We start from the raw sequence: 57,671 nt of genomic DNA on the forward strand, positions 1-57,671 counted from the left end.
CCCGGACGTCGCAGCCTTCGCTGTGATTGAGTCTCCGACCGATCCCGAATTTCATCGACGGGTTCCGCTTCGAAGACAGCATTCCAAACCACCCATTGACGAAGGAACGATCGGCGATCTGGAACCGGGAGAATACCGAGTCAGCCTCGATGTTCCGGGATTCAGCGATGATCAGGAGAAAATCGAAGCGGTGCTGATCGTCAATGAAGTCGTTTCTCAGGAACTTGCCGATATCAGCACAAATCGGGAACTGCTTGAACAACTCGCTTCACAGACCGGCGGGAAGTTCTTTCAGTTGCACGAAGTCGATCAGATTCCGGAACTGTTTCGAAACATCAACAAAACCGTCTCGATTCGCGAGGAAATTCCACTCTGGGGCCACTGGTCGATTCTGGCGATCTTCTCAATCGTCGCCACAGCGGAATGGGTCATGCGAAAGCTCAACGGACTACCGTGACCGTCAGCGCGTTAACCCTGATTGGCACTCATTTAATTGGCAGTTCATGAAAACTGTCAGCTCATTGAACATTGAAGCTGTCAGCGCAATGAAACTGTGCGTGAGTCGAAGCAAAATTCCTCGATCCCGGTCTCTTCCCAGTCGGGTGAGCACAGATTTTCCCGAATAAGCAGTGGGACAAATCTTCGAAGAAGTTCCGTCGAGCGCAGAATGACCATGCGAATGGTCTAAGAGTGCAGTTTTGCTCGCCCGATGATCAACCCCCCGCCGATGAACGCGTACTTGTCTGTCTGACGCTGCCAGCGGACATCAAGCAAAAGCCCGACCTGACCATCTCCGTACAGATCGAACTCGGCAATGACGTATTCGGTCTCGATGGCTTGATCAAACGCAAATCCGACCCCATGGGGAGAAATATCGCGTGTGATTCCCACGATCGGTTGAGGCGTCACGGAAACAGCCTGATTTCCATTCATCTCAATGGGATAGATATAAATCGGCTCGTCAAACTTAACACGCGATTCTCCGCGGCGTTCGAGACTCTTCGTCAGCGAAATCGGACAACCGCTGAATGCCGAGAAAGCAAGACCGTGACATTCCTTGATCCTTTCGACGATTCGTGGAATCTCTTCCACATCGAAAGTGATCTCAAATTTCATGATGTCATGAGTTGAGGGAGTCATGGTACGAATTCCATTGATGCGATCCGAGCTTTCTGAGCAAGGTGCTCGTTCCTGTGCCCCTGCTTGAGCACTTCGTTTCAATGTTTTAGCCCGATTCGAAATGACAGGCAGACGAAAGCAGAATCAAAAGTGCTCAATAAACCGTAGCTCACTTCTGCAAGCTGCGAACGTCAATCTGCCGATTGACGGCCGAATCGGCAAAAATTGCCTTTCAAAGCGTTAAAGGTGGTCAACTCTACAGATTGTCTTGAAAAAATCGGCGCTCTCCCCCCACATCGAACATCAATTGGGAAAGTTGATTCCCTGATAGAACCGATGTAACTGCTACGACAGGAATTTCTCCGTACTTTGAGATATGGCCTCATGACAGTTCATCGCATTCCCATTCTCCTGGTCGCACTGTTCGTCAGTGGATGCCAGTGTTTTCAGATTTCGGAACGATACGGTGACTGCATCGACCGCATCGCCGATACCCAGTGCTATTTCGATCGGTTCTATATCGAAAAACTGGACCTGACACGGATTCGGTGTAACCACAAGATGTGCGGGAAGCACTATTGCCCGCCCGTTGCCGTGTATCCGGATCGGTATATTCCATCGCCTTCCCGGCCTCAAACAGGCCCGGTCAACAGCGATGTTGTTCCACCGAGTCCGCCAATCGAAGATCTTCCACAGGAATTCGAACGGGAACTCGAAGACGAATTGAAATCGACCTTCCCGGAGGCCGTCCCGTCTCCGCCCGAACCGCTTGAACTGAAGCCGACGGAAATTCCGGAAACCGAAATCCCGCTGCCTGTTCCGGAGGAAGAAACCTCCATGTCGGTCAATCCCATCTCGATGGAAATCGAAATGACTGACCAGCAAGATCTGACGATCGAAGCAGCACAAATCCTTGACCTCGAATCATTTGAGGTCGTCGAGGTCTCCAAGACAGAAACGCCTGCCGGTGCGCCTCGTCCTTTCGCAACGACTTCCCAGGAGCCAACGCCGCGAGCCATTCAACCGGTCGCGGTTCCACCAGCGCCGCTCTCGAAAACTCCCGCGCAAGCTGTCACTGAAACAGCGACCGTTGCCGAGCCAGTCCGTGCTGCACCGAACAGCGACGTTGAAAAAGCTGAGGAAATTCGGCGCAAGCCCGTCTCGGCCCCAGCTTCAGTCGCTCCATCACCGCGTCTGCAGTACCAATGGCGCTCCGCTCAATAACGCTTTCGCAGCAATGCCTCCGACAGAAACGCTGCGGAGGCGAGCAAAAGCAGCAATGATCGAAAGTGAGACTTTCGGGCGACGTCGAAGCAATGGAACATCGTCTCGAGCATTTTCTGTTTGAGTTTGCACTCACTCGCACGAGCAAACTCAGCCTTTTTCCTGACGAAAAAGTTCAAGCGAGTGCACGGGCAAGAGCAACTTGCTCTAATCGACGATCGTCCCTGTTTCCGGACTGGAAGCGGTCGCGTAGAGCTTCTTCGGAATCCGCCCTGCGTGGTAAGCCATTCGTCCCGCGAGACAGGCATGCCGCATTGCGTCAGCCATGAGAAGCGGATTGCGGGCACTGGCGATTCCAGTATTTAGAAGCACACCATCGCATCCCAGTTCCATCGCCACAGCGACATCACTCGCTGTCCCGACACCCGCGTCGATGATCACAGGGTAGTCAGGGTCATCCTCTTTGAGATACTCGAGGCAGATTCTCAGGTTGTTCGAGTTCAAGATCCCCTGCCCGCTTCCAATCGGGCTCCCCGCTGGCATCACAGATGTTGCTCCAGCATCTTTGAGACGCTTGGCTGTGATCGGATCATCAGTCGTGTAACACAGCACCTGAAAGCCATCCGCAACCAGTTTCTCGGTCGCTTCTAAAGTGGCAACGGGATCTGGGAGCAGTGTCTTCTTATCTCCCAGCACTTCGAGTTTGACCCAATCGGCACCGGGATTCTCAAGCCCTTCCAGAATCTCTCGGCCCAATCGAGCAACACGAATCGCGTCGTCCGCCTGAAAACATCCGGCGGTATTCGGGAGAATCGTGTACCGATTGAGATCGATAAAATCGAGGATGTTGCGTCCATCCGCATCAACAAGACGTTCTCTTCGGACGGCGACTGTGATCACGTCCGCTTCACTCGCAGCCAGACACTGCTGCATCAGCTCGAATGTCTCGTATTTTCCAGTTCCCACGATCAACCTCGACCCGAGCTGATGGGTTCCAATCGTCAGGGGTTGGTCGAGTTTTTCAGCAGACGTTGTCATTGGTTACTCTGGCTTCAAAAGTTGATTGGAATCTTCTTTTAAGGACTCAGTTCCTCAGAAAGAAATTCCCAGAACATATCGCAAACAATTTATTGCTGTTTCACCGCGTCAGAGAAGCTCTCCGAAACAGCCTTTGAATCAATGACCGCTTCAAAAGAGACTTCGATCCACACGGATTCGAATGACCGCGACAAATCGTCTTCAAACATCCGGTGGCTCCGCGAGCACCTCAAAGTTTCACGGAATTCCCAGGGTTTGGGACAATTTCCAGCCTCCAGCGAATCATCAACCGGAGATTGTAGCGAAAGACGTCCTCTCTCAGCGACTGCACGCGGATCAAAACAACGAGAACAAATCAGGACTGAAACAGCAACCCGCCAACGCCGTTCGGTCGAGGGCCTCAGCTCCCCTTCTGACTGTGACCGTCAAAACATCAATTGACCGCAAAACAGCATTCATGCGAAACTTTCCCTCGACTGAAAATTGAACAGGGAGTGGTCGTCAGAAACGGCAGCGAAGTGTGCCAAGTGCTCTTCAGAATCCTCTCGCTGAGAACATTCGGTTCAGGATTTCCGAATGAAAAACCGGCTGACACCACAACAGTTGCGACGTTCAAGGATGAACTTTCAATGACCAAACAAAAAGCCCGCTGGCTCGCTGAATACGCCGCGTTCCGGCTGATCACCTGTGTCGTCGAAATCCTTTCTGTTCGACAAACAATTCGAATCGCGGAGTTCGTGGGCTGGGTGTTTGTGAATGTTCTCCCAAGGAAAATGACACGCTACCACGTGGCTGCCGAGAATCTGCAACATGCATTCGGGCCGAATCTCTCCGACAAAGAAGTCGAGCGGCTGATCGAGGGCATGTGGGTTCACTTGTTTCGACTTGTGGCTGAGATCATTCAATTCCCCAGACGGCTTCACAAGGACAATTTTCGAGACGTCATCCGGTTTCGCAATCGAAAGATGTGTGCCGAAGCCCTCAATTCTGGCCGCACGATTTTGATGCTCGGAGGTCACTTCGGAAACTGGGAAGCACTGACAGCCACATTCGGAATTTTCGGCTATCCGATGGGAATCGTCGCCCGCGAACTCGACAACCCGTACCTGCACCGATGGTTCGCCCGCACCCGGGAAGTCACCGGTCACCGGCTTCTGCTGAAACAAGGCGGATGGGACGGAATGGTCGAGATCTTGCAGGCTGGTGGAAACCTCGGGCTGCTCTGCGATCAAGACGCCGGGAAACGCGGGATCTTTGTCGAATTCTTCAATCGTCCCGCTTCGACCTTCCGGTCTCTGGCACTCATGGCCATCGAACACGATGCCCTGGTCGTCACAGGTTACGGAGTTCGACTTCCGGATGACGAAGACGAGTCACGCTGGGTCCGCTTCGAAGCGGGCTGCGAAGATGTCTTGGATGTCCGAGAAATTGAAGCCGAAGACGAAGTTCGAGCCATTACCGAACGATTCACAAAAGCACTGGAACAAGCGATTCGACGGCACCCCGAACAATATTTCTGGGTGCACCGAAGATGGAAATCCGTGCCACGCGAACGAAAACGAGCCCGCAAAGCCGCTGCTTGACCCATCCGTTCGAAGCGAATCATGTTGCCATTGTAGAATTCGTGACAGCTCTGTCCGAGCCGCGAGTTCTAGAATCCGCTTCCGAAGCCGCCGCCGATTCCTGTTCCGAAGTTCCCGCCGTTGTTGAACCCGCTACCCCCGAAATTGTAGCCACTGTTGATTGACTGGTAATAGGTTCGTTCCGCCTCGCGACCGGTATATCCGGGTCCGTATGCCGGTGCCACGACTGTTCGAATCTGGGCATCTTCGTTTCCGAGATCGGTGAGGATTCGTGCGATGAGTGCCCGACGCAGTGCATCAAGCTCCGGATTGGAATTGTTCTCGCTGCGTTCCACAAGAACTGGAAACGGAGTGTTCGGCATACGTGCGGCAACTTCGATGATCTTGTCGCGTCCATCAGGGGTCAGCCGAGCTGTCTGCGTGACGAAGTCATTTCGATGGAAGATAAAGTCCGTCGCTTCCGCATTTGTCTCCATCACCTGATCGAACGCGCGGATCGTGCTTCCCAGTGGAAGAGTCTCCGGCACAGCATTGGATTTGCGATAGCACCAACCGCACAGCTTATTGCAACACCCTCCACAGGCGTCTTTGGCAATGCCGTTCACCGATTTCTTGTGATGCCCACGTTTGCCGTCGGAATTGCACTCTCCCGCGAGACCGGAGTTCCCCAGACCGGATTGATGATCGCTCCCATTGAGACTGTTGTTCGCTTCGTGACATGCGGATCCCTGACAGGCGGTCCCGTCACACCCAGCGACGTTACATTCGAACGAATCACAATTCTTTGTCGCCCCCAGATGTGCGCAACCATTGAACGCGATCAGGCTGGCGATGACTGCCAGCGACCAGAATGAACGTGAGTGGATCGTGCGCGCATGAATGCTCATGTCTGCGACCTTGTCGAAATAGTGAAGGAAAGCCCCGATCATGTTCTGATCTGGAAATTCCGGTCGAAACGAATCTGTTACAAGTCAAAAGGAGCGCCGAGGCATCTTCGGCTCCATCGGATTCGGCTCTATGAGAACTCGACTCCTGAAACTTCCGAACGCTGACTCAACACTCCGAGAACACTCCCTGCCAACTCAAAACGATGCGGTTTCGAAACCTCATGTCGAGTGAACGAATACAATGCTGTTCTCAAACAATTACCGGTTCGAATCGGAACGATATTGACGACTCACTTCCGTCGAAATCGGAGCCATTCCTGGCAGTGTGTGACCGGAGTGACTTGGTGTCATCGGACGAAAGGATGTTGTTCCATCGTTGGGTGGAACCGGGATTTCCGTGGGATGAGCATTTGACGGAACTTGCTCTGTTCCGAACTGCTGCGTCTGATGTGACTGCGAGTAAGGCGAGGGTTGATAGAAGTTGTAACCAACGTCTTGCCCGTATCCTTGACCGTTTCCGTAGGGAAGAATTTCGTAGTTCCCCATGTCGGGGTTCCCTTCGATTCGGTTGTATTTGTACAGATCGTGATCGTTGGGATGAGTCACATACCAACCCGGAAGCGGAGGAACCTGATCCGGGTCCATTGGCCTGACGATTTCCGGAGTCACGATAATGAGCACTTCGTTCTCGTCTTCTGTCGCCTGCTTGGCGTTGAACAAGTAGTTCCCGAGGACCGGGAGTTCTCCCAGCAATGGAATTCGAGAGACCTCAGCTTGTTCTCGTCGCGAAAACAATCCACCGAGGACAATCGTTTGTCCTTCACGCAATTCAACTCGCGTCTGAACTCGACGAACATCCAGCCCGGGGATTCCACCGACCGAGTTGCTGTCGTTGATTTTGCTCAGTTCGGGAACGATCTGCATTCGGATCAAGTCGTTGTCGATGATGGTCGGCGTCGCGATGATCGAAGTTCCGAATCCTCGAAAACTTGTCTGCTGGCCCTGGGCTCCGCCAATACCGACAACGGTCGGAACCGCGAACTCTCCACCAGAGAGAAAGGCAGCGGGCTCGCCGCTCATCGTGACCAGTCGTGCATCTTCAAGCACACGCGCTGACCCGTTGGATGCCAGAGCATCAACGATGACGGAAATGTCCCCCGCTTCGAAAATTCCAGTCAATGTTGGAATTCCGTTCGAGAGAGTCTGCGTGATGCGCTGGGCACCGTTGTCGAAGATCACCCGCCAGTCGATTCCCAAGCGTCTCAACTGCGAACGACTCAGTTCTGCAATTCGCACACGAATGGAAACCTGAAAATCACCGGGAACTTCCAGTTCATCAATGATCACTGAAGAGAAATAGTCACTCAAATCGTCAGTCGTCAGGTCGCTATTCGCGACGTTTCCTTGACCGAGAACTCCTAGAAATCCATCATCCTGAAGAATGACTTCGTCGCGAATGATGTTCAAAATTTTGGCCGCTTCCGCCGAGTCGCGAGCCTGACCGCGGACGATGATCTTCTGAGACATCGGGATCAGGTAGACCTTACTGTTCGGATAAAGCAGTGCCAGCTTGCGTTCGATCCGTCCGAATTCGATCCGACGATTTTCATCGAGGCTCGGATCGCGAATCGTCGTCACTGTATACATCAAGGGTTGCGAGCTGGTTTCGCCATCGGCTTCTTCAAACCAGAACCACAGATCGGTGGTCCCCTGTTCTAAACCGAGAATTGAAATTTCATTCTCGCTGAACTGGACGACGTCGATGATTCGTGGATCCGACCAGGCGATTCGGCGAATTCGTCGTTCCGTGATGACCAGCTGGCTTCGACCTTCAATCACTTCGAGTCGTCGCTCCGATCGGGGCATCGACTGAATGCGTGGATCGAGGGCGCGGCGGGCATCGTAGGTCGCTTGCACTTGCCGAATCTGTGAGGAATCGGGTTGCCGTCTGACATGGGGTGATTGCCCATAAGCTGGCAAACCGCAAACTGTCCCGAAGGCGCATGCCATGACCGCCATGAATGTCAACCCGCACATTTTGAACGGTTCCTGCACACTCTTCAAAAGAGGTTCTTCCTGGAATCGTGTCGACATCCGATGTCGCTCCTGTTGCCCGACAACTTGTCTTTATCGGTCGAATCGTTCTCTCGCGAGGAATACTTCGATTCCTCCCATTCCCGATCGCCCCAACTCCCTCGAAAAGGGAAGGAGTCTTCGTTTGTATCGACACCACTCCGCGAACAGGTCAAACCGAACGAATCGCTCGAACGCGCAATTCCGGAAACGGAATGCGCAATCAGAACTACACGATTCTGCTCCCTATCTCTCCTAAACTCACATGAAATGCGCCGGAGACAGGCTGCGCAAGACTCCCTCGTAGTGGATGAGGAGTGAAGCGATTTCAGTTGCGCGCAGCGATATCATGATCACGCACGCGTCTGTTTTTCCGAGTCGCAGCAGCCAACTCAGCCCGCCACATATGAAAGAGGTGCGTGCTTATCGAGAGTGCGCAAATGCTTCGACGTGAGTTCAGCCAACACGCTGGATTGAGCGCATGATCGAACGAGCGACCAGCGTCGAGAGAGAACTCATCCTACTACGCATAGAGCGAGGATGAACACTCCACGCCAACGGAATCAGGGATTCCGAGACAACAGACGACTGAACAAATTAGTTCAACGCCGGATTGGTCGACGAAACCCAAACCCAGGTCGTCACAGCGGACACAATCATCACCACAATCGTATATAAGAAAAATAACGTCAGCAATTTCCCGATCGCACGACCCGCTTCCGCGTCGTCAGCGTCGAACTGCCGAATCTCTTCTGCACCAAAGGGAGATTCCACTTCTTCTGATGAGTGAGTGACCTGTTCAGAAGTAACCTGTTCAGACATGTCGAGAATCCGGGACGTTCCAAATAAAAGAGGATTGATGTAAATCCGCCAACGCCTCGATTCTTACGGAAAGACCGTCACTTGTCGAGTGAGGAATCGCCGGTTCCCGCAGACTCTTCAGGAAAGTCTTCGTCACTCCATCCCGCGAGCCGCAAGACTTCGTCAATCCGAACCGGTTTCCCGTTCCGTCGGATGCTTTCGTCAGCTGCTTCCATGAATGCATAGATCTCGATGGTTTCCCGAGCACTGACTGGGGGAACGCCCGTTTGAAAGAACTCGACGATCTCAACGACGAGGGGGCCATACCCCTGATAGGGGCCGAGAACCTGCGTTCCTTTCGTCCCAAATGCGGTCCCGCCGTATCCACGCTCTCCCCGACGAAGTCCGCGAAAACTTCCGATTCTTCCATCGTCCCAAGTCCCGACGACAACGTCGAAATCCTCCGTTTTCATGCGTACAACTTCCTCACATCCCGTTCCCAACACTGTGAACAAGGCTTCGACGCCGTGAATTCCGTACCAGAACAAATCGGGATGAGTCGATTCCAGCGACGCTGGGCTATAAGTGTCTGCCCCTGTGACTTCACCGATGGAACCGTTCCGGACTTCCTGACCATTCTTGAGGTATCGCAGAGAGGACGAGGAAAAAATCGGCACGCCAGCCTCTTTTGCTTCCTTAAGAATCGACACCGCGTCGGAGAGCGAACCGGCGATCGGCTTGTCGATAAAAACGGGCTTTCCAGCGGCAAGAACTGGACGAACCTGTTCGAGGTGAGGACGTCCATCGTTCGTTTCCAGAAGCACGGCATCGACACGTGTCAGCAGTTCATCGATCGAGTCGACGATCTCGATGTCCATATCCCGAAATTGTTGGGTGTACAGGGGAATGCGACTCGTGCTCGTTTCGATATCCGGACTTCCTTTGGGATAGGCTGCGACAACACGACACCCGGGAACGTGAGCAGCGTTTTCCGGATCGTTCATGACTTTCGCGAACGCCGGAGCGTGTGATGTATCAAGGCCGATGATGCCGACTCGAATCATTTCTTCAGCTGTGGCGAAGGAACTTGAGATTGTCATGCACAAGATGACAGCCACTGTCGTGACGACGGAACGTGCGGAAATCGATTTGACTTGTGAGAGTTTGCAGAATGTCATCATGGACGAAAGGGCCTCGTTCATATGGTGTCAATTAATTCATTTTCGTGTGTTTGAATTCAGCAAAATGTCCTGTCGCGTGCCGCTTCAGATCAACGAATCATCTCGAATCAAATCCGGATGAAGATGCGTTGGCGGAACATCCAGTAACAAATCAGCCAAATCACGAGCGCCACCGATGTCGCCTGAATCACGGGATGAAACATGTCAAACAGCTCAGCACCAGTGAATCTGGAATCGGTCATTCGAGCAACCTGATTCAATCCGGAATGAATCAACCATCCGAAGTGCCGGGTGACAATTTCGCGGTAGATCCACCCCTTCAACATCTGGCCCATCATGTAAACCGCGATCGAGTTCATTCCGACAACGACCAGTGGAAATGCCAGCCGTTTGAGTGACCAAACGTCAAAAATGAGATAGAAGATCGCGAGCATCCCAATGACGTACCCTCCGCTGAACAACGCCCAGGCAGGAGTCCAGATTCGCTTGATGATGGGACAACACGTCGCTCCCGCGAAGACTCCGAGACTTGTGCAAAGCAAGGCTGCCCCCACAAGAACCCAGAACGTTTTCGCGCTGCGCGGGGCCGTCATCACGAATTGTCCGATGATGGCTCCAAGCAACATCGTGACAATGGAGGGCAAAAAGTTCAGCGTCGTGTATCCGCCGCGATTGAACCGAAACGGAATCTCTTCAGGGTCATCTCGTTCCGGGCGCGGAAACTGGTTCAGGAACCAGACATCAAAGTCAGAGAACGCATTCCAGTTCTTCGACCAGCGTTCGTATGGTGGGGCAAGAATTTCCCCTTGCTCGTAGCTCGCGTTCACCAATTCCGGGACATACTGACCCGTTGGTGGAGCGAACTGCATGATACATGTCGTCACTACAAGAACGGCGGCCAGCGACGCCCACTGCCATCTCCGTGAGAGTTGGAAGATGAGAAACAGAATGAAATATCCGAGTCCGATTTGAGCCAGAACGTTCGTAAAGAGCCAATGAGTGCTCGGTTCATTTCGCGAGTAAAGAAAGACACCGAGCAGCACGAGAACGACCGCTCGAATCAACGCATGTAGAATCATGCGCCATCGGGATTGTCCTTCTCGAGACCGTCGAGAATACGAGAACGGCATCGCCATCCCGACCATGAACATGAACGCGGGCTGGATCAGATCCCAGAACGAGACCTTCCATTTCGCCCAGGCATTTCCCTCTCCGGCATCCATTGATCCGGGAACGAAATTGCTTTGCCACGGAGGATGCTCGAAGTGAAAGGCGATCTTCTCGAGCGTCTGGTGATCAATGATCGTCCAAAGCTGACTCGGTTCTTCTGTTTGCGAAAGGGCGTAAGTCCCGAACCCATTCGCAGCCAGCATGATCATGATGAACCCGCGAAACGCATCGAGCGAGGTCAGTCGAGAAAGAGAGCGTCCCGAGGCCTCGGACGAGGGTTTCGCGGCGACTGTTTTCCCCTGCGGTTGCACAGTCTCTTCGGGACGCTTCGGATCAGGAGTGGACTCTTTGATTTTGTATGCCATCCGGTTGCCCATCGGTGTTGATGTCCGTGGAATCTCGGTCAGAATTGTCGGAGAGAAATGTTGTTTGCACAACTCCCACGATCCGATTCAGAAAGTTTTGTCCCAACTTCTCTCAGCAATTCGAGCATTCCGAAGACAGGAGATCAGCCATGTGAATATTCGTTCGCACGCTTTGTCATCACTGATCAGACGCTTACACTTCGTAAGTCGTCTTTGCGTTGAATCAACCGCGAACGATCGATCCTGAAGACTCGCATTCAAGTGGCGGAAGACTTCGAATCGTCCCGATGAGCTCTGACGGTCTTCGATTCAGAAAGACGGACATGTGTCTTCTCAGAGAAGTTTCACGGGAAGCGACTGAGGCAATTCTGGAATCGTCATTGCAGACGAATGAGCCGGGCTGAAACAAAGTGGGCTGAACCAAACGAGTGGATGATGACTTCACCAATTCCAGAAGAACTGCTGCGAACTCGTGAAACGCCACGGAACTGCTCCTACATCAGCGGTGAAACGGCCTGCCTCGAATACAGATTGTTTCGACGGTTAAGAAGCTCTCAGGTTGAGTATCTGTTGAGTCGAGGATGGCGACGATTTGGGGTCAATTTCTTTCGCCCCACATGCCCAAGCTGTACGAAGTGCATTCCGATTCGAATCAGGGTTGCTGAATTCAAGCCGAGCAAGAGTCAACGCCGGGTGCAGCGAAAAAATTCGCAGATCACGGTCGCACGCGTTTCTCCAACAGTGAGTCGAGAACATCTGGACCTCTATCATCGCTGGCATGAAGATATGACGGATCGTCGCGGCTGGGCGGAAGCAAATTCGACTGTCGAAGAATATGCTTCAGGGTTTCTGTCCGGAGAGTTCGACTGTCTTCACGAGTTGCGATACTTCGACGGCACTCAGCTTGTCGGAGTCGGACTCATTGATGTGCTTCCTAACTCGCTGTCGAGCGCGTATTTCTATCACGATCCAGAATGGCGCCCTCGTGCCCCGGGGACGTTCTCGTTGCTCTGTGAACTCTCTTTGGCGAAACATCTTGGGCTTGAGTATGTGTATCTCGGCTATTGGATCGAAGAATGCCCATCGATGGCCTACAAAAACCGATTCCCCCCTTCGGAGATCCTGACAGAGTTCGTCGATGACGACGAGGAACCAACTTGGAGAATGCTTTCGGATTGAGTTGAAGCAATATTGTCGACGGGCTAACGTCAGACAGACATTCCATGGATGGCGTTTCCGGACGCGCGACGAACGATTGATGCGAAACGTTTTGATTTCGCCCCATCCGCCAAACACGACGAAATGAATTGAGGACTGCAATGGACCTGTTGACAACGCTTGATGGTTCAATGATGCAAGGATTCTTCCCCGCAGGTTGGGACCTTGCGAGGATTGATGGCTGCGTTGATGATGATCCAAACACGATTACCGACCGTCAGGAATGGTGGCATGAAGGGTTCGAACTGTTTCCGTGCGAAACTGTGAGCGATTTCGACACCTACATGGGACACGAAATTGCCATCACCATTCGCCAGGCACGAGAATCTGGCAAACAGCTCGCCATGATTCTCCCGGTTGGGCCGATGGGAATGTATCGCTGGGCTGTTTTCTTCCTGAAAGAATGGGGAGTGAAATGCGATCACGTCCATGGCTTCAACATGGATGAATGGAGTGACGCTCAAGGAACAACTCTCGACAGTTCCTCATCCGGATCATTCCAGTACGCAATGGAGCAGGCGTTTTACGGACCACTCGGCGAGTTGACAGTGCCGGAAAATCAGCGGAACTTCGCAACAACTCCGAACCTCCCAACTTACCCGGAGAAGATTGAGAAGATTCGCTCAGGCGGAGGAGATCTCGCCGTCGTCTTTGGAATCGGAAGAGTTTGCCATATTGCGTTCTGGGAACCTCAATTCGCTGGCGAATACGATTCTGAAGAAGACTGGAAAGCTGCGACTCACAGAATCGGAGCGAAGCTGCATCCACTCACCATTGAACAGAATGCGATCACAAGTTTCAAAAGCCGCACGACCAAAGTTCCCGCCTTCGCGAACACGATCGGTCCCGGCCTGTTCCTGAATGCTGACCATACTATTGGGGGAGCCGACGGAACTCTGTCGCGAGGAATGCAATGGCAGGGGTTGAGCCTCTGGATGACCCTCCGCCACGAGCCGACTCCGTGGATTCCGTCAACTTATATGCCAACGCAGCCCGGACGACTCTTCTATCTCACGGAACTGGCTGGCCCTCTTGAAGCGGAATGCAACTAACCAGATTCTCGGTTGCGCACCAGATTTTCGTGTTCGCAGCTGTCTTTGCAGCTTGTCCGTTGGCAGCATGTCTACCGGAAGCGGTTCACCTTCTCTCTGCGCTGATCGGTTGGAGACGTCTGTAACGAAAGATGCCCTATTCAGGAGAAGCGGCATAATCGCTACAGGCGTCATCGATTTCGTGAGTGGATTCGCCCGCGTTTGTTATTTCCGGAGATTGCGTTTCACCGACTCTTTATCGAGTCGTCTGGCACAATCGCCCGAAAGTGAACAGACGGAATAACGTTTCCAGTTAGATTGCGACTCGGTCAAAACGTTGTTCCATATCAGTTCATTGGACAACGGAGATGCGACCGTGCTGGAATTCATTCAACAACTTTCTGACGATCAGACTGCTGTCGTTGGATGTGTGGGGGCGATCATGGGAGCCACATTAATGCTCATGATCAGCTTCCACGCGAATCCACAAAATCGACAACAGGCGAAGAGCCTCTCCGCCACGAAGAAGCTGGAAATGGCGAACAAGGAACAACAACCTCAGCGACGTCGTGCCGCCTGACGCTTCCTCCAAGAAGCCAATCAGCCTGCACCGATGGCCTCAGAGTTCCCTGTGCGATCCGAGTGAATCGACGCCTGAAGATGATCCGCTCAGCCGGATTGCTCGCTTCTCGTCGAACCATAAATTCTTCGCAAAGACATGCCGGACGTTGTCTTATGGGAATCCGGGGCGTTAAGCTGTCATCGTGTTGATTACTCTCTAAGACTCAATTGATTCAGAAGGAATCAAAAATGACCACGCTGCGAAGGGTTTCGATGGCGGCCGCATTGTTGGCTGTCGGATATTGTTGCGGACAGGCTCATCTCGATGTCAAAAGCCTCACCGCTCAAGAGGGACAAGTTGGCGTTCCTGACGACACAGCGAACAAGATTCGTGAAGCGAACCGAAGCCTGATCGAGGCGATGGATTCCCTCCGGTCAGATGGATTGTATGAGTCAATCACCGAAGGCCCCAACGCCTATCTGATTCTTTCCGGCGGCGGAAATGCCCGTGAAGATCTGGAATCGGGACTCGGCGTTGATCCAGAAACGTTCGCCGGCCTCTATTCCGGCCAGGCTGTTCCAGAGATCCAGGCGCTGCTTGGTGTCGATGATCAGGGACGTGTCACTTACAACGATGAAGTCGTTCGAATGTATTCCAAGTCCCGCTTGCAACGTGTTCGAGCGAATCGCATCAAATTGACGGAAACGTCATTCTGAAGTTTTGGATCCGGCTATTCCGATCATTCCATCGATTTCAGCGTAAGACGAAAACTTGGAAGCGATTCGGGGAGAATGTTGGGAATTTCTTTCAAAACATTCCGAGACTCCTTATACAATTTAGTTCCTCTCCGTTTATGGAGTTGGTGCAGCATGTCAACGGTTCTCAACCAACACCATTCGGTTGCGGCGCATTCCCGGAGAACGAAAGTATGATGAACGCTTGGAAATCTTCAGCACTATTGGCGAGCTTCTTCGCTGCGAGCATCTGCTCGGCGGACGAAGCGATCGTCAGAACGTATGACTCGCCGTATGGCGAGGATTATGCCACAGTATCGGTTCGAGGTTCATCGGATGCCGCGCTCCGGAAAAACGTCGATCATGTCGTCCTGATTGATACATCAGCGAGCCAGGTCGGTGAACACCGGGAGATGGGATTCGAAGTTCTTGAGAACTTCCTGACATCTCTTCCTCAAGGCCATCGCGCCACCGTCATTGCTGTCGACGTTGCGGCTCAGCCCGTTGTGGACGGCTTCGGCGAACCCGCATCGATCGCAAGTACAGCTCTGACAGCTCTGGAATCTCGTTTTCCAGCCGGAGCGACTAACCTTGTCGTCGGAATCGAAGCGGCACTCGAAGCACTTGCTGACAGCAAGTCCGGGTCGATCGTCTTCATCGGCGACGGAATGAGTGCCGCACATCTGCTGCAGCCAAGCGAAGTCAAAGAGCTGACCTCGCAACTCGTTTCGCAACAGATTCCGGTTCACGCATTTGCCGTCGGTTCCAATACCGATTTGCAGCTTCTCGGGATTCTCGGCCAGGAAACTGGTGGCTTCATCATGCGAGATGAAGGCAGTGCGAAATCGATGACCGGTGAAAAAGCCGGACAGATGCTCGCCAATGCCGCCACACAAGTTGTCGACTACCCTCAGATGGCAGCAGTGACTGGCTCGGATGTGGAGTTCCTTCCATCTCGTCCGCTCCCAGTTCGGTCAGACCGTGAGACTGTTTACCTGCTTCACGGAGATCTGGATGCCTCAACCTCTTTCCAACTCGGAAACGAGTCATGGACACTTGAGACCGATCGCAGCGACGGCAACACATTCATCAGCGAACTGTGGCGACGTGGACAGAATGACGACGGATTGACACTTGGCCTGGCAGGCGACTGGATGGTGAGTCTGGCTCACGAGTCCTTCGAAAGTCAGATTGCTCAAATGGAAGCCGAAGGCATCGCTGCTCTGAATGGTCAGAACTACGAAGCTGCTGAAAAAATCGGATTCGACATTCAAAACGTCGATCCCGGAAACGTCACAGCGAAAGAACTGATTCAACGGGCCGGTGAACTGCAACACACTTTGACCGTCCAGGTCGACAATTCAGGTGCGGCTCCAACATTGGGAACTCCGACACCTGCGACTCCGGACTCAACTGATCCTCTCAGTGATCGAACACAACCACGTAGCGAAGACTCAATCACTCAGTTTGAGCAGTTGCGTGATGCCGTGACCCAGCGACTCCGCCGTGAAGTGGAACTGCAGGTCGAACAGGCTCGTGCGATCCTCAACGAAGACCCTGACGTTGCCGAAGGCATTCTGAATCAGGCACGTGGAGCGATCAAATCCGAACTGAATGTTGACGCTGAAGTTCGCAACCAACTCCTTCGCCTTGTCGCTGACGAACTTCAAAATACGATCGCACAGCGTGAACGAATCATCCTCGAAATTTCCGAACGCAATCGTCGTGAGTCCGAACTGGAAGCACAACGACGACTGATCGAATTTTCAGCAGAACGTGATCGCCAGCTGGAACAGATGGTTGACCGTGTTCGTGCTCTGATCCTCGAAGGTTATCATGGTGATCCGGATGCCTTCGAACAGGCTGAAGCTGTGGGACGTGAAGTCCTGAGTTCTTACCCAGGAAGTTCACTCGGCGTGGCTGTTGTGTTCGTTTCCGAAGCGGCTGGCCAACTTGATAAGGTTGCCCGACTCCGATCTCTCCGCTCAGACCGGTTCCTTGCCACTCTGTACGAAACCGAGAAGTCGAGCGTTCCGTTCCCAGACGAACCACCAATTCGCTATCCACCTGCTGAAGTCTGGTGGGCACTCACAGAAATGCGAGACAAGTGGAAGTCTGTGGACCTCCGTCATAACAGCCCGAACGAACAGAAGATCTACGACGCTCTGGAACAAGTCACGAGCTTCGAATTCCCAGGGAACCCGCTGAGCGATGTCATCGACTACATCCGAATTCAGCACGGAATTCCGATCATCTTCGACGAAGTCGAGTTGAGCAACGAGGGAATTTCAACGGAAGACGAAGTGTCGCTCGTGATCTCAGGGATCACTCTGCAATCAGCACTGAAGCTTCTGCTCGAGAAACTCGAACTGACTTATGTCATCGAAGACGAAGTCATGAAAATCACGACTGCTTTCAAAGCTGACGAAACCCAGCAGACTCGCGTCTACTCGGTCGGTGACCTCGTGATGCCCATTCCTCTGCCTCTGACAAGTGGCGGTGGTGGACTCGGCGGTGGCCTCGGTGGAGGTGGCGGCGGTCTCGGCGGTGGCGGTGGCCTCGGCGGTGGCGGCGGCGGCTTCGGCGGTGGTGGCGGTGGCCTCGGCGGTGGCGGTGGTGGATTCTTCAGTCTGCCTGCTGAACCTGTTCCGGGGAAAAAAAAACCGATTCTGAAGTAGTCTCCGGGGACCCATCCCCCCTATTTCAACCAGTTGATGCTCCAGCGGAGCAGCCTGCGGCCCCAAAAGAGGCCGAAGCTGCTCCGCTTTTTCTCGTCCCTCCGACAGGGTCAGCGGATACATCGTCTGTCTTTCAATATGACGATGTGGAGATGCCCGAGTTCAGCGATGCTGATGCGCTGAAAAATTGGGTCAAATTCTTCGCCGAATACCGGCCGCAGCCGTTGCGAGTCAGGCAATGGATCATGCGCATGCATCGCAAGAAGCAGCATGATCAAGTTATCGCGTGCCTGAAAGCCGCATTGATCAACGGGCAATCGCAACCCTGGATGTACGAAGTTCTCGCGCTTTCGATGGAGATTCAGAATTATCCCAAAGAAGACGTCGAGCGGGTGGTCATGTCGCTTTCTGATTTCGGGGCAGTCAGCTTCGAGAACCTGATGTATTCGGCAGCCTACCTGAACAAGTTCGAAAGAAAGAATGCAGCACTGAAGCTCTATCGACAGTCATCACGAATGGCCCCCGAAAAGCATGAGCCGTATGTGCTGGGACTCAGTCTGGCCGAGGAAGTCGGAACAGACGAAGACCTTGAATGGGCTGCGACAGGCATCCTCACGCATTACTGGTCGAACAACTTTCAGGAAACACATCAACTTGCTGAAGACGCGATCTTAAATCGGATTCGCAACCTTCGACGCGGCGGAGATTCCGAAGCGGTCACTCGTCTCACGAACGCCCTGCAACAGTCGAAAGTTCAGGATCTTCAAATTCGCCTCGACTGGAGTGGGGATGCTGACCTCGATTTGATTGTCGAAGAACCGCCGGGATCGATCTGCTCTTTCGAGACTCCCCTGACCTACGCAGGCGGGATTCATTTGAACGACGGGATTGGCCCGGACCGTTCGTTTGAAGAGTACATATGTCCGATTGGAGTCGCTGGCCGATACCGGATTCAGGTGAAGAACACATTCGGCCGAGTCGTTGGCAATCGAGCTGTTGTCACGATTACCCGGCACGTGAATTCGCCTGAGCAATCAGTCGAGCGGAAAACGTTGAACCTCGACGGTGATGTGGCGAGTCTGGATATTGATCTCGATTCCGGACGTCGAAAAGAATCGCGGAAGCTTTCCTCACTGTTAAATTCCCGGCCTCAGCAATTCCCTCGAAATGTCACTTCGAAGCGGTCTTCTCGAACACGAAAATTGCCAATGACGAATGCTCGAGTGAATGCCATCGAAGAGTTTCATGTCGCGAGAGATCCTTCTGTTCGACGGGCAGGAGCGATCGGATTTGCACCGGTTGTCCAAACGTATCTCGATGGCGCAGCACTGCAGACCAATGCGGTCATTTCAGCGGATCGACGTTATGTTCGAATTGGTGTCGGCGTGCAGTTTTCCACGATCACAGGTGTCTCGACCTTCAACTTCCCCGGAGGAACAGTCAACCAAACGCCGTTCGTTCCTTGAGATTGAACATGCACGATCGTGATTCCCAACCGCAATCCGCATGGTTCATTCCGGAATGGCTGACCGTGGAGAGATTGAAGACGGCGAATTGGCTGACAGCAGTTTCGGCGTTGATCGCTGTTGCTGTTGTCCTCCCAACGGTCTTGTCACTGATGGCCCGTTGGTTTTGGCCGTTCGATTTGTTGACTCATTTTCGAATTCAGATTGCGGCGATTCAATTCGTCGTCGCCGCAATTCTGCTCCTGATCGGTCGCTTCAAAATTGCGATCCTTCCGGTTGTTGCGCTGGTTTGGAACGTGACATGGTTCGGTGAGTATCTCATTCCTCACCGCCAGCTCGAAGAGACTTCTGCTCAGGTCAACGCATCTGATCGCACGTCCAATGAACTGAAAGTGATGAGTGTCAATGTCTTCACTCGTAACCGAAATCACGACCGATTGATCGAAGTTATTCGCACGCATCAGCCTGACATCCGTTCTCATCCTCGAAGTCAACGAAAGATGGAGTCGGGCACTCCAGGAACTTGCAACGGACTATCCATTCTCACTGCAATCTCCGCGTGAGGACAATTTTGGAATGGCAGTCTTCAGTCGTGTCCCGTTCGTCGATTCGGGCTTTCATCACGTTGGTCAATCCGTGCGGCCAGTCTTTCGTGGACAACTACAACTGGCCGATGAGCTGATCGGAATTCTTGGTTTTCATGTGTTGCCACCGACCCGTTCGGCAGGGGCGAAGTCGCGGAACGAAGATCTCGTTGCGATCGCCCAAATCGCGGAGGAATCGCCTCATCCGATGATTGTCCTGGGTGACATGAATTGCTCTCCGTGGTCGCCGTACTTTCGAGACGTCTGTCGCACCGGAAAATTGCGAGATGCCCGAATCGGCTTTGAGATCTCCGGGACCTGGCCTGCGGGAAATCCTATTGTCCGGCTGCCGATCGATCACATCCTGGTCAGCCCAGAATTCTCCGTAACAAGCTTCTCAAATTGTAACAACATCAGCAGCGAGCATCTCCCGGTCTTGGCGACGCTCCGACTTGCTGAGTGAACGGTCGAGTTTCCATTTCACTCACTTGCGAACCTAAGCCACGAGTCCTTCGCAACCGGAATGACCTTGACGGTGTCTCCACGCAGATGCAGAATCATGAAGATTGGGAAGTGACGCTTTGTCTCACGGAGGTTCACGATGCTTCGAACGACGCTGATTATGCTGCTACTTGGAAGTGCCTCTTTCGCATTGGCACGAATGAACAGCCAGCCAGAAGTTCTTCACTTCCCGGAAACAGAGAGCACTTGCCAACGTGCCGAACCGGCCGTCTCTGAGGTTCCAGATGAAGACGTATTCAGACTCTTGAGTGATGTCAAACAGCCCGAAGAACGTGTCATCAGTCAGGTCTTCTCAGTGAATCCGTTGCAACCAGAGAAGGAGGAAGATGCTCCCGAGTTCCCTCCTTTTGAGTCAGAACCGAACCTCGATGCCCCACAGCTGGAATTCGATTCGATCCCACAAGGAGCGACAGAAGCGGAATCGCTTCCAGCCATACCGGAAACGGCAGCGAGCCCAGCGGAAGACTCAACCGATGAAGCTGAGCTTCCAGTCTGTGTGATTCTCAATGCTCCAGCCGGGTTGTCTCCTCGTGAGACAGTGAAAACGGAAATGGTCTCCTCGCCTCGCAAACGCTCGGTCGAAGAGACGTACATGGAGGGAGGAGTTGCTCGTACCGTCAAACGACACGTGATCGAAATGGTGCAGAAACCCGTCGAAAAGATTGTGGATGGGGCTGCGATGATCCGTTGCGAGAGTTTCCGTTCGGATGTTCGGTCGAATGACGATGGCGAACAAATCGTCGAACTTGAAATCGATGGCGAGCTGATCTTCAAGAATTCGACATTCACCATTCACGCAGATTCTGCATCGTTAAAGGATGGGAAATTCGTCTTTCGAAATGCGAACATCCAGAGTCAAGACTCGAAAATGCAAGCTACCGAATTGACGGTTGACTTCACTGCTCATCGAGTTCAGATCGGAGACTTGCCCGCTGCGAGCCCAAACAATGGCCTGATGCCGGATCCAACACCTGTACCCTCTTATGAACCTGCCCGGGGCAGAGTTCCATCGCCGCTGAATTCGTCCTTACCGGATTTGACCCCGGTGAATTCGAAGCCGGGCGACTTTCAGCCTCGTTTCTGAACCGATTCCGTAAATTCTCAGCCATCCTCGGAAAAGCTCACTCTGACGAAGTCTGTATTCGCTTTGCGCGAGAACACTTGAGTCCCGTTTTCGATTACCCGATCGGCGAAAGTTCGGAGTCGTCAACGCGGGAACAACTGCGTATACTTAGTTATTTGAAAGGTTGTTTACTTGTTGCCCCTTCGTGATGGGGAATAAAAATGGATGAATTTGTCGAACCGCTTGGTCCCAGAATTCTCATTCGAAAAGACGAAAGCCGCCATCAGACGCGGGGTGGAATCGTATTGCCCGATCAGGCTGAGATTCCCACAATCACCGGTCGTGTTGTTGAGATCAGCACGGAAGTCGAGAACGACGAAGACTTTCCGGTGGCCAAATACGACAAGGTCTTGTTTCATCCCAAGAACGCCATTCCTGTCGATCTCGAACCGAACAACGTGCTGTTTGTTGTTCCGATTGATGATGTCGTCGCTGTCTTTCGGCGGCAGACGAACCGTCCGATCGAAGAATCTGATTTCGAGAACGAACTCGATGACGACATCACCGATCTATCTGAACTGGATGACAACGAGGAATTATAATCCTCTCAATCTCGGACTCTGAATGGCTGCGATTCTCTCATTTGGATGCAGCATTCATTCACCAAAAGCAACTTCGCGCGAGTGCAAAACTGCCGTGAAGTGGCTTTGTCGGGTCGTGCTGTCAGAAATGCGGCGAAGATTGTGAGGGCCAATCGCGCACAGCGTAGAAGTCAAACTTCCGTTTCTTTAAAATCTGCGCGAACCATTTGGGGAATCGGAGTCTCCTTTCCGGCTTAAAAACCGACTCATGACAGTGCTCGACAAAATCTTTCATCTTCAGTGAGTAGAAGTTCAATTACGTGACATCTGACGCCCCGAACTCTCAGCCGACCGCATGTGAACACAACCTCGTGATCCGTCGCGCACAGCCTGAAGACATCGAAAGGATTGACCTGTTTCTCGCCGATTTCGTGGCAGCGGAGCGAATTCTCCCAAGAACGATCGACGAAATGGAACAACTCATTCCGACCGGCTTCGTCGCCGAAGTGAATGACCAAATCGTGGGTTTTGTGACACTGGAGATCTACTCACGGAAACTCGCCGAAGTTCGGTCATTGTGTGTCCGGCCGATCATGCAGGGTCAGGGAATCGGGAAGAAGCTGATCAACGCGTGTATCGAACTCGCTCGAGAACGAAATGTCTTCGAAGTGATGGCGATTACGTCCACCGACCAGTTTTTTCGGACCTGCGGTTTCGACTTCACACTCCCCGGGGAAAAGAAAGCGCTGTTTCTTCAGACCCGCGATACTCCGTAACGCGAATGCTTCGCACCATCTTCAACTCCGTTGTGTTCCACGACTGGAAGGCTGCGAAGTATGAAGACCTCGCAAGCAGATCGCTCAATTCACATTCAGAAGTCGACGTTCTGAATGTGTGTCCGGTCGACATCCTCTTCGGGATGGTTGTTGCCGGCAATCAGTGACGTCTAGAATTGGTACAGTGATGAGCTGCCCTCGCAAGCAGCTTCAATCTTCTTCGGAATCGAGATAAGCGAGATCAATATGAAACAGCTACTCACTGCTGCGGTTCTTTCCACGTTCGTATTCGTGCTGGCATCTTCGGGTGTCGCTGAGGAGGCAAATGTGCTTCAAGGGAAAATGAAAACACTGGACGGCGAAGCGGTTGATCTGTCGACCTACGATGACAAAGTCGTCATGGTTGTGAATGTCGCCAGCAAGTGTGGAGCAACTCCGCAATACGAAGCTCTGCAGGATTTGTACGAGACATTCAAAGACGACGGCTTGGTCGTGATTGGATTTCCGTGCAACCAGTTTGGCAGCCAGGAGCCGGGAAGTGCTGCCCAGATTCGCGAGTTCTGTACCTCAAAATACAGCGTCACTTTTCCGATGATGGAAAAGATCGAAGTCAATGGCGAGTCTGCCTCTCCCCTCTATCAGAAACTTGTGAAAACGGAAACCAAGCCCAAAGGTGCGGGACCGATCGGATGGAACTTCGAGAAGTTTTTGATCAATCGAGACGGTCAAGTCATCGCCCGTTTTGGAACATCGACTCAACCAGACGATGCGGAAGTTGTTTCCGTGATTCGTGAGGCTTTGAAGAAGAGCTAGAGGATTCTTGATTGGGTTTTCACTGACTCGCACGAACAAACTCAGCCTTTGTTCTGATGAAACAGCGCATGCGAGTGCACAGGATAGAGCAACTTGCTCCAGACGAAAAACATCTTCACCGCTCACCTTGTGTTAGTTGATTCAGCCACTGCGTCAACAGGGTGAGGAACGAAACACAGAGATGGTGCTCTGTACTGGAAGTCGCGCGAGATGGAGTTGTTTCGCGCGGCTTCTTCCATTTCTTATTCCGTACCGAACCGTTTCGTGAGTTGCAATTGCAGCTTCTCAAGACGCGAGGAAGTTCTGAAACAGTGGCAGCGACGCGATTCTTCAAGTCCACTAAGAATGTTTGGTTGTCGGCGGAAAGTGAAACTTCTGTCTGGTAGGCGCCAACCAACGTCGTTCTCTACAATCTCGAAAACGAATCAATTCCTGAACATATTTCGAAGCGGCGGCAGCGCCGTGAGTTCGATCAGAGAAATGACAGTATGAGGTTGTCGATGAAGCATTTGATGACGTTAAGTCTGCTAATGTGCTCGTTCGCTTTCTGCGTGACGAACCGGGCGAATAGTGCTGATGACGGTTTTCGTCCGATCTTCGATGGGAAGACTCTCAACGGGTGGAAAGGCGAGGACGGCTGGTGGAAGGTTTTCGACGGTGCCATCGTTGGTGAATCAACTTCCGATCAGCCCCTCAATAACAATACCTTTCTCGTCTGGGATCAGGGCGAAGTTGACGACTTCGAACTTCGCTTGAAGTTTCGAATCTCCGGAACTGAAAGGGCGAACAGCGGAATTCAATTCCGAGGGGCGCTTCGCGATGACGGGCATGTCATCGGATATCAGGCAGACATCGACCGAGCTGGGGAGTGGATTGGCTCCCTTTACGACGAAGCGACCAAACGCGGACCGCTCGCGAAACGAGGACACAAATCGACTGTCACCGAAGACGGAAAAGTCGTCTCCGAACAAGTTGCCGACCCTGCGGAACTCTTCCAGAAGATTGATCTCGAAGACTGGAACGAGTACTCGATCACTGCTCAAGGGAATCGATTGATCCTCAAGATCAATGGTCATGTCACCGCAGACGTCACCGACAATGATCCCAATGGCCTCGATCGGTCCGGAGTGTTGGCTTTGCAATTGCACAGCGGACCACCGATGAAGATCGAATTCAAAGACATCCAATTGAAGCGATTGCCACTTCAGGATGGCTACAAGAAAGTTGTCTTCGTCGCTGGCACCCCGAGCCATGGTTATTTCTCGCATGAGCATAATGCGGGCTGCAAACTGCTCGCGAAGAAGCTTGCCGAATCAAACGCGAAAGTTGTCTCTGCTGTCTATACCAACGGATGGCCGAAAGATCCGACCGCATTCGATAATGCAGACACTGTCGTTTCTTATTGTGATGGAGGCGGACGTCACTACTTAAATGATCGACTTGAAGACTTCGACCGTCTCGTCGAAGAGCGCGGCGTCGGTCTCGTCTGTCTGCACTACGCTGTCGAAACTGTGACTGGTGCTCCGGGCGAACATTTTCTCGACTGGATCGGCGGATACTTTGAGATCGACTGGTCTGTTAATCCGCACTGGCTGGCCAAATTCGACGAGTTCCCCGACCATCCTATTTCGAATGGAGTCGAACCGTTCGAAATGAACGATGAGTGGTATTACCACATGCGGTTTCAGCCGGAGATGGAAGGAGTCACCCCCATCCTGTCGGACTTACCGCCACGTGATTCCCTGAACCGTCCTGACGGACACCATTCCGGAAACCCATATGTCCGAGAGGCGGTTCTTGAACGCAAAGAACCACAACACGTTGCATGGGCATACGATAGAAAGGATGGCAAAGGACGAGGATTCGGTTTTACCGGAGGGCACTTCCATAAGAACTGGCAGGACGACAATTTTCGCAAGGTCGTCTTGAACGCCATTCTCTGGACAGCCAATGCCGAGGTTCCCGCCGAAGGCATCAACTCACCTACGCCGACACAGGAAGAACTCGAAGCGAACCAGGATTACCCGAAGCCTGATCGCAAGAACACGAAGGCCAAGCCTCGGAAAAATCGTGAGCCCGTCGCTGCAAACCAGAAGAAGTCTTCAGATCAGGTCAGCGATAAGCCAGCCGCAGCTTCGAAGGTGATCACTTCGCAAACCACCGGTCATGCCGAAACATTGGAAGCGAACATTGCGGGTGCATCGAAACTTTTCCTCATCGTCACCGATGGCGGGGACAATTATTCGTGCGACTGGGCAGACTGGGCCGAGCCGAAACTTGTCGGAGATGGCACATCCAAGAAACTGACAGAATTGAAATGGAAGGCCGCCACGTCCGATTGGGGTCAGGTGAGCGTTGGTAAAAACGCAGGCGGCGGGCAACTCAAAATCAATGGCAAGCCTGTTGCTGACGGAATCGGGACACATGCCAACTCGATCATCGAATATGAACTTCCCAAAGGTCACACGTTCAAGAAGTTTACCGTCCGGGGGGGACTGGACAACGGCGGAACGGATCAAGGCGGCGGAAACGCCACCAGCGTGCAGTTTTTCGTCTTCACAGACGCTCGACCGTCGAAAGAGTTCCTCGCCAAGGTGACCTCAAATGAAGGAGCTGCGCTCACACAAAGTCATGAGTCCGATCTCGCCGTTGAGCAACTCAAGGTCCATGATGACCTCGCTGTGACTCTCTTCGCTTCGGAACCGATGATGACCAATCCAGCGTCCATCGATGTCGATCATCTCGGCCGGGTCTGGGTCTGTGAAGCAGTCAACTATCGTGCGTTCCGAAATGCGGACGTCATCGGCGATCGAAAACAGGGTGACCGAATCCTCGTTCTCGAAGACACCAACTCCGATGGGAAAGCCGATCAGTACACCGTGTTTTTTGAAGGACACGACGTTGACTCCGCACACGGGATCCTCATCCTTCCAACTCCCGATGGTGTCGGATTACGAGCACTCGTCTCGGCGAATGATTCCGTATTCTTCCTCATCGACGACGATGGAGACTTAAAAGCTGATCGCAAGGAAGTACTCTTCTGCAGAATCAGCGGAGCCCAGCACGACCACGGAATTCATGCGTTTCACTTCGGTCCCGACGGGAAGCTGTACTTCAACTTCGGGAATGAAGGAAAACAGATTCGCGACAAGAATGGCGAACTGATCGTCGATCGCGCAGGCAACGTGATTAATAACTCGCGCAACCCCTATCAGGAAGGAATGGTTTTCCGCTGCAACCTCGACGGATCCGAGATGGAGACTCTCGGTTGGAACTTCCGCAATAACTGGGAAGTCTGCGTCGACTCATTCGGAACGATGTGGCAATCGGACAATGACGACGACGGGAACCGCGGGGTGCGGATCAACTATGTGATGCCATACGGGAACTATGGCTACAAAGATGAAATGACCGGAGCCGGATGGAGAGAATACCGCACCGGCTGGAACGATGAGATTCCACTGCGGCACTGGCACTTAAACGATCCCGGAGTGGTTCCGAACTTGCTTCAAACCGGTCAGGGTGCTCCGACTGGAATCTGCCATTACGAAGGAGAACTGCTTCCCGAAGTGTTCCGCGGCCAGCCAATCCATTGTGATGCCGGTCCGAACATCTGTCGCGCCTACATCACGAAACGATCGGGAGCCGGGTATGTCGCCGAGACTGTCGACATCCTCGACGGAACCGCAAACAAATGGTTTCGCCCGTCCGATGTCTGCGTCGCTCCGGATGGATCACTGATTGTCGCGGACTGGTACGATCCGGGCGTTGGTGGTCACCGGATGCAGGACATCGAACGTGGCCGATTGTTCCGGGTTGTCCCCAAAGGAGAAGGACTTGAAGCCAAATACACCGTCAGTCCGCTTGACGTTTCGACTCCCGCAGGAGCCGTCGCTGCCCTCAGCAGCCCGAACATGTCGCGTCGATACCTCGGCTTCACAGCACTGATGGAAATGGGAGAGGATGCACTTCCGGAACTTCGAAAACTCTGGAACTCTGACAAACCATATTTGAGAGCTCGAGCTTTGTGGGCAATCGGCAAGTTAAACATTAGTGCTGATCAACGACTCGAATACGTCCTTGCCGGAATGCACGACGCCGACGTCGATATCCAGATCACCGCGATCCGGCTTGCTCGTCAAATTCTCGACGTGATTCCCCAGGAGAAGTACGAAGGGCGAGTTTCCCTGAATGACATGGACGATGCACTTGCACGGGAGCTGTTGATCACCATTCGTGACATCGACGTTCCACACGAAGTTGAACTGTGGGGGCGTCTTGCAACGGGTTACGACGGAGAAGACCGCTGGTACCTGGAAGCACTCGGAATCGCAGCAGAGGGGCAATGGGATGAATGCCTTGACGCTTTCGTCGACCAGGGAGGTGACCTGAATTCCGCTGCCGGTCGTGAGATCATCTGGCGTTCGCGCGGAACGCGGACCCCGGAACTGCTCGCGAAGATCATTCGTGATCCGGAATCCTCGACAGCCGACGTCACGCGATATTTCCGGGCGATGGATTTTCAGGATGCCGAAGCCAGAAAACCTGTCCTCCTCGAACTTGCATTTGACGAGGTGAACGGCCTCGATCCGTCTCAATCGGCCTTGATTCGAGCTGAGGCACTGAACCGAATGCAGGGTTTTGACATCAGTTCAAATCCCAAATATGCCGCCGCACTTCGCCAGTCACTCGACGCCAATCGCGGTACCACTCAGTTTGTGAAACTGGTCGACAAATTCGGAGTGGAAGATCGCTTCAGTGACCTGCTCAAGATGGCTCAGGACGATCCAGTCAGCCAAATGGCTGTTGAAGCGATTCAAACACTCTACAACCACAAGCAGTTCAAATTAATCTCGCAGGCACTGACCAGTGAAGACCGCGAGACCGTCGAAAAAACGTTGACAGCTTTGGAGACAACAGCCGACGGGCGGAGTAATGGCCCGCTGCTCGCAATTCTCCGCGACGACTCTCAGCCGTTGTTCGCTCGCCGCGGAGCTGTCAAAGCACTCGGCGCAGCTCTTCCCGGAGCGAAGCAACTTCTGGAGATGGCGCAGAACGGAGAATTCTCTCCTCAAATCAAAGACGTTCTGGCAGCGACTCTGAATTCCGCTCAGTGGCGATCCATCCGCGAACCAGCAGCGAAAGTGTTCCCACCTCCTCCCGGAAAAGACACAACTCCCCTGCCTTCCATGAGCGAACTTGTGGAGATGAGCGGGGATATCGCCAACGGACGTGTCGTCTTTCACACCACCGGAACCTGTAACAAATGCCATCAGGTCAACGGCATCGGACAGGAGGTCGGCCCTGACCTTTCAGAGATCGGCAAGAAGCTGAGCCGGCCGGCAATGTTCGAATCGATCCTCTACCCATCCGCTGGCATCAGCCACAACTACGAGAACTGGATGGTCCTCACACTCGAGGGACAGGTCTATTCCGGATTGCTTGTCAGTGAGTCGGATACAGAACTAAAGCTGAAAGACGAAAAAGGGATCATCCGAACGATTCCTATCGTGTCGATCGAAGCGAAGAAGAAGCAGGATATCTCACTGATGCCCGGAGACCTCCAGAAACTGATGACCGTCGAAGAACTCGTGGATCTGGTGGATTACTTGCAGACCCTCAAGGAAAAACGCAACTGATCCTCGCGAGACACACGTGACCGGATCATAAAATGTTTGCGTTGACGACTGTTCCGGTTTCGTGCGGGTTTCCAATAACAATGTTCAAAATCAAAGAACGCTCCCGACACATGTTGGGAGCGTTCTTTGATTTCGACAACCACCGATTGACTGAATGATCACTTCCAAAGCCGGTCCGCTCTCGCGTGAAGACATCTTCATTCTCAATTGCCCAATCACAATTCCCAATTCAATTGTTCAGGTTGAGAATCAATAGAGGGTGAGTTGTTCGGGATGGTTCACTTTTCTTTCACGCGAAGATTCACCGATCCATCGCGAGAAAGTTGATGCGCCGTTCTGCGAGGCGACTCAGAAGCTGATCGGCGTGACCTTCTTCATTGAGTGTTTCCTGCAAGAGGTCAGAGTCGTTCTGGCGTCCCAGTTTTTCGGCATATGTTCTGGCAGTTCCGTAGCCGGCCATTTCGTAATGTTCCACTCGCTGCGCAGCAGCAACGAGAGCGGCATCGAGAACATTGAAAGAAATATCACTTTTGATGAGATGTTCCCCTTCCGTGATGAGTCCTTCCATTCCTGCACACTTGTGGCCACCGGGCTCGAATTCGAGTTGCTTAAAGATCTTCTCCAATCTCTGAATCTGATTCTTTGTTTCGGATAGATGTTCAGTGAACGCAGATTTCAGATCGTCGTCATTCGCAGCTTTGGCCATTTTCGGGAGAGCTTCAACAAGTTGGTTTTCAGCGCTGTAGAGATCTTTGAGTTCATGGACGTAGAGCTTCATCAGGGAATCGAGGTTCATCTTGAATTCTCCATCATTGCTTTCTGGTTGAATGATCTGTTCGCTGATCGACCAGGATGTCAGTTTGGATGCGAACGGATCGCTGAATAAAACAGCAATTACAGCGACCGCACTGAGGAGAAGCACTTCTCATGCCGCGAACTGAAGGATGCAATTCACGTCTTCCTCGATAGGCGAGCCATTATTGAGGTTTAAATAAATTCGAGTTGCCACAATGGACGAGGGAATTGGCCCAATGCGCGAAGCGTGATCACAACTTCGAATTCGCCGAACCAGTTGCCCGGAACTGAGTTTGCCGCTCACCGAAATTTGCAGTCGAGATCTCTTCTCGATACTCGCCAGAATGCGGAAATCGAAATGTTTGGCTGTTGCCGGAGTGATTCCTGGTCGGGCTTTGGTAGCATAGTGAGCAAGTGACAGCCTTCCGCGATCGGAGATCTGGGAACGAATTCTCTGAGAGTCCGATTGAGGAGAGTGATTTCTTTCGGCGAACTTTCGTCCATCCGGACTCCATCAACTTGCACGAGTCCTGACAACTCAAGCCAATTGAGAAAGTGAACTGAACAGAGAGACGCTTACTCGAGGTTCATTACGAAGCTGATAAGACAAAGGATCGATTCACGATGGCTCTACGCGATGATGTCGAGAAAGAATTGAATGTTCTTCGACAGGCCGGCGCAACTTTTCCGAATCAGGTTCGTGCGACGGATTCAACGGGACTGGTTCTCACCGTCGACGTGACCGCCGTTGATTCCATGAGCGTTGAGTTCTCAGAACTGACCCTGTTCGTGCCTCAACTTCAGTCGGCTGCTTTTGACGTACTGAAGCAGTGGGCCAGCGACTTGAGTCAGCGAATCACCTACCTGATGGAGAATATTGGACCGCTCGAGTTCGATCCGGCAACAGGGCAAGTTCTGATTCGATCGACTCCGCCGACCCAACTCCCCACGGGTACGGAATTCTTTGAGATCATGCTCTCGACGGTCGGATCAGGGACATTCACCCTGAAACGATTCAAGTCCATCAAAGGTCAACCGGGGCGAGATCAAGTCTCGATCCAGGTCACAACAGAATTGCTTCTCCGACTCATCGACGATCTGATTGCCACGATTCCCTGATCGAATTCCCGAGCGGAGGAAATGCGATCGAGGGCATTCTTCGATGCTGCTTGATGGAAGTTCCACCAGCACGCGCAGCGTCGACCACAGGGAAAGAATTCGGGGCATCGCACAGGCAAGAGCAACGCTCTAGCTGATTAACTCAGGCATTGGGCGATGGCTGTTCTGATCGATCAGAAATCGCGGACGTCCCTGGAAGTCATCGAGCGTCAATTGATCCACATCGATGCCGAGCGACTTGTAGAGAGTCGCAAAGACTTCCTGGAAGTGGACTGGTCGTTTTGAAGGCTCTTCGCCGAGACGATTCGTTTCTCCGATCACCTGACCATGTTTCATGCCTCCGCCTGCAAGCATTGCACAGGAGACACGAGGCCAGTGATCGCGGCCACCCTGTGGGTTGATCTTCGGTGTTCTTCCGAATTCTCCCCAAACGACAACCGAAATATCTTCCAGCATTCCGCGTCCGTCGAGATCTTCGATCAATGCACTGACAGCCTGATCAAGCATCGGCATGTCTTGTCTCGCTCGGGTGAAGTTCCCGCCGTGCCAGTCCCATCGGCTGAACGACAATGAAACGCAGCGGACTCCCGCCTCAATCAGTCGTCTTGCTTTCAGGAAGTTCGTCAGCAAACGTGTGCTTCCGTCGAACTGAAGCTTGTCTTCTCCGTATCCATAGCGATCCCGAACCGCCTGCGGTTCCTGCTCGAGATCGAGAGCGTCGGCGAGTTTGCTGGACGTCAAGATCCCAAACGCCTGCTGATTGAACGCGTCGAGACCTTCCATCATTCCGTTCTGGTCGACCTGTCTTCGGAAGCGATCGAACGACTTGAGAACCTGCTGTCGACTCGCAAGACGGTCGTTCGAGATTCCATTCAGTACGAGATCAGCTGCGCCGTCCCCATGCGGTGAAAACGGTGCGTGCGCCACACCGAGGAATCCTGGCTGACCGTTATCACCCCAGGGGACGTGTCTCGTTTTGGGAGAAAGCCCAACATACGCGGGAACGGCCGGGTCTTTGGGACCATACACCTTGGAAAGAACCGAGCCGAGAGCCGGCCATCCACCGGGGGGTTGGTTGGCAGTATGATGGCCCGTCAAACATTGAAAGGCATAGTGGTGTCCTGAAGCTCCCACGATGGATCGAATGAAAGTCAGCTTGTCCGCGTTGGAGGCAAGCTTCGGGAACATTTCGCAAATGTCGACGCCGGGGACTTTTGTCTGAATCGGGACAAACTCACCTCGCACCTCAGAGGGAGCATCAAGCTTAATGTCCCACATATCCTGATGAGGGGGACCGCCCGGAAGGAAGATCATGATGATCCCCTTGCTGGAAGCGGGATTGCGGCTGGCTTGTTCCGCTTTGAGAATCTGCGGAAGTGTCAGCCCGCCGAGTGCCAAACTTCCGATCCGGAGAAAAGAACGTCGGGAAAGTGCGTCGCACATCGGTGTGCGGTTTCCGAGGAGGGTCAACATCGTTCTAAATCCAGGCTGAGGTGGGAAACTTGAATGTGTTGCCGAGTGTCTGTCTCTGCTCCGGTGAAGAAGGAAGGAGGCAAAACAGAAATCACGACGACAAGAGTCGATGATCGTTCAGTTCAGGTGGGAAGAAGAGCAGTTCTCCCGCTCTCCTTTACTGATCAGTATACCTCAATGCGAAAACGAATGTCAATTTTCCGGGAAATTCCTCGACGCCATCAAGAGGCAAGTTGCCCGAACGGAATCCGTGTTGGCATCATCGAATCGACCGTGATTCCGTATCATCCCGAAAGAAGGGATGGAATTTCGAAAGAGAATGAATCGAAGAACTGACGTCCGGAACGCTAGGAAGATTCGTCCGGGGTCGGCTGCGAAGCGAGACGTCGGACTTCATACCAGGCGACAATCAGGACAACGATCAGCCCGACGGCGATTCCAGTCCCGAGGCCCTGCAGCATTCCGACTCCGGTCCCTAATTCCCGCAATTCTTCGAGTGTCGCATCCGGAAGGCCAAAGACTGTGCGATAGTACGTCGGCGTCCAAGAAGCGACCATCCACCCGATCCCCGCCCCCAACACGGCTCCTACAATTGCAGAAGCCATTGTGATTGCGAATCCTCGAAGCTCTGTCATGAGGAACTCCCGTTACGGCGGAACAATCACGACGCAAGCACGACACTGCGAATTCGGAAAACCTTGTCGATTCGGCAGACTCAATCGACTGCCGAGAACGTGGGGGCACCTCAGTGTTATCGATCTGAGATCGGCACAAAATCGAGGTTGCGTTCACCCAGATAGACTTGCCGTGGCCGCTGAATACGCTGGTCTTTGTCCGTCATCATTTCTGCCCATTGTGCCAGCCAACCGACTGTTCGTGGAATGGCGAACATCACAGGGAAGAGTGAGACGGGAAGACCAATCGCCTGATAGATCAATCCGGAATAGAAGTCGACGTTGGGATACAGTTTTCGCTTGACGAAGTACTCATCTTCGAGTGCGATCTTCTCAAGTTCCAAAGCAACATCGAGCAACGGATTTCGGCCGGTCACTTCGAAAACGTCATCCGCACATTTTTTGATAATGCGGGCTCGAGGGTCGTAGTTCTTGTAGACGCGATGGCCGAATCCCATCAGACGCAATTCACCATTCTTGCAGCGACTGACATATTCCGGAACGTTTTTGACATGGCCGATTTCGGTCAGCATTCGAAGGACAGCTTCATTCGCCCCTCCGTGCAGTGGTCCGTACAGAGCGGCCGCAGCCCCTGCCCAAGCGGAATAGGGATCGGCTTCTGATGACCCGATCGCCCGCATCACGCTTGTTGAACAGTTCTGTTCGTGATCGGCATGCAGAATGAACAGAATATCGAGAGCTTTGACGAGCGCTTCGTTCGGCTCGTAGTCGTTTCCGATCATCCTGAACATCATATTCAGGAAGTTCTTCGAATAACTCAGCTTATTGTTTGGGTAAATGTAAGGATGGCCCTGGCTGTGTCGAAAAGTGAACGCAGCGATGGTAGGGACTTTGGCAATCAGACGCTGAATCTGCAGCTTGCGATTCTCAGGGTCCTGGACGTTCTTTGCTTCCGGATAGAATGTCGACAAAGCAGCGACCGTGCTGATCATCATCCCCATCGGATGGGCGTCATACCGGAATGACTCCATCTGCCGTTTGATGTTTTCGTGAACGACCGTGTGGTGGTTGATGTCGTCCCGCCAGACGGAGAGTTCGTCGGACGTGGGAAGCTGTCCGTTTAGCAGCAAATAGGCCACTTCGGTGAACGAACTGTTCTCAGCGAGCGTTTCGATCGGGAATCCACGGTATTCGAGAACTCCTTTTTCACCATCAATATACGTGATCGAACTCTTGCAAGAGGCCGTGTTGGTGTATCCCGGATCGTAGGTCATCAATCCGAAATCGTCTTCTTTGACTTTGATTTGACGAAGATCGAGGGCGCGAATGGTGTCATTCTCTACCGGAAGTTCGTAGGTCTTTCCGGTGCGATTGTCAGTGATTGTCAGCGATTCGGCCATGGCGTGTCTTTTATTGCTTTCTCATCACGTCGAGAGATGTCATCTCGGGATATTTCCGTTATCGGCGTAGCGCGGCGTATCCATGATGGCAGACAATCGAGGGCGTACAAGTCTACCATTCGATTTTCTCCACGTTCCGTCAATCTGACTCCTGTCTTGTGTCCGGGTCCACTCAAGTTGGAATGAGCTGTCGCCTCGCGAGGAATCGTCTCTCTGCCGCAGTCACATCTCCAATGATCGACGATCGCACCGGAATGTCAGTCTGTGAGGCGGAATGTTCCTCCTGATCGGATATTACTGCAACAGACTTCGTGTCACGACTTCCCGAGCTTTATCGAAATACGGTTGCCATTCGATTTCGGGTTTCCCTCGCTTGAGACAGTCCCGGACCTTCGCCAGAGTATTTCGTGCCATATGAGGACAACGATTGCAGGCGCAGGTCTCTCCGGTGTCGGTCATGATTCCCGGAACTGGAATGAACTCGTGTTGAGGAGCTGCGTTCTCGAGCGGATAGATCATATTGGCTTCAGTTGCGACGAGGAATTTTGTGGGCTCCTGAATTGAGGCGCAATACTGCTTCATCCGTTCCGTTCCGCCGATAAAGTCGGCGACTTCGAGAATATTCTGCGGGCATTCGGGATGGGCGATGACGACCGATCCGGGCGTGCTTTTCTTTGCTCGAATAAGATCCTGCAAGCTGAACACTTCGTGGACCATGCACGATCCGGGCCACAGAATCATCTCGCGTCCGGTCACTTCAACCAGATAGCGGCCGAGATGCTGGTCCGGAACGAAGAGAATTTCCTTGTCTTTCGGAACTCGCTCTTCAACGACTTCGCGAGCGTTCCCGCTGGTAACAATCCAGTCGCAGAGACTCTTCACAGCTGCAGAAGTGTTGATGTAGGCGACGGTCTGAAAATCGCGTCCCTCTTCTCTCAGCTTTTTCTGATAGGCGGCCAACTGATCAGCAGGACAACTGTCAGAAAGCGAACATCCCGCCTGAAGATCCGGGAGCAGAACGGTCTTTGACGGATTCAGCATTTTTGCCGTTTCCGCCATGAAGTGAACTCCGGAAAACACAATCGTCGATGTTTCGACCCGAGCTGCATCGCGTGCAAGCTGTAGTGAATCCCCGGTAAAATCGGCAACGTCCTGGATTTCTCCATCGACGTAATAGTGGGCCAGGATTGTGGCGTCCTTGGCTTTCTTCAGACGATCAATCTCGTCCATCAAATCCAACGGGTCTTCATAGATCCCGACTGGTTCATCCACAATTGGCATTAAGTTGTTGTCTCGCATATTTTCCTCCGGCCTCATTATAGCTTCACCGCTGTTCAGGTCACGAGTGCGGGACGAATTCACCGTTCGATTCGGAAATTCAGCAAGTCAGGGTGCGCTGACCGATATTGGCTGACTTTTTGAACGCTTGAAGGACAGGCACGAGCGAGTGCCTCTGAAAGAGATCGATGCTCGAAAAGCGATCGCGTCAACGCGGAATCACCGAAGGAACAGTTGAAGGAACCGCTATTCCTGCGATTCTGATTCCGCATGAACGAGTTGAATCGGAGACTTGTCTTCCGTGGACGGAGAATGTTGAGCCAATAGTGTTTGAAGCTCGAGAACTTGCACGATGCCCTCAGCGGCGTTCGTCAACTTGGGATTCACTGAGAGAGCACTGTTGTATCGGGCCAGTGCGAGGTCAGTCTCTCCTCGCTGGGCATGGATGTAAGCAATGTTCGAGTTGGCCTCAGCTTCCGACATGACACTTTTGTAAAGAGAGTAGGCTTCGCTGATTCGTCCCTGTGATCCAACTGCCAGCGCGAGATTGTTCACTGCCCGTTCATCTTCCGGGTGAATGTTGAGGGCTTCTCGAAGAAATTCTTCGGCCAGTGCGAAGTCTCCCGACAAGAGATACGCATAGCCGAGATCAGTTTTGACTTCGTGGTTTCGCACAGCCATCGAATCCGCTTCCAGCAAATAGGTAATGCCTTCTTCGATCTCGCCTGTCCGAACGAGAGTGACACCAAGCCTGTGCGCGATGGATGGGTCTTCAGGGTTCGAAGTGTAAAGTTCCCGATAGATATCGAGAGCGGTGAGTAAGTCGTCGTCAGATTCTTTCGCGCGAGCAATGCTGAACTTCAGATTCGACTCTGAAGACATCTTCGCGCCTTCCGGTGTCGCAGTGACCACGCTGTTCGAATACAGCGAACATCCCGCTCCGAAGGAAATCAGCGTCACAGACGCAATCAACAATGTGTATGCCGGAAGTTTTGACGGGAACATTGAGGACTCACCCTTGTTCTTCGTTTCACGAATTCTCACAGATGTGATCCTGGATGCTGTTTCATTTCAATCTCTGACGGAATCGGTGCGGAGATCGGTGATCGTTCGAAGCGTCGGGACATTGACGCACGAACGGATCAGGCAAAACAAAAAACACAATGACTGAAAGGACAAGTTCTCGCTGAATTGATAGGGACACGGATCATCTAAAACCCGCCGACTCCTCCGGAGAAGCCGCCCCCATACGCGCCGCCGTAGTTGCCACCGTAACCTGATTGCGAACTCATTCCTCTCGCATAGGCTCGTTGAGCTTGTGGCCCCGTGAATCCGGGAGTCAGCGCCGGGCCGACCACGACACGATTCTCCGCTTCGTACATCCCCATCGCAGTCAGTGCATCCACGATGAGTTGACGCCGATGCTCGTCGAGTTCACGGTTGTTGTTCACCGGATAACGAAACTCCGATTCTGGATCGATGCTCATTGAACTGCGTTCGATAATGACCGGATACGGAGTCGACTCGATGCGGGCTGCTATCTGCTTGACGTGATCTTTTCCCGCAAGATTCAAATCGACGCTGTTTCCGTTCCATTCATGTTCGTAGATCACGAAGTCAGAAGCTTCGGCGTTTGACTCTTGCTGCTGCCAAACCGGATCGGACAAGGTCCCGAGCGGCTGCGGTGTGATATCACCCATGTCCGCACATTTCTCACATGACGTGCATCCCGCGAGCATCCCGGAGGCTGTCAGAATGGCTGCAAATGTTTGAATTCGCATTGTGCTCATAGTTTTGAAGTTCCTCAGACTGAGAAGCACGCCGTCGAGAGTAAGAGCATGTTGCTCGTGCCTGCACTCGTTAGGACTGATTGGCACGGGTTCCGTTTTGCTGGCTCGTGCGAATTCGTAAAGGCTCTTTTCGAAAAGTGTTCTACTGGCTGAATCCATGTGCCCCGTTCAGGAAGTACGAAGAAGACTGATGATGTTTCTCGCACTCGAAATATCCACAACGTTTCATCCGGCTTTTATACAATGGCCAGACCGTACTTCTGTGAAAACTTTCGTTGCGACCTTCGAGGTCTCCAAAGAAGAAGAAGTCGAGATCGTTGGGTTCTGTCACTTCCATTCCCGGAAGAATTTGAGGCGCTTGATCGGGTTCCAGTGGATGGACAAGTTCCGGAGAAACGAGGATCAAAAGCTCGGTCTCATCTCGTGAAACCGACTTCGATTCGGTGATCATATTGAGACCGGGAATTTCTCCCAGAAACGGAAGGCGAGTCGACTCCGCACTTTGTTGTTCCTGAATCAAACCTGCGATGGCAAGCGTCTGCCCTTCTCGCAAATCAACGACGGTGCTTGTGGAGCGAGTGTCAACGCCCGGGATTCCCTGGACGGAGTTCGATTTGTTCAACGTCGAAAACGACGGAGCGACACGAAGGCGGATGCGGTCTTTATCAAGCACTGTCGGTGTAAAGTCGACCGACGTTCCAAACCCTCGAAAACTCGTCGTTGCAGCCTGAGCCCCTCCCACTCCAACCACCGTTGGAACGGCAAACTCACCGCCGGACAGGAATGTTGCCGACTCACCACTGAGGACAACCAGATTCGGTTCTGAAAGGATCTTCGCATTGCCATTCGTCACGAGGGCTTTGAGAACCACCTCGAAACTTCCATCAGAGAAGGTCCCCGTCGACAAAACGTTTCCGCCGCCAGAGAGAATGCTGGAGAACATGAATTCTTTGATATCGAACCCGATGTCGGCCCCCAGTTCTCTGCCTGCCGATCGCTGCAATTCTGCGATTCGAACCTTCAACATCACCTGCTTTTCTCCGGGAACTTCCAGAAGATTGACAAGTCGAACTTCGGGCAGATAAGAGGCATCCGGAAATGGTTGCGCGGCGGTTGTTGAAGAGAGAAGCGTATTCAACTGGCCGTTCGTTGCGTTTCCAGCGTTCTCACCGATGACTGCCAGAATCTGAACAGCTTCCTGTTCGTCGCGTGCCTGTCCGCGAATGATGAGCTTATCCGCGATCGGAATCAGTTGAACCCTGCTATCCGGAAACATCTCATTGATCATCGACTGAAGCTCGTGATACTCCAATCGACGTTGTCGATCGACTCCGTCGTCTTTCACAACCGTCACCAGCATACTGAGCAGCGTCGGATCGAGTTCGTCTCCCAGCCACAGAGTTACCGTGGTGCTGCCAGTCTCTTTCCCGATGATTTCAATTTCCCGCGTTCCGAACGCCACAAACTCGAGAATCGTGGGGTCCGCCACAGCAGCCCGGAAGATATCCTTCTTCATTCGAAGGATTTTCGAGCGTCGTTTGCTGACTTCAAGCTCAACCTCGGCGCTGACGACTTCTTCCACGAGAGAAGAAACTTTCGTCTGTACCTGTTGAGCTTCAAGTTGCCCTCGATCTCCGAACCCAACAGTCACAGCGGCCGCAAACGCAATGATACGAATGATCAGAATCGGACGCGCAGAATGTTCGAATTCTCTCCTCATGGATCCATCCACTAGTCGGTCGTCCACTTCGTCTCGATCTTTATAGAAGTTCACACATCTGGCGCACTTCTGCGTCCATAGTAGTTTTCGACACGAAAATGAGTGATTCGACATCATGTTTGCCGGGCAGTTCGAAAATAATCGCTATTACCGGAAAAGTTTAACACGCACGGAAGTCGTATTCCCCGAACACGATTCCCCATAAGTCTTTTGAAAGTCAGGACTAATGACTCTCAATCCGGAAGGGCAACCGAATTTCCGCGAAGAAGGTCGCAGGCAGCACCGCCATGCTCCACACACCAGTTGACACAGTTCTTTGGCGGAACCTGCATGCAGAAGTCCCCATTTCCTCCATTGGTGGCTTTGACTCCGAGTTCCGTAAGGTGTCGCGATCTCGACACAAATCGTTAGAATTTGTCAGAAAAGCGTCAGAACATTCTGTCCGGCGGCAACCATTCAGGAGACATGATCGAGGTGGCAGAGAAGATTGCGGCAACTCAATCACACGAAACTGAGGACTTATTCTGGATCCGTCTACTGGAAGAGAATGAGAACTGGCTTCGTGGAGTGCTACGTAATCGTCTCCATTCCACTGAAGAAGTCGATGATGTCTTTCAGGAGCTCAGTGTCGCTGTCAGCCGTCGTGATTTGCGTCCCTCGGATTTGACAAAGGCACGTTCCTGGCTGTACCGCGTCGCGATTCGGCAGGTTTTGCAGTATCGAAGAAAATCGGGACGCTATCGACGTCTGGTTGAGAACAATCAGGCGTTAACTCCCCGATCAAACTTCGCGGTGGAAGATGACCCATTGGCGTTTCTGGTGAGAACGGAACGCGCAGAAGTTCTTCGACAGGCGCTCGCTGACCTCGGCGAACTCGACCGGGAAATCCTTCATTTGAAGTACGTCGAAAACTGGACTTATCAGGATTTGTCAGAAAACCTGGGGGTCTCGAAGAATACAATTGAGCATCGACTTGTTCGGTCCAAGAAACGATTAAGGAGTCTCCTTGCTCAGTACTCTGAGGAAGATGTCTGATGAAAATTGATGATGTAGTAATTCAACGCTGCCTGGATGGTGAGCTCAGTGAACCGGAACAAATTGAACTGATCCGTCAGTTGGATGCTGCGCCGAACCAGTCGGGATGGAGAAAGCTGGCGATCGAGTACCTGGAAAACCAGCTGTTCCGCACCGCTCTGCAACAACGATCCGAACAGCCCATCGCTCAAGGCACAAAATCCGTCGCACCGGAATTCAGTCCGGAAGCGACCTCAGCTTCTCCATCGCCCGAAGCAACCAAGATCAATTCCTCGGAACAGAGTCGAAGCAGCACTTCCGGATTGCATCGAATCCTGCCACTTGTCGCAGCAAGTTTGATGATCGGTCTGTTCTCCGGAGGATTTGGCGTTCACTTAGCGTCTAATTCGTCTCCGTCGATTCAAGCTGTCGACCCGTCACAGCCTCGGGGAACGTTTGATCTCGGAGCGATTAAAGATGGAATTGAATCCGGAGCCATTGCTGTCGGAACAGGACATCCGCTTCGGAACGGAGGATGGGGCCTGAATCAGGGTGCTGGGAGAAACGAGCTTCCTCCGGGACAGGTTCCCAGTGGAGTTCCCGACTTCACACACCTTGTTAAGAATCAAAACGAACCATCTCCCAACCGTTCCCTTGTTCCGTTTACCAACCAGGATGTCCCGTTGGACTGGCGCGAACAAATGGAGAGAAGTGGTTACGAATTGAAGAGAAGCCCGCAGCGTTCGTTTCGTGTGAATCTGGGGAACGGCCGTCAGGCGATTATTCCGGGACATAACGTTCAGGTGGTGCCTGCCGTACAATAAATCGTCGCTGAACAAATCATCGCTGAACCAAACACAGGACCAGGCATTCGTCGCTTCACTCATCACCATTCCTTGTGGAGCAGTTGAACGTTGTGAAGCAACTAAACGTTTCGATGACACATTCACGACTGACCGATGCTTGAATGAACAGCGAATGAAGTTTGTGACCGCTCGAGAGAGGAGATTCGACAGATGCTGACAACACGCAAGACACGGACGCAGACACGTCTGATGTTGGCTCTGTTCGCAGCAGTTCCAATCTTGTGGGGTGGCAGATCCGCACATTTAAGTGCCGCTCAACCCTCTGAACCGGAGTCTTCTGAGACGACCTCCGATTCGAGTGCACTGTCTGAAGTCTCCGAAAACATTCGAGAAATCCTGATCTTCGATTCATTCGGACGACCGCGTCTGTTTCGGATCGATTCAGGACGTCCTGTCGAACTCCCTTCACCGGGCACTGCAGTTCATATTCAGAATCTGGAACAGACAGTCGACGAGAACCGGATCGTCGTCGGAGCCGTTTTGAAGCCGCTTCCCGAAGGACTTCATGGACTGCTGGGAATCGAAGACGGTGTGGGATTCTTGATCATCCACGTTCTCGAGGACGGTCCCGCAGCCAAAGCGGGAATCCTTGAACACGACTTACTCCTGGAACTGGACAAAACTCCCATTCGTTCCATTCCCGAATTTCGGGAGATCATCGAGAAATTTCATGATCGCGAGTTGGACGTCAAAATTCGCCGAAAACAGGAAATCCTGAACCTCAAGGTCCGCCCGGTCACATGGTCACAGATTGAGGCAGATGACATTCAACGAATGGAACAGGAAGTTCCTCCCGAGATGGAAATCCCGGGCTTCGCTTTTCCGGACGGTTCGAACATCTTGAGCATTCAAAGCGCCGACGAGAGTGAGACGAACGCTCCCTCAACAGATGATTCGAAGCAAGACGTCAACGCGAGCGCAGCTGCCGAGATTCATCAAGCTTGCGAAGAACTTCGAGCCGAACGGGCACAAGTTCAGGAACTGCTTGATCAGCTTCGAACTGCCATCAAACATCTTGAGATGAAGCAGGCGCAACAGGATTCAAAAGAATCTGATTGAGTCTCTTTTCCGGCCAGATTATGAAGTGCAGCCGCTCATAAGCGTGCGAGATCACATCGGCCTGCAGAGCTGATACGTCATCAGCCGACAATTCTGCGATTCCGACGGAACAACAACGCTCGAAAAATCCGATGTGCCGAACCGCCGGTATCTCAGAATCTTAGTCACTCATCAGAATTGCGGTTCTTTCCATTCCGGAATCCCCACAGTCGTTGACTGCTCTTCAAACTGAACGTGGAACGGTCGATACGGCAACATTGGAGCCGATTCGTTGACCATCATCGGAACAGTTTTCTTCCACCAGCGATCGTATGCTTTCGTGAATCGTTCCACGACTTCCGGATGATCGTCGATCACATTGCTGGTCTGTCCGGGATCTTTCTTCATGTCGTAGAGAGCATCTTTTCCGACCATTCGAAAGCGCTGATTCCGGACTGCGAAGTTGCCCCACTGACTTTCATTGGGATCTTCCCCGGTCTTCCAACGACCTTTGTGAGTGAAGAGAAGTCGCCCTTTCCATTCCTCGTCGGAGTCTTCAATCAACGGCAACAGGCTTCGCCCTTCGACCTGCCCTGCCGGGTTCTCAGCTCCTGCCAGACTCGTCAATGTTGGGAACAGATCGATGTGGGCAGCGATGCGATCAATGTCTTTACCTTCTTCAATCCGCCCCGTCCATCGAATGAAAAACGGAACACGAACTCCGCCTTCGTCTGCGGATCCTTTGAGACCTTTCATCCCCGCATTGTAAGGATAAAGCTTCTCTCCTTCGGGGCTCGTGCCGATCATCTTTCCTAATCGTCCGGAGCCTCCACCAGTCATTCCATTGTCGGACATAAAGATCACTACTGTGTCATTGGCAAGATCCCATTCGTCGACCTGCTTGAGAAGACGACCGAGATTTTCATCAATGTTTTCGATCATCCCATAGAAGCCAGCTTCTTTTTCAGAGAATCCGAGATCGAGAAAACGCTGAGCGTTTTCAGGTGGGGCGATGAAAGGACCGTGCGGGGCATTGGTCGCGATGTACGCAAAGAATGGTTCGTCCTTGTCCTTCATCTCATTGATCCAGCCCAGGGCTGCGGAGAAGAACAGATCAGTACAGAATCCCTTCGTCTTCACAAACGAACCGTTGTGTTTGATCACAGGATCGAAGTACTTGTTTCCCGGAGCATCGGCACAGCTGCAATCGTAGGCTTGACCGATTCCTCCGGCTCCATGAATGAAGGCCTCATCAAAACCTCGATGATGGGGTTGGTACTCGTCTTCGTCACCGAGGTGCCACTTCCCGAAAATCCCGGAAGTGTAGCCAGCAGTCTTCAACGCCTGGGGAAGCGTTACCGCGTCCAGCGTCATCCGTTCGCGTTCGAGAATCGTGTGCGTGACGCCGTTTCGCATCGGGTGTCGGCCAGTCATTAACGCCGAGCGAGTCGGCGAACACGTTGGCGCCACGAGAAACCGCGTCAGTCGTGTGCTCTGATCATAAAAGTGATCCATGTTCGGAGTTTCGATCCACGGATGCCCGTGTCGACCCACCGGAGCGTATCCCTGATCATCTGTGATCACGAGGATGATGTTCGGTTTTGAACCGACAAGAGACTCCGCGAAGCCTTGGGAAGGGCAAAGAATAGCCACGATCGCAACAGCCAGAATTCCGCGCACCATGTTCATTTTTCCTGGACGAATGGTGAGACTCATATCAACAGGCTGTTATACTATCGCTTGCTCCCAAGCTTGTCGAATCAATGGAAACTCAACAACAACTACCAGAAGTTGTCAGTGTCGAACCATGAGCCGACTTCGCGTGAGAGAAGACTTTGCTGTCGGAATTCCACATTGCTTTGAAGTCATTTCTATGAGAGTGTACCCTGAGCTATGGGAGTTGAGTGGTGGCCAGGCTGTTCGTTGTCACATCACTTCACATGCGTAGGAGCCCTTTCAATTCTGCGATAGACAAGAGCACCTCATGAATGAAGAAACCGCAATTCTTGAAGTTTACTCGGTGGGACCGACCACTGTGGTGGGGTTTGGCGGACGTGACGTTCTCGATACCGTCAACGTTGCTGTCTGTCGTGACGAGATCCTGAAGCTGATCGAAAACGTGAACTGCGAAGTCCTCGCCTTCGATTTGACTGGCGTGAAACTTCTTCCGAGTGGACTGCTCGGATTACTTGCTTCCATCATGAAGCAAAACGTTGCTGTTCATCTTTACAATCCATCTCCCGATATCTCGGAAGTTCTGGAAACAACCAAGCTGAACACCATCATGGAAGTTTATTTCGTCGACGTTCCGATTCTAGAAAATGAGTCGTAATTGACAGACGTGGGGTCCAGTCCGATCGCTTGCGAAGATCCCTTGCTGTTAAGAGACACAAACTCGACGAGTTTGACACAGGTTCCCCTCAAGTCGAGTTCGTTTCGACCGGGATGATCACTTGAACGATTGCCCTCGGCGCCAGGCTGTGTGGAACCCACTGAGCAGCTGAGTGATCATTGGTTTGAAGAATTCTAACAGAGACCGCGATTGTCATGCCTCGACTCATCGAAACACCAACTGTCGTCGAAGCTGCTGGAAACAAGCCAAAACTCATCGAAGAATTTGTTGGACGAGTTAACTCGGGCGACGACTCGATCAGCATCGCTCGAATGAAGTCTCCAGAAGGATGGGTTGAACCCGGGCAGACTCCGCAATTCCGCGAAATGACCGTTGTACTGTCGGGCGAACTGGTCATTGAATCGAAGACGGAAACGTTGCGCGTTCAAGCAGGTCAAGCTGTCATCTGCGAACCAGGAGAGTGGGTTCGCTACAGCACGCCCGGAAACGCAGGCGCCGAATATCTTGCCATCTGTCTTCCTGCGTTCTCACCTGAAACCGTCCATCGCGATGAGTGACCACTTCGATGAGATCCGAGAAGCTTAAGCGGCAATCGTTCGACCGATCTCATCAGTATTCTCGAGTCGTCTGCAAGGGATTCTTTCAATCAACGCCGAAATGCTTCGCGGGCATTGCTTCCCATTAAAGATGAATATGCTTTGAACTTGCAATTCAAATGCTCAAGAGAGAATGACCGCCTCTATTGACGCCGACCGGGCTGCAAGTCACCTTCTCTGATCCCAGAATTCTTGAACTCTCCCGCCGCTCGCCCGATAAGTAGAAGACATCATCATGTTGAGCAGAAAGATTCTCGCGGAATACATTGGAACGTTCAGCCTCGTTTTTTCAGGAACGGGTGCGATCGTGATCAATCAGTTCTCCGACGGAGCCGTCACGCACGTCGGAATCGCGCTGACCTTCGGACTGGTTGTCATGGCGATGATTTACGCGATCGGCGATATCTCGGGATGCCACATCAACCCGGCGGTGACGATTGCTTTCACTGTGGACAAACGCTTCCCCGTTGAACAAGCGATTCCCTACATCTTCGTTCAAATTCTCGGAGCGATTTCGGCGAGCCTCGTGTTGAAGTCAGTCTTTCCCGACGATCCCACTCTCGGGGCGACCCTTCCCGCGCTGAGTGTCTGGTCGTCATTCGTTTTTGAATTCCTGCTGACCTTTATTCTGATGTTCGTCATCCTGACCGTATCAACGGGGGCGAAAGAAAAAGGAATCATGGCGGGCGCTGCCATCGGAGGAGTGGTCGCATTCGAAGCCATGTTTGCTGGCCCCCTCTGCGGTGCGTCGATGAACCCGGCTCGATCCATCGGACCAGCTGTTGTGAGTGGACAAACGACGGACCTGTGGGTCTATCTCGTCGCCACGACGCTTGGTGCCGTCGCTGCCGTTCCGATCTGCCGAATTCTTCACGCTCAGGAACACCCTGCCCCCGAAGACGAAGCGGCATAAGACATTTTCAGCTGATCGATAGAAGTCTGCGCGCGAGTTGATCAGCGTTCGTCTTCGTGATTTTCTGATCGAACGACCTGAATCTTTAAAGGAATCCGATACTCGTGAAACCGTTCACGCTCGATGAGTTGCCCCTCGTACTGGCCTGACAGGACGAATGAAGTCTGCCTGTTGAACGTGGTTCGTCCCAGAAGATGGATCTCGCGACGTGGAGATCCATCGACCTGATCGTTCGATTGGAGATGCCAGTCGGTCGAAGTTCCGATCTTCTCGGAATCCCAACTCGAGACGGTTTCCCTTCGAGTCAGCTGCAACAACATTTCCATCTCGGGTTGCGAATCGAACGGAGAACCGCGGCCAACACTCCCTGACGAAGACGCGACAAGTCGAACCTTCCGCGTTTGATGATCGGTCCAGGTATGGCCGACGTTTCCCGGAACTGGCGGGAAAACCCATGTTTCAAGATTCCCGAGAAGATACGGCAAGACCCCGGATTCCGGATCGCGGAATTGATCCGAACCGAATTCGACAGTCTCGGGATCGATGGAATCCTGATAGGAAAATGGACCGCGAGAAAACGGCGGACGCATTGAGGAAAATGGAGGGATTGTTGGGTCCGAAGGTTCAACAGGAGAAGAAATCCTTGGGAGCGAGACACCTTCTCTCGCCACCGAGTTTTTGTTGAGAGACGTCTCCAACAGACTGAGAGCGGGACGTCCCGCAGCGACGGCATCAACTTGATAAGCAATCGTCCCGGAATGCGTATGAATCTGCGTTGGATATTCCGCAGTCAGTTCCAACGAATAGCGGTGCACGTCCCCTCGCTTCCAGGCGTAGTTGAGCTCAAGATCTCTCTCGCGAGAAGGCTGTGAGTTCCTGGACTGCTGAACTTCTGACGGACTCACATCCGATGGTGTCAGAGGTTCTTCGGAGTTCTCTTCATTCTCAGTAGAGCGGCTGCTTTCCTGCTGTTGTGAGGTTGGGATGTTCTCTTCGGACACTGCAGCAATCTCTCCAGAGACCGCAGCACTACGTGCCTGAATCGGGGCGCCAGGCAGAATGACCAACGCAAGCAGAATGGTCAGAACGGATATCCGCAGGCGACCATGGTTTCGCGGCTCCTCCGCCTGCGTCTGCATGATCTTTTGCAGTCGCTGTCGTGTAACTTCGAGCGGACTCAGCCCTGCGAGTCCGGGTTGGTGCCGCAACTTCTGGTGTAGCTCAAGCATGTTAATGAGGCACCGTGCATAACTCGCCGGTCGACATTGCAGTTGAGTGACGACATCGCGATCGCAGCATTCTTCGCGGACACGCCGCATTTCGCGATTCAGCCACCAGACAAAGGGATGAAACCACCAGATCGTCTGAATCATGAGCTGAAGCACGCCGACGATCGTATCTCCTCGTCTGAGATGCGTCATTTCGTGAGCGAGAATGAGCCGCATTTCTTCTGGAGTTGTCTTGTCGACTAGATGTGAAGGCAGAACAACAAACGGCCGAAAGACACCCGTTGCGAACGGAACGCTTGGATGAAGCGTGACGAGCACGCGGGGAATTTTCGTCAGTCCCAGATTTGCTGAGACGATTTCGACCGCTTCCAGCAGATCGTCTGAAGGCTCAACGCGGGTATCCTGATGGAAACGCCGCATTTGCCCAAGTTTTCCCAACAGGTATCCAATCAGTGAGATCGCACCTGTAAACCAGACGAACAACGAAATCTGAACCCACGAGATTTGCGAGGATTTCTGAGATGGCAGAACGTCGTCCGATTCGGCAATCGATGCCAAGTCGTCGACCATCCCGGTCGATGCTGTCTCCGGTGCAGACACCGCGAGCGCTGATTCGGGATCTTCGGAGAGCTTCTCAGTGAATGGAGTCTCGGCAGCTGGAGTCGCTGGCGTCGGACTCGGTGATTCGGGTGATGTCGAAGCTGTGGTTTGACGACTCGCAGTCACCCAGCTGAACACACCAGTCGGTGAACTCCAAAGCGGAGGAGTCACCGTTTTTATGAGAATCAGAAGAAGGATCGCATAGCTGAAATGGCTGGCGTGCTTGGTCAACGTACGGACTGTGAGGATGGCAACGGGGATCAGCAGCGTGATCTGCCAAAGTTGAGTCCACAGCAGTTCTATTACACGATCGCTCATTCGGGGATAGTCTGTTCCGATTCCAAATGCGAGAGCATGTCCTTCAGCTGTTGCAAGTCGTCTTCCTTCAATCCCTGTTCCCGGATCAGATGTTCCACGAGTGGAAGCGCTTCTCCGTCGAACAGTCGCCCAACGAAATCTTTGACTGTCTCATGGATGACCTGGCTGGGGCGGACTTTGGCCGTGTAAAGCAGACTTCTTCCTGATCGCTTCGATGTCAGATAGCCCTTGGTTTCGAGGCGTCTCAAGAAAGTCTGCACGGTCTTGTAATCGATCTCACGTCCTTCTGGCAGCGACTCCAGAACATCGCGAACCGTGGCAGTTTGAAGGTCCCAGACGATCCTGGCAATTTCCATTTCGGCTTTGGATAAAGCAGGACGTTGGTTCATTAGAATTGGCCTTCGGTATTGAGTGAACGAACAACAAGCACTCGTCGAAAATCGCGTCGACGAAAAGGCATACACACGTAAGAGATTATGTCACGAAGAACACGTCCAATGCAACGGATTCTCCCACGATTTCGCAATTCGGAAACTACTTTGAAGCCCGGAACTCGTGAAGGAACCCGATCACAAGCCCAAGAAACAGACCGATAAGAAGGCCAGCGATATGACACGCGGAGCTGATTCTCGGGGTCATACGGTCAAAGACGAACTGCAACATGACCATCATCAACAGCAGATTGAAATCGCGTGATACGAAGGGATTTCGTTTCAAAAGCATCCCTCTGCCCATGTATCCGAGCAGGCACCCGATGATTCCCATCACTCCCCCTGAAGCACCGACCATTGTGATCGGATCAGTCGGCGAAGCATCCACAAAGAACGTCATCAAAGCGATTGAAAGAACTGCACACACGAGATAACTGACACCGGTGACGATCGATCCCCACGCTCGTTCTAGGCGCCGCCCGAAGAGAATGAGTCCAAACAGATTCAAGCTGAGATGAGTCAGCCCGAAGTGCAGGAACGCTGCGTTAAAAACGCGCCACCACTCACCCGGAACAAGCGACCACGGAAGAACCAAAGCACCGCATTCAATCAGATTGTTGATGTCCCGGCTGTTCTCCAGCATTCGCTCCAGCTTTTCGGACAGCGTCAGACCATTGTCGAAGCTGAACACCTCCTGAAACACCGGGCCATGCAGCATCTCTGCAATAAAAGCAGCCACAAGTGCCACTGACAGCAGAGTCGTCGCCCAGGTTTTTCGCAAAACCTGATGTCCAAACATTGCGTAACGCGACTCGTGTGCGATCGTGCTTTGAATTGACTCAAGTGACGATTCATTGATTGTGGCAAAATCGTCGGCTCGATGAACGGGAACCGCAAGACGACGTTTCGCTGCGAGAGAAATTTGAGAGTCCTTCACAGTTTCCAGAGTGCGAAAAATCTGCGCAGCTTCTTCGGTTGCTCCACTTGCCTGTAGCGCGGTCGCTCTCCAGAACTCTCCGCTGTCACGATTCAAGGACTTGAGCGGCCCGTTCAGGATGGCCGTAACAAGATCTTCACGCCCTGCGAATGCGGAGACTTTCATTCGAGTCAGATTGAGATACATCGCCGAAAGGACTCGGCGTTGATCGCAAGAAATTTTCTGATACGAATCAAGCATCGCCTCGAGTTGCCCAGCCTCGCCAAGCGACTGCAAATAGAGGTCAGCGACCAGCGGGTCTTTCAGAAGCCGGTTTCGAACTTGTGAGGAATTGATCGAAGTGATGAACGATTCCCAATTCCCGAGATGACGAATTTTGAGAACCGCAGAAGCACGACCGATCGAGGTCGGCTTGTGCTCCATCAGCTCCAGAACTCTCAAGCCTTCATTTTCTGAGTTTTGCTTGAGCAGAGTAATGGCACGAATGAGTTGGAGCTTGTCGCGGGCGTCATCGAACGGGTGCAGCATCACTGCGATTCGAGTCACTGTTAGTGCCAGAGAGTGATGGCCTTTTCCGAGAAGAGAATCTGACCACCGGAACAGCATTCCCGGCAACAACATTACCGCAAACCAAACGACTCCAGCCCAGTAGCCAGCGACATCCGGTGCGAAATAGTAGCTGATGCCCAGAACACTCGCGACCAGTAGCGGAATGCTCAATCGGACTGGAGACCGAAACCCGGTCATCGCAATTTGCCCGAATGCAGCAACGCAGCTGACCATCACCGTCCAGATCAAAAGCCAGTTCGGTGTCATTCGTTGTCAGCCTGCGTGATCTCAAAGGTGAATGACCATCTTCATCACCTGTCGACATTCCATTTCGAGAAGTTCGGATTCATCCGCGTTAAGCGAGACTCAATAAGTCAGCTCACGCAGGAGTCTCTTCTTCTTCCCGATCGAAAGATGGAGGTGAGAACTTGGGAGCGGTAACTTCCGGCTCGTGATCCGTCACATCCGGACGAGGAGTGTTCGAAGGCGAACTGGAGTGTGAACTCGAGCGAACTTCGTCTTCTATTCCACTGATCCCTTTCTTGAACTCAACGATTCCTTTTCCGAGGCTGCGGGCTACTTCCGGGAGGCGTTTTCCAAACAGCAGCAGCGCAATAATCCCGACAATCATCATTTCCGGGACACCGACTCCACCAGGCAGGAATGCCAATAGACCAGCAAACATAATAGACCTCACGTAATCTCTAAAAGACGTTTCCAGAAACAATTAATGCTGACAACTGAGTGCGTGTCAACCAACCCACCTCAGGATTTTCGGCAGTCGTTGGTTGAGTCGGAAGTTCTTGTGGAATGGACGCAATGGGAGGAATTTTTCGCGGAGAGCTGATCCTGACAAGTCGACCAGACGACGCATCCCGCCAATCACTCCGTCCCGTTGGACGTCAACTCGATTTCCATTTCTGCCGTCTCGGAACTCAAAACGACGAAGAGAACGTGGTGAGCGATTCCGCTGGGCTTTTAGTCGCACGAAGAATCGTCGCATACCTCCGAGAATGGCCTGATTGACAGACTTGCCAATCACTTCATCGAACACTCTTCGTCCTGCAGTCCTTGACGAAATGATCGAAAGCTTTGTCCAACCGATTTCATGGTTGAAGGAAGTCGATGACCGAACAACAACAGGCCCACCAACAAGAAAAGAATCAACTCTGCGGTTCCAAATCCGAACATGTTCTGAGTACTCCATCGGACAATGACTCTAGCGACGTTCCGTCTTCGGTGCGATCAGACAACGACCACATTCGATAGCAACCGCAATCGAAGATGCTGGAACGATTTTGATGGATACTCAAGTTGTTCACGGAATGAACCGCGGACGATGAGAGCACTTTGATGATACCGTTTCTGCTGATGAAGTCAATAATTTTCCATATCTTCAAGTTCGTCGCTGTCATCTCCGAGCATTTCGACGAATTAACCCGATTCTTTCCGTCAATTGAGATTTCAGAATCGGATCATCGCCCATCGCTGACAAAGTCAGTAATCTGCACAAAGAAGAGAATCAACGAACGTCGATGATGACTCCGGGGATCGACTTTCTCGGTGACTGACAGGCGTGCTTCAACACTCTGGCATGAATGAGTGTCGACGTGAATGAGTGACGATAACATCGTCTCGCACTGAGAGTTGATGAGAGATTCACGGTCGATACCCGGAAATCAACAGATTGCAGAGTTGTACGAATTTTTGACAAGAACCTGAATTGTCTGGTTCATCTCGAAACTGAATTGTGAAGAGGATTGTGTCGATGAAAGTCTCCATTGTCGGTGGCGGTGGTCTGGTCGGGTCTTGCGCAGCTTTTGCTCTCCAGTTTGGAGGGATCGCAAGCGAGATCGCTCTCGTCGATGTCAACGAAGATCTCGTTGGTGGACAGGTTCTCGATCTGCTCCATGGAGCGTCGCTGACTTCGGACCAGCGAATCGTCGGTGGAACCGCTGAACAGTCCGCCGATGCCGACGTCATTTGCATCACTGCCGGATTGCGACGAAAACCGGAAGAGAGTCGCCTCGACCTCATCAATCGGAATGTCGCCCTGTTCAAGAATATTCTGGCCGACCTGAAACGCGTCGGATACAAGAAAGACGCCATTGTCTTCGTCGTCTCCAATCCCGTCGACGTCCTGACCTATCTCGCCGTCAAGGAATTGGGACTTCCTCCACAACAAGTGATCGGGCTCGGAACCGTTCTCGACACAACGCGACTTCGCAGCATGCTGGCACAACAGATCAGCGTTCCGCCAAGTCAGGTTCAGGTTACCATCTTCGGTGAACATGGCGACAGCATGGTCCCCATCTGGTCGAACGCACAAATTGCAGGTCTGCCGCTGGAGAAATTCCCGGGTGTCACTCCCGGCTTGATCGCTGAGGTTGAGAAAAAGACTCGCGGATCGGGAGCGGAAGTGATCAAGAAGAAAGGCGGAGCAGGATTCGCCGTGGGTGTTTCCATTGCGGACGTGATTCATTCGATTGCGCTGGATCAACAGCGAATCATGCCCGTCTCATCACTTCAGAACGGAGCCTACGGGTTGCACGACGTATGCATCAGTGTCCCAACCGTCGTTGGCCGCACCGGTGCCGTTTCTCACCTCGAAGTCGAACTGTGGCCGAAAGAGTTGAGTGGACTTCAACGTTCCGGTCAGGTGCTCAGAGAAACGATCGACAAAGTGCTCGGCGGATAAACCAATCTCATGGTTCCCCCGCACGCGTCTGAACGTATTTCTTCCGGAGGAAACTGAGTCTGCTCGTGCGAATTGATGTGCTCCCAGAGATCGAGACCTCTGATACATTCTTCGGAATGGTTTTCACAAATTCGCACGAGTGAACAGGCTCAAGCAACCCGCTCTATTTTTGCCCTTGCTCGGACAGGCTCACTTCTGAACCGGGTGGAGTCAGGAGCAGTGAGCGAACGGATTGTTCCAACTGGTTGAGATTGGTTCTGGTCGTCACAACGACACCATTCGAATCGACCAGCCAGTAGGATGGAATTTGCGTCACGCCGTAGTAATTCGCAACCGGATTGTTCGTTCCGCGTTTGTTCCGGTCGGAGAAGAAGATGTTCCGCCAGTCGAGACTGGTAAACTCGACGAATCGCCGGGCTGACAGATCTTCGCGGTCCATGTTGACGCCAACAACTTGAAATCGCCCATCGAGTTTCTGTTGAGCGGATTCGATCAGCGAGATGTCTTTCTGGAATTCTTCCGAATTCGAAGCCCAGAACACGATCAGCACTGGTGCTCCCTGCAACTCCTGAATGTTCAGGTGCTGGCCTTCGAGTGTCGAACCGCCGAATTCCTCCAGCTGTTGACCTTGAAGCCTGAGCCGTCGCGTCATCCCAGCGACCTGGGCGGCATAAGGAGTTTCCGCGAATTCGACCTCGATCACAGACAGGCACGAAAGAGCGAGATCAAGCAGACCGTTGCGATCGCACAATCGTCCGGCTGACATCAAGTGGATTGCTGCGCGATTTGCTTCGTGTGGAAACCTCGCTGCAAACAGCTTCGCTTGCTGTGCGTAGGCAACAATCCATTTCTCATCGTTTGTGGCGTTTTGCTGAGCTTGTGTTTGCGTGTATTGAAGCACTCGTGATGCAGTCTCGATGGCTGCAAACGAACGCGGATCATGCTGGAAAAACGTTTCGGCATCGGACTTCAGCAATTCCGCCTGATCGAGATCACCGGAGATTGCCAGTTGCAGACGGGCGTCAGAAAGTGCATCGACCGCGCTGTTGAAGACTTTGATCTGCTCCGGATCGCGGTGAGTTTCCACGATGATGGGCTGAGCCAGTGCGACAATCTCACGAGCCCGGCGTTCCCGTTCCACAGCAACCTGTTCGGGAGTCAGAATGATGATTTTCTCGTCTTGCTGAGATGTCCCCGGCTGAACCACTCGGTCCAGAGGAGCAGAACGCAGCTGAGAAATCCGCTTGAGTTGATCAAGGGGAGTGACCGGCGTCTTCTTCGAACCTGGCTGCGCGGGTTGACGATCCGTCCCGGAAGATGCCTGAGATTCGTCAATTTGATCAACTACATTTGAAGCGGTTGATGGAGACGAGTTGCCTTGAAGGCTCGCGGACTCATTGGCTTCCGCAGCCTCGTTCGGCACATTCTCCGAATCAATGAGCTCTGAAGAAGTGGTCTCACCCGATCCTTGGGTGACCTGCTGTGGTGCTGTCTCAGAACAACCACAGAAGAGGAAAACCAGTCCAAGAGAAATCCAGACGGGATGCTTACAATTCATTGTTTTGCAATCCTTTGCGATTCACAGTGAAGCAAGTTCCAGTATTGTGACTTGCCACATCAGCAGAATTTGCCGAACTTTTACATCAAATGACACATTCTCGACAAGATCCAATTTCGAATGAGACAGATTCTGTCCACATCCCGGATCTCGGGACGGGGGAGAAACCGATCGAACTCGTTCACTGGCTGGTCGACGAAGGAGCGCAAGTCATTTCAGGAGAAAGAGTTGCAGAACTTCTTGCAGACTCAGTCCTGTTTTATCTCGAAGTGGAGCAGACCGGAGAACTGAGTCAAATCCAAGTCGGGGCAGGCACCCGTGTCGAGATTGGGCAAGCGGTTGCAACGATCGCCGTCGCAGAAGAATCCTGAAAATCTGTCGAAAGACCTCTCTTTGAGCACGATGCATCTTTTCATTCCGGGTGCATCTCTCTTTTCCCGATGCGTAGCCCTCGATGCGTAGCTTGGACTGTCTCTCAAGCGAGAGCGGGAATTCATCGAATGCCGTCTCGTTGGGATTGGCCTACTCGCTCGAAGGACTTCCGAAGCAGAGAATCCTCCCGTTGGAGCTGTCGGTCCCGATGACGAGATACCCGGAAGCAATCGCTGGCGATCCGGTAATCGACTGTTTCGCCGGAAACTTCCAGACTTCCTTCCCATCGCTCAAATTCACGCCATAGATGTTCCGGTCGGCTGAACCGAAATAAATTTTGTCGCCCGCAATCACAGGTGAAGAGTCGACGCGGCCACGTGTCGCAAACGACCACTTCAGCTCCCCGGTTTTTCGGTCAATGCAATGGACGTGTTTGTCCCGGCTGCCAATGAGAACCACGTCCTCTGTCACAACTGGTGACGAGTGCATTTGTTGTTCGCGGCCTGGAATGGAGAACGTCCAGCCTTCAACTCCGTCAACAATCGGGAGTGCGTGGACGCTTCCCCCATCGGTGCCGAAGTAAAGAATCCCATCTTTGGCGGCAGCTGAGGCGATCAGAAGTGCGTCGATTGGGACTTCGGAAACACTCTTCCCCTGTTGGATATCGAAGACTCTGAGGACTGGTTGATCACAGCCTGTCGTGAAAGTCTCTCCATCATGAATCGTGGGCGTCGCGTTCACTGGTCCTTGTGCTTCTGCCGTCCAGACTTTTTCTCCTGTTTCAGCATTCAGACAATAGAGGAGCCCATCGTGCGATCCGAAAATCACGTTGTCGCCGACAACCTGAGCCCCGCCGACAATTTCTGCTTCGGTTTCCAGAGTCCATTTTCTGGCCCCAGTCTTTCGATCCACTGCGCGAAAGGTGCCGAAATCGTCTCCGCCGAAAACCGTTGTTGAGTTGAGCGCCAGTGCCGCATTGAATCCAGGGGGAATGTCGTTCTCGGCGACTTCATCAACTGACCGATAGGTCCAAACGAGTTCCCCTGAACTCAGTTCGAAGCAGTGAATGTCACCACTCAATGTTCCAACATACGTTCGTCCATCCGCGATCACCGGCGTCGAGGCTGTTCCGTCGGGGGTCGTATATTCCCACTTCAACTCCAACTCTTCAGAGAGCGGGCCATCAGCGATCCCAAGGTTCTGATGGCCGTTTCGGAATGAAGTCCAGCCTTTTGCTGCTTTCACAACCTCATCATCCGCATTCAATTGCGTGAAGAGACCACTCCCAAACCAAACAGCAACAATCATCAGAACTGCAGCGAGTGAATGAATCGGCGACGGCGTTTTGACTTCGGGAGACACCCTGAAAATCCCGGCGCCGTTCTGAATGCCGTGCGAAGTTCCGAAGGATGGTGAACTCATTCTGTTGGACGAAGTGCGCATTGGTATAGTTCCTTCAGCGATTGAGCATTCATTGCACGAGGATTGTTCTTTCCTGTCCATTGTTCAGCAGCTTCTTCGGCCATCGTATCGAACAGCGCTGGATCAACTTCACACTCAGCCAAAGTCGTTGGTTGACCGGTCTTGCGGACCGTCTCTGTCAGGAAGTCCGCAAGCCTGGAACTTGCCTCAGGATCATCATCTGCACACAACTTTGCATCCGCGGCGAGAATTCCATAAAGCCGTGCAATTTCTTCCAGCTCCGAATTATACCGAACAACGTGCGGAAGGAGGATTCCGATCGCGATTCCGTGTGTCAAACCAAAGTGTGCAGAAAATGGGTTCGCAAGAGCGTGCGTTGCTCCCAGCATCGAGTTCTCGATGGCTGCTCCGGCCAGATGGGCTCCCAGCAGCATCGATCCCCGGGCATCGAGATCCTCCGGGAATTCGATCGTCTGGAGGAGTGAGCGAGAAAGAAGTTGCCACGCACTGCGGCTGAATTGATGCGAGAATGGATTTCTCTTCACCGTGACGAAGCTTTCCACTGCGTGACTGATGGCATCGACACCGGTCGCAGCTGTGACACTGGTCGGCATCGTGATCGTCAGTTCCGGATCAAGGATCGCGATCTTCGCAGCTGCTTTTTTATCTCCACAAGCCATCTTCATATGCGTGACCGGGTCAGCAATCACGGCAAACGACTGTGCTTCGCTCCCGGTTCCGGAGGTCGTCGGGACAGCAATCAGCGGAAGCATCTCCTGCTTCGCTTTTCCGACTCCCTTGTAGTCCTTCATTTCTCCCCCATTGGTGAGGAGAAAGTTAATTCCTTTCGCGCAGTCCATGCTGCTTCCCCCTCCGAGCCCGACAATAAAGTCAACTTCGGCACTTCGCGCAAACTCGACACCGGCGGCGATATCGAGAGTTGTGGGATTGCAGTGGACATCGTCGAAGACGAAAACAGAGAGCCCGCAGAGTTTCAGCGACTCGACGGCTCGCAATTCGTGCCCAGCTTCTTTGATTCCCTGATCAGAGACGAGCAACACTCGTCGCCCTCCCAGATCGCGGACGAACGGTCCGAGCTGATTGAGTGTTCCCGGACCATACACGACCCGCGTCCGAGGGTCGAATTCAAACTCTGGGATCATCATATGACTGTATGCAGGAGGGAGTGGGGAATGTGCCGCGCAGGAATTTTCGTCGTCCCTATCCTATCGGTCACGTCCCTCGACGGAAAGTCGAGTGTTGGAGTTTCTGACTGAGGATCTGCCGGACAATTCCCGCTGATCGATCGGGATTCTCTCAGAGAAACAGATTCGAAACGCTGCCGATTCCCAGATCTCGCCGCAGTCGTTTTTCGTGGACAGGCGTCCAGAAAATGAACGCAGGAAACATACGCAGGAAACATACGCAGGAAACATACGCAGGAAACATACGCAGGAAA

51 protein-coding genes (1 of these 51 running past the window's edge) are annotated in these 57,671 nt (G+C 52.7%); 27 read left to right on the plus strand and 24 right to left on the minus strand.

Going from position 1 to position 57,671, the window contains the following annotated elements:
* A protein-coding gene (locus KOR42_RS00805) for a hypothetical protein (RefSeq protein ID WP_146506729.1) crosses the window boundary here: on the plus strand, positions 1 to 457 show its final stretch. Its footprint begins 2,189 nt before the window's first position; the window shows 457 of its 2,646 coding nt (coding positions 2,190-2,646); the start codon falls outside the window, past its left edge; the stop codon is at positions 455 to 457.
* Between the two features lie 227 nt (positions 458 to 684).
* Here the strand turns inward: KOR42_RS00805 and KOR42_RS00810 are convergent, their stop codons facing one another.
* Positions 685 to 1,140, minus strand: a complete 456-nt coding sequence (locus KOR42_RS00810; protein WP_146506730.1) for a hypothetical protein — start codon at positions 1,138 to 1,140, stop codon at positions 685 to 687.
* A 363-nt stretch (positions 1,141 to 1,503) separates the two neighbouring features.
* On the opposite strand from KOR42_RS00810, the gene KOR42_RS00815 reads away from it, so the two are divergent.
* Entirely contained in the window at positions 1,504 to 2,343 is an 840-nt protein-coding gene (locus tag KOR42_RS00815) for a hypothetical protein (RefSeq protein WP_146506731.1), read from the plus strand.
* Between the two features lie 207 nt (positions 2,344 to 2,550).
* Here KOR42_RS00815 and KOR42_RS00820 read toward each other — a convergent pair whose 3' ends face one another.
* Positions 2,551 to 3,381, minus strand: a complete 831-nt coding sequence (locus KOR42_RS00820) for a thiazole synthase (protein ID WP_146506732.1) — start codon at positions 3,379 to 3,381, stop codon at positions 2,551 to 2,553.
* A gap of 527 nt (positions 3,382 to 3,908) precedes the next feature.
* Between KOR42_RS00820 and KOR42_RS00825 the strand changes: the two genes are divergently transcribed.
* Positions 3,909 to 4,964 carry a lysophospholipid acyltransferase family protein gene (locus tag KOR42_RS00825; protein WP_261342036.1) on the plus strand — a complete coding sequence of 352 codons (1,056 nt, stop codon included), beginning with the start codon at positions 3,909 to 3,911 and terminating at the stop codon, positions 4,962 to 4,964.
* Positions 4,965 to 5,032: 68 nt separating this feature from the next.
* Here the strand turns inward: KOR42_RS00825 and KOR42_RS00830 are convergent, their stop codons facing one another.
* Together KOR42_RS00830 and KOR42_RS00835 are read right to left on the minus strand one after the other, a co-directional pair.
* Entirely contained in the window at positions 5,033 to 5,851 is an 819-nt protein-coding gene (locus KOR42_RS00830; protein ID WP_146506734.1) for a hypothetical protein, read from the minus strand.
* A gap of 258 nt (positions 5,852 to 6,109) precedes the next feature.
* A complete protein-coding gene (locus KOR42_RS00835; protein WP_146506735.1) occupies positions 6,110 to 7,945 on the minus strand; it encodes a type II and III secretion system protein family protein in 1,836 nt (611 codons plus the stop codon).
* On the opposite strand from KOR42_RS00835, the gene KOR42_RS00840 reads away from it, so the two are divergent.
* Positions 7,936 to 8,193, plus strand: a complete 258-nt coding sequence (locus KOR42_RS00840; protein ID WP_146506736.1) for a hypothetical protein — start codon at positions 7,936 to 7,938, stop codon at positions 8,191 to 8,193. The genes KOR42_RS00835 and KOR42_RS00840 overlap by 10 nt on opposite strands.
* 328 nt (positions 8,194 to 8,521) lie before the next feature.
* On the opposite strand, the gene KOR42_RS00845 is transcribed toward KOR42_RS00840, so the two are convergent.
* From KOR42_RS00845 to KOR42_RS00855, 3 genes are all read right to left on the minus strand, one after another.
* A complete protein-coding gene (locus KOR42_RS00845) occupies positions 8,522 to 8,746 on the minus strand; it encodes a hypothetical protein (protein ID WP_146506737.1) in 225 nt (74 codons plus the stop codon).
* A 77-nt stretch (positions 8,747 to 8,823) separates the two neighbouring features.
* Positions 8,824 to 9,903 carry a Gfo/Idh/MocA family protein gene (locus KOR42_RS00850; protein ID WP_146509946.1) on the minus strand — a complete coding sequence of 360 codons (1,080 nt, stop codon included), beginning with the start codon at positions 9,901 to 9,903 and terminating at the stop codon, positions 8,824 to 8,826.
* A 110-nt stretch (positions 9,904 to 10,013) separates the two neighbouring features.
* The gene (locus KOR42_RS00855) at positions 10,014 to 11,441 is read right to left on the minus strand and encodes an acyltransferase family protein (protein ID WP_197440744.1); all 1,428 of its coding nucleotides are present in this window, start codon (positions 11,439 to 11,441) and stop codon (positions 10,014 to 10,016) included.
* Between the two features lie 435 nt (positions 11,442 to 11,876).
* Between KOR42_RS00855 and KOR42_RS00860 the strand changes: the two genes are divergently transcribed.
* From KOR42_RS00860 to KOR42_RS00920, 13 genes are all read left to right on the plus strand, one after another.
* On the plus strand, positions 11,877 to 12,620 hold the full coding sequence (locus KOR42_RS00860) for an arginyltransferase (protein WP_197440745.1): 744 nt from the start codon (positions 11,877 to 11,879) through the stop codon (positions 12,618 to 12,620).
* A gap of 140 nt (positions 12,621 to 12,760) precedes the next feature.
* Complete coding sequence (locus KOR42_RS00865) at positions 12,761 to 13,711, plus strand: 6-phosphogluconolactonase (RefSeq protein ID WP_146506740.1); 951 nt, start codon at positions 12,761 to 12,763, stop codon at positions 13,709 to 13,711.
* Between the two features lie 355 nt (positions 13,712 to 14,066).
* On the plus strand, positions 14,067 to 14,270 hold the full coding sequence (locus KOR42_RS00870; RefSeq protein WP_146506741.1) for a hypothetical protein: 204 nt from the start codon (positions 14,067 to 14,069) through the stop codon (positions 14,268 to 14,270).
* 230 nt (positions 14,271 to 14,500) lie between these two features.
* Positions 14,501 to 14,968 carry a hypothetical protein gene (locus tag KOR42_RS00875; protein WP_146506742.1) on the plus strand — a complete coding sequence of 156 codons (468 nt, stop codon included), beginning with the start codon at positions 14,501 to 14,503 and terminating at the stop codon, positions 14,966 to 14,968.
* 212 nt (positions 14,969 to 15,180) lie between these two features.
* Positions 15,181 to 17,664, plus strand: a complete 2,484-nt coding sequence (locus tag KOR42_RS00880) for a vWA domain-containing protein (protein WP_231740557.1) — start codon at positions 15,181 to 15,183, stop codon at positions 17,662 to 17,664.
* A gap of 251 nt (positions 17,665 to 17,915) precedes the next feature.
* Positions 17,916 to 19,130: a hypothetical protein gene (locus KOR42_RS00885; protein ID WP_231740559.1), complete on the plus strand. Its 1,215-nt coding sequence runs from the start codon at positions 17,916 to 17,918 to the stop codon at positions 19,128 to 19,130.
* 8 nt (positions 19,131 to 19,138) lie between these two features.
* Positions 19,139 to 19,693, plus strand: coding sequence for a hypothetical protein (locus KOR42_RS00890; RefSeq protein WP_146506745.1), 555 nt, complete (start codon positions 19,139 to 19,141; stop codon positions 19,691 to 19,693).
* Complete coding sequence (locus KOR42_RS00895) at positions 19,611 to 20,177, plus strand: endonuclease/exonuclease/phosphatase family protein (RefSeq protein ID WP_315861341.1); 567 nt, start codon at positions 19,611 to 19,613, stop codon at positions 20,175 to 20,177. Before KOR42_RS00890 ends, KOR42_RS00895 begins: the two co-directional genes overlap by 83 nt.
* 138 nt (positions 20,178 to 20,315) lie before the next feature.
* Positions 20,316 to 21,320 carry a hypothetical protein gene (locus tag KOR42_RS00900; RefSeq protein WP_146506747.1) on the plus strand — a complete coding sequence of 335 codons (1,005 nt, stop codon included), beginning with the start codon at positions 20,316 to 20,318 and terminating at the stop codon, positions 21,318 to 21,320.
* Positions 21,321 to 21,520: 200 nt separating this feature from the next.
* Complete coding sequence (locus tag KOR42_RS00905; protein ID WP_146506748.1) at positions 21,521 to 21,901, plus strand: co-chaperone GroES; 381 nt, start codon at positions 21,521 to 21,523, stop codon at positions 21,899 to 21,901.
* Between the two features lie 299 nt (positions 21,902 to 22,200).
* Positions 22,201 to 22,656 (plus strand): GNAT family N-acetyltransferase, encoded by a 456-nt coding sequence (locus KOR42_RS00910; RefSeq protein ID WP_146506749.1) that lies wholly within the window; start codon positions 22,201 to 22,203, stop codon positions 22,654 to 22,656.
* Between the two features lie 246 nt (positions 22,657 to 22,902).
* Positions 22,903 to 23,469, plus strand: a complete 567-nt coding sequence (locus tag KOR42_RS00915; protein WP_146506750.1) for a glutathione peroxidase — start codon at positions 22,903 to 22,905, stop codon at positions 23,467 to 23,469.
* 512 nt (positions 23,470 to 23,981) lie between these two features.
* The gene (locus KOR42_RS00920) at positions 23,982 to 29,108 is read left to right on the plus strand and encodes a PVC-type heme-binding CxxCH protein (RefSeq protein WP_231740561.1); all 5,127 of its coding nucleotides are present in this window, start codon (positions 23,982 to 23,984) and stop codon (positions 29,106 to 29,108) included.
* Positions 29,109 to 29,409: 301 nt separating this feature from the next.
* On the opposite strand, the gene KOR42_RS00925 is transcribed toward KOR42_RS00920, so the two are convergent.
* Positions 29,410 to 29,904, minus strand: coding sequence for a YciE/YciF ferroxidase family protein (locus KOR42_RS00925; RefSeq protein WP_146506752.1), 495 nt, complete (start codon positions 29,902 to 29,904; stop codon positions 29,410 to 29,412).
* 623 nt (positions 29,905 to 30,527) lie between these two features.
* Between KOR42_RS00925 and KOR42_RS00930 the strand changes: the two genes are divergently transcribed.
* The gene (locus KOR42_RS00930; RefSeq protein ID WP_146506753.1) at positions 30,528 to 31,022 is read left to right on the plus strand and encodes a hypothetical protein; all 495 of its coding nucleotides are present in this window, start codon (positions 30,528 to 30,530) and stop codon (positions 31,020 to 31,022) included.
* Between the two features lie 129 nt (positions 31,023 to 31,151).
* On the opposite strand, the gene KOR42_RS00935 is transcribed toward KOR42_RS00930, so the two are convergent.
* The 7 genes from KOR42_RS00935 to KOR42_RS00965 all read right to left on the minus strand — a co-directional run bounded on the left by KOR42_RS00935 (position 31,152) and on the right by KOR42_RS00965 (position 39,318).
* Positions 31,152 to 32,495, minus strand: a complete 1,344-nt coding sequence (locus tag KOR42_RS00935) for a DUF1501 domain-containing protein (protein WP_146506754.1) — start codon at positions 32,493 to 32,495, stop codon at positions 31,152 to 31,154.
* Between the two features lie 347 nt (positions 32,496 to 32,842).
* Positions 32,843 to 33,130 carry a hypothetical protein gene (locus KOR42_RS00940; RefSeq protein ID WP_146506755.1) on the minus strand — a complete coding sequence of 96 codons (288 nt, stop codon included), beginning with the start codon at positions 33,128 to 33,130 and terminating at the stop codon, positions 32,843 to 32,845.
* A gap of 116 nt (positions 33,131 to 33,246) precedes the next feature.
* Positions 33,247 to 34,530, minus strand: coding sequence for a citrate synthase (locus KOR42_RS00945; protein WP_146506756.1), 1,284 nt, complete (start codon positions 34,528 to 34,530; stop codon positions 33,247 to 33,249).
* Positions 34,531 to 34,824: 294 nt separating this feature from the next.
* Positions 34,825 to 35,829, minus strand: coding sequence for a quinolinate synthase NadA (gene nadA / locus KOR42_RS00950; RefSeq protein WP_231740562.1), 1,005 nt, complete (start codon positions 35,827 to 35,829; stop codon positions 34,825 to 34,827).
* A gap of 225 nt (positions 35,830 to 36,054) precedes the next feature.
* On the minus strand, positions 36,055 to 36,813 hold the full coding sequence (locus tag KOR42_RS00955; protein ID WP_146506757.1) for a tetratricopeptide repeat protein: 759 nt from the start codon (positions 36,811 to 36,813) through the stop codon (positions 36,055 to 36,057).
* Between the two features lie 206 nt (positions 36,814 to 37,019).
* On the minus strand, positions 37,020 to 37,598 hold the full coding sequence (locus KOR42_RS00960) for a hypothetical protein (RefSeq protein ID WP_197440747.1): 579 nt from the start codon (positions 37,596 to 37,598) through the stop codon (positions 37,020 to 37,022).
* 142 nt (positions 37,599 to 37,740) lie between these two features.
* Positions 37,741 to 39,318 (minus strand): type II and III secretion system protein family protein, encoded by a 1,578-nt coding sequence (locus KOR42_RS00965; RefSeq protein WP_231740564.1) that lies wholly within the window; start codon positions 39,316 to 39,318, stop codon positions 37,741 to 37,743.
* A 474-nt stretch (positions 39,319 to 39,792) separates the two neighbouring features.
* On the opposite strand from KOR42_RS00965, the gene KOR42_RS00970 reads away from it, so the two are divergent.
* From KOR42_RS00970 to KOR42_RS00980, 3 genes are all read left to right on the plus strand, one after another.
* Positions 39,793 to 40,353, plus strand: a complete 561-nt coding sequence (locus tag KOR42_RS00970; protein WP_197440749.1) for an RNA polymerase sigma factor — start codon at positions 39,793 to 39,795, stop codon at positions 40,351 to 40,353.
* Complete coding sequence (locus tag KOR42_RS00975; RefSeq protein WP_146506761.1) at positions 40,353 to 41,156, plus strand: hypothetical protein; 804 nt, start codon at positions 40,353 to 40,355, stop codon at positions 41,154 to 41,156. The genes KOR42_RS00970 and KOR42_RS00975 overlap by 1 nt, the downstream gene beginning before the upstream one ends.
* Before the next feature lie 192 nt (positions 41,157 to 41,348).
* Positions 41,349 to 42,257 carry a PDZ domain-containing protein gene (locus KOR42_RS00980; protein WP_146506762.1) on the plus strand — a complete coding sequence of 303 codons (909 nt, stop codon included), beginning with the start codon at positions 41,349 to 41,351 and terminating at the stop codon, positions 42,255 to 42,257.
* A gap of 171 nt (positions 42,258 to 42,428) precedes the next feature.
* Here KOR42_RS00980 and KOR42_RS00985 read toward each other — a convergent pair whose 3' ends face one another.
* Positions 42,429 to 43,919, minus strand: a complete 1,491-nt coding sequence (locus tag KOR42_RS00985) for an arylsulfatase (protein WP_231740566.1) — start codon at positions 43,917 to 43,919, stop codon at positions 42,429 to 42,431.
* A gap of 301 nt (positions 43,920 to 44,220) precedes the next feature.
* Between KOR42_RS00985 and KOR42_RS00990 the strand changes: the two genes are divergently transcribed.
* From KOR42_RS00990 to KOR42_RS01000, 3 genes are all read left to right on the plus strand, one after another.
* The gene (locus tag KOR42_RS00990) at positions 44,221 to 44,568 is read left to right on the plus strand and encodes an STAS domain-containing protein (protein ID WP_146506763.1); all 348 of its coding nucleotides are present in this window, start codon (positions 44,221 to 44,223) and stop codon (positions 44,566 to 44,568) included.
* A 215-nt stretch (positions 44,569 to 44,783) separates the two neighbouring features.
* Positions 44,784 to 45,146 (plus strand): cupin domain-containing protein, encoded by a 363-nt coding sequence (locus tag KOR42_RS00995; RefSeq protein ID WP_146506764.1) that lies wholly within the window; start codon positions 44,784 to 44,786, stop codon positions 45,144 to 45,146.
* 274 nt (positions 45,147 to 45,420) lie between these two features.
* A complete protein-coding gene (locus KOR42_RS01000; RefSeq protein ID WP_197440751.1) occupies positions 45,421 to 46,098 on the plus strand; it encodes an MIP/aquaporin family protein in 678 nt (225 codons plus the stop codon).
* A gap of 41 nt (positions 46,099 to 46,139) precedes the next feature.
* Here KOR42_RS01000 and KOR42_RS01005 read toward each other — a convergent pair whose 3' ends face one another.
* The 4 genes from KOR42_RS01005 to KOR42_RS01020 all read right to left on the minus strand — a co-directional run bounded on the left by KOR42_RS01005 (position 46,140) and on the right by KOR42_RS01020 (position 50,847).
* Complete coding sequence (locus KOR42_RS01005; RefSeq protein ID WP_146506766.1) at positions 46,140 to 48,245, minus strand: M56 family metallopeptidase; 2,106 nt, start codon at positions 48,243 to 48,245, stop codon at positions 46,140 to 46,142.
* Positions 48,242 to 48,634 (minus strand): BlaI/MecI/CopY family transcriptional regulator, encoded by a 393-nt coding sequence (locus tag KOR42_RS01010; RefSeq protein ID WP_146506767.1) that lies wholly within the window; start codon positions 48,632 to 48,634, stop codon positions 48,242 to 48,244. Before KOR42_RS01010 ends, KOR42_RS01005 begins: the two co-directional genes overlap by 4 nt.
* A 145-nt stretch (positions 48,635 to 48,779) precedes the next feature.
* Complete coding sequence (locus KOR42_RS01015) at positions 48,780 to 50,429, minus strand: rhomboid family intramembrane serine protease (protein WP_146506768.1); 1,650 nt, start codon at positions 50,427 to 50,429, stop codon at positions 48,780 to 48,782.
* Between the two features lie 112 nt (positions 50,430 to 50,541).
* Positions 50,542 to 50,847 (minus strand): Sec-independent protein translocase subunit TatA/TatB, encoded by a 306-nt coding sequence (locus KOR42_RS01020; protein WP_146506769.1) that lies wholly within the window; start codon positions 50,845 to 50,847, stop codon positions 50,542 to 50,544.
* A gap of 134 nt (positions 50,848 to 50,981) precedes the next feature.
* On the opposite strand from KOR42_RS01020, the gene KOR42_RS01025 reads away from it, so the two are divergent.
* Positions 50,982 to 51,188, plus strand: a complete 207-nt coding sequence (locus KOR42_RS01025) for a hypothetical protein (protein ID WP_146506770.1) — start codon at positions 50,982 to 50,984, stop codon at positions 51,186 to 51,188.
* A gap of 12 nt (positions 51,189 to 51,200) precedes the next feature.
* Here the strand turns inward: KOR42_RS01025 and KOR42_RS01030 are convergent, their stop codons facing one another.
* Positions 51,201 to 51,353, minus strand: coding sequence for a twin-arginine translocase TatA/TatE family subunit (locus KOR42_RS01030; RefSeq protein WP_146506771.1), 153 nt, complete (start codon positions 51,351 to 51,353; stop codon positions 51,201 to 51,203).
* A gap of 577 nt (positions 51,354 to 51,930) precedes the next feature.
* On the opposite strand from KOR42_RS01030, the gene KOR42_RS01035 reads away from it, so the two are divergent.
* The gene (locus tag KOR42_RS01035; protein ID WP_146506772.1) at positions 51,931 to 52,860 is read left to right on the plus strand and encodes a malate dehydrogenase; all 930 of its coding nucleotides are present in this window, start codon (positions 51,931 to 51,933) and stop codon (positions 52,858 to 52,860) included.
* Between the two features lie 163 nt (positions 52,861 to 53,023).
* Here KOR42_RS01035 and KOR42_RS01040 read toward each other — a convergent pair whose 3' ends face one another.
* Entirely contained in the window at positions 53,024 to 54,418 is a 1,395-nt protein-coding gene (locus tag KOR42_RS01040; protein WP_146506773.1) for a TlpA family protein disulfide reductase, read from the minus strand.
* A gap of 89 nt (positions 54,419 to 54,507) precedes the next feature.
* Between KOR42_RS01040 and KOR42_RS01045 the strand changes: the two genes are divergently transcribed.
* Positions 54,508 to 54,789, plus strand: coding sequence for a biotin/lipoyl-containing protein (locus KOR42_RS01045; RefSeq protein WP_146506774.1), 282 nt, complete (start codon positions 54,508 to 54,510; stop codon positions 54,787 to 54,789).
* Positions 54,790 to 54,940: 151 nt separating this feature from the next.
* Here KOR42_RS01045 and KOR42_RS01050 read toward each other — a convergent pair whose 3' ends face one another.
* Together KOR42_RS01050 and KOR42_RS01055 are read right to left on the minus strand one after the other, a co-directional pair.
* Positions 54,941 to 56,152, minus strand: coding sequence for an outer membrane protein assembly factor BamB family protein (locus KOR42_RS01050; RefSeq protein ID WP_197440752.1), 1,212 nt, complete (start codon positions 56,150 to 56,152; stop codon positions 54,941 to 54,943).
* Between the two features lie 56 nt (positions 56,153 to 56,208).
* The gene (locus KOR42_RS01055; protein ID WP_197440753.1) at positions 56,209 to 57,378 is read right to left on the minus strand and encodes an iron-containing alcohol dehydrogenase; all 1,170 of its coding nucleotides are present in this window, start codon (positions 57,376 to 57,378) and stop codon (positions 56,209 to 56,211) included.
* Between the last annotated feature and the right edge of the window lie 293 nt (positions 57,379 to 57,671).

The sequence above is a fragment of the Thalassoglobus neptunius genome, assembly GCF_007859735.1.
In the GTDB taxonomy this organism is placed as follows: domain Bacteria; phylum Planctomycetota; class Planctomycetia; order Planctomycetales; family Planctomycetaceae; genus Thalassoglobus; species Thalassoglobus neptunius.

Excerpts from the sequence above, each read along its gene's own strand:
- KOR42_RS01010 (WP_146506767.1), bottom strand. The coding sequence starts at position 48,634 with ATGAACCAACGTCCTGCTTTATCCAAAGCCGAAATGGAAATTGCCAGG.
- KOR42_RS00885 (WP_231740559.1), top strand. The coding sequence starts at position 17,916 with ATGCATCGCAAGAAGCAGCATGATCAAGTTATCGCGTGCCTGAAAGCC.
- nadA (WP_231740562.1), bottom strand. The coding sequence starts at position 35,829 with ATGCGAGACAACAACTTAATGCCAATTGTGGATGAACCAGTCGGGATC.
- KOR42_RS00900 (WP_146506747.1), top strand. The coding sequence starts at position 20,316 with ATGCTTCGAACGACGCTGATTATGCTGCTACTTGGAAGTGCCTCTTTC.
- KOR42_RS00845 (WP_146506737.1), bottom strand. The coding sequence starts at position 8,746 with ATGTCTGAACAGGTTACTTCTGAACAGGTCACTCACTCATCAGAAGAA.
- KOR42_RS01030 (WP_146506771.1), bottom strand. The coding sequence starts at position 51,353 with ATGTTCGGATTTGGAACCGCAGAGTTGATTCTTTTCTTGTTGGTGGGC.
- KOR42_RS00990 (WP_146506763.1), top strand. The coding sequence starts at position 44,221 with ATGAATGAAGAAACCGCAATTCTTGAAGTTTACTCGGTGGGACCGACC.
- KOR42_RS00965 (WP_231740564.1), bottom strand. The coding sequence starts at position 39,318 with ATGAGGAGAGAATTCGAACATTCTGCGCGTCCGATTCTGATCATTCGT.
- KOR42_RS00855 (WP_197440744.1), bottom strand. The coding sequence starts at position 11,441 with ATGGCATACAAAATCAAAGAGTCCACTCCTGATCCGAAGCGTCCCGAA.
- KOR42_RS00930 (WP_146506753.1), top strand. The coding sequence starts at position 30,528 with ATGGCTCTACGCGATGATGTCGAGAAAGAATTGAATGTTCTTCGACAG.
- KOR42_RS00810 (WP_146506730.1), bottom strand. The coding sequence starts at position 1,140 with ATGACTCCCTCAACTCATGACATCATGAAATTTGAGATCACTTTCGAT.
- KOR42_RS00980 (WP_146506762.1), top strand. The coding sequence starts at position 41,349 with ATGCTGACAACACGCAAGACACGGACGCAGACACGTCTGATGTTGGCT.
- KOR42_RS00880 (WP_231740557.1), top strand. The coding sequence starts at position 15,181 with ATGATGAACGCTTGGAAATCTTCAGCACTATTGGCGAGCTTCTTCGCT.
- KOR42_RS00890 (WP_146506745.1), top strand. The coding sequence starts at position 19,139 with ATGCACGATCGTGATTCCCAACCGCAATCCGCATGGTTCATTCCGGAA.
- KOR42_RS00905 (WP_146506748.1), top strand. The coding sequence starts at position 21,521 with ATGGATGAATTTGTCGAACCGCTTGGTCCCAGAATTCTCATTCGAAAA.
- KOR42_RS01000 (WP_197440751.1), top strand. The coding sequence starts at position 45,421 with ATGTTGAGCAGAAAGATTCTCGCGGAATACATTGGAACGTTCAGCCTC.
- KOR42_RS01040 (WP_146506773.1), bottom strand. The coding sequence starts at position 54,418 with ATGAATTGTAAGCATCCCGTCTGGATTTCTCTTGGACTGGTTTTCCTC.
- KOR42_RS00915 (WP_146506750.1), top strand. The coding sequence starts at position 22,903 with ATGAAACAGCTACTCACTGCTGCGGTTCTTTCCACGTTCGTATTCGTG.
- KOR42_RS00995 (WP_146506764.1), top strand. The coding sequence starts at position 44,784 with ATGCCTCGACTCATCGAAACACCAACTGTCGTCGAAGCTGCTGGAAAC.
- KOR42_RS00925 (WP_146506752.1), bottom strand. The coding sequence starts at position 29,904 with ATGAACCTCGATTCCCTGATGAAGCTCTACGTCCATGAACTCAAAGAT.
- KOR42_RS00940 (WP_146506755.1), bottom strand. The coding sequence starts at position 33,130 with ATGACAGAGCTTCGAGGATTCGCAATCACAATGGCTTCTGCAATTGTA.
- KOR42_RS01055 (WP_197440753.1), bottom strand. The coding sequence starts at position 57,378 with ATGATGATCCCAGAGTTTGAATTCGACCCTCGGACGCGGGTCGTGTAT.
- KOR42_RS00935 (WP_146506754.1), bottom strand. The coding sequence starts at position 32,495 with ATGTTGACCCTCCTCGGAAACCGCACACCGATGTGCGACGCACTTTCC.
- KOR42_RS00960 (WP_197440747.1), bottom strand. The coding sequence starts at position 37,598 with ATGAGCACAATGCGAATTCAAACATTTGCAGCCATTCTGACAGCCTCC.
- KOR42_RS00835 (WP_146506735.1), bottom strand. The coding sequence starts at position 7,945 with ATGTCGACACGATTCCAGGAAGAACCTCTTTTGAAGAGTGTGCAGGAA.
- KOR42_RS00850 (WP_146509946.1), bottom strand. The coding sequence starts at position 9,903 with ATGACATTCTGCAAACTCTCACAAGTCAAATCGATTTCCGCACGTTCC.
- KOR42_RS00920 (WP_231740561.1), top strand. The coding sequence starts at position 23,982 with ATGACGTTAAGTCTGCTAATGTGCTCGTTCGCTTTCTGCGTGACGAAC.
- KOR42_RS00865 (WP_146506740.1), top strand. The coding sequence starts at position 12,761 with ATGGACCTGTTGACAACGCTTGATGGTTCAATGATGCAAGGATTCTTC.
- KOR42_RS00985 (WP_231740566.1), bottom strand. The coding sequence starts at position 43,919 with ATGGTGCGCGGAATTCTGGCTGTTGCGATCGTGGCTATTCTTTGCCCT.
- KOR42_RS01005 (WP_146506766.1), bottom strand. The coding sequence starts at position 48,245 with ATGAGCGATCGTGTAATAGAACTGCTGTGGACTCAACTTTGGCAGATC.
- KOR42_RS00875 (WP_146506742.1), top strand. The coding sequence starts at position 14,501 with ATGACCACGCTGCGAAGGGTTTCGATGGCGGCCGCATTGTTGGCTGTC.
- KOR42_RS00820 (WP_146506732.1), bottom strand. The coding sequence starts at position 3,381 with ATGACAACGTCTGCTGAAAAACTCGACCAACCCCTGACGATTGGAACC.
- KOR42_RS01025 (WP_146506770.1), top strand. The coding sequence starts at position 50,982 with ATGGGAGGAATTTTTCGCGGAGAGCTGATCCTGACAAGTCGACCAGAC.
- KOR42_RS00830 (WP_146506734.1), bottom strand. The coding sequence starts at position 5,851 with ATGAGCATTCATGCGCGCACGATCCACTCACGTTCATTCTGGTCGCTG.
- KOR42_RS00945 (WP_146506756.1), bottom strand. The coding sequence starts at position 34,530 with ATGGCCGAATCGCTGACAATCACTGACAATCGCACCGGAAAGACCTAC.
- KOR42_RS01035 (WP_146506772.1), top strand. The coding sequence starts at position 51,931 with ATGAAAGTCTCCATTGTCGGTGGCGGTGGTCTGGTCGGGTCTTGCGCA.
- KOR42_RS01020 (WP_146506769.1), bottom strand. The coding sequence starts at position 50,847 with ATGTTTGCTGGTCTATTGGCATTCCTGCCTGGTGGAGTCGGTGTCCCG.
- KOR42_RS00815 (WP_146506731.1), top strand. The coding sequence starts at position 1,504 with ATGACAGTTCATCGCATTCCCATTCTCCTGGTCGCACTGTTCGTCAGT.
- KOR42_RS00860 (WP_197440745.1), top strand. The coding sequence starts at position 11,877 with ATGACTTCACCAATTCCAGAAGAACTGCTGCGAACTCGTGAAACGCCA.
- KOR42_RS00955 (WP_146506757.1), bottom strand. The coding sequence starts at position 36,813 with ATGTTCCCGTCAAAACTTCCGGCATACACATTGTTGATTGCGTCTGTG.
- KOR42_RS00975 (WP_146506761.1), top strand. The coding sequence starts at position 40,353 with ATGAAAATTGATGATGTAGTAATTCAACGCTGCCTGGATGGTGAGCTC.
- KOR42_RS01045 (WP_146506774.1), top strand. The coding sequence starts at position 54,508 with ATGACACATTCTCGACAAGATCCAATTTCGAATGAGACAGATTCTGTC.
- KOR42_RS01015 (WP_146506768.1), bottom strand. The coding sequence starts at position 50,429 with ATGACACCGAACTGGCTTTTGATCTGGACGGTGATGGTCAGCTGCGTT.